General features: G+C 46.8%; 44 protein-coding genes, 1 rRNA gene, 1 other RNA gene, 1 pseudogene and 2 riboswitches. Of the genes and pseudogenes, 16 read left to right on the top strand and 31 right to left on the bottom strand.

Translation table 11 applies throughout. From position 1 onward, the window contains the following. From AC1DLM_RS25065 to rpoE, 17 genes are all read right to left on the bottom strand, one after another. Nucleotides 1–173 (bottom strand): 16S ribosomal RNA (locus AC1DLM_RS25065); the annotation flags it as partial. Between the two features lie 315 nt (nucleotides 174–488). Continuing rightward, a complete protein-coding gene (locus AC1DLM_RS25070) occupies nucleotides 489–758 on the bottom strand; it encodes a pro-sigmaK processing inhibitor BofA family protein (protein ID WP_441991981.1) in 270 nt (89 codons plus the stop codon). Between the two features lie 3 nt (nucleotides 759–761). Then, nucleotides 762–1,046: a DUF2508 family protein gene (locus AC1DLM_RS25075; protein WP_477571500.1), complete on the bottom strand. Its 285-nt coding sequence runs from the start codon at nucleotides 1,044–1,046 to the stop codon at nucleotides 762–764. 122 nt (nucleotides 1,047–1,168) lie between these two features. After that, complete coding sequence (recR, locus tag AC1DLM_RS25080) at nucleotides 1,169–1,765, bottom strand: recombination mediator RecR (protein WP_056621953.1); 597 nt, start codon at nucleotides 1,763–1,765, stop codon at nucleotides 1,169–1,171. Between the two features lie 45 nt (nucleotides 1,766–1,810). Next, entirely contained in the window at nucleotides 1,811–2,122 is a 312-nt protein-coding gene (locus AC1DLM_RS25085; RefSeq protein ID WP_028555044.1) for a YbaB/EbfC family nucleoid-associated protein, read from the bottom strand. 20 nt (nucleotides 2,123–2,142) lie between these two features. After that, the gene (dnaX, locus tag AC1DLM_RS25090) at nucleotides 2,143–3,870 is read right to left on the bottom strand and encodes a DNA polymerase III subunit gamma/tau (RefSeq protein WP_477571501.1); all 1,728 of its coding nucleotides are present in this window, start codon (nucleotides 3,868–3,870) and stop codon (nucleotides 2,143–2,145) included. A gap of 78 nt (nucleotides 3,871–3,948) precedes the next feature. Then, nucleotides 3,949–5,385 (bottom strand): ATP-binding protein, encoded by a 1,437-nt coding sequence (locus AC1DLM_RS25095; protein ID WP_441991978.1) that lies wholly within the window; start codon nucleotides 5,383–5,385, stop codon nucleotides 3,949–3,951. A gap of 173 nt (nucleotides 5,386–5,558) precedes the next feature. Then, nucleotides 5,559–5,822: signal recognition particle sRNA large type (gene ffs / locus AC1DLM_RS25100), an RNA gene on the bottom strand. A gap of 164 nt (nucleotides 5,823–5,986) precedes the next feature. Further along, nucleotides 5,987–6,391, bottom strand: coding sequence for a hypothetical protein (locus tag AC1DLM_RS25105; RefSeq protein WP_477571502.1), 405 nt, complete (start codon nucleotides 6,389–6,391; stop codon nucleotides 5,987–5,989). 91 nt (nucleotides 6,392–6,482) lie between these two features. Next, nucleotides 6,483–6,680, bottom strand: a complete 198-nt coding sequence (gene rpmE, locus AC1DLM_RS25110) for a 50S ribosomal protein L31 (protein WP_056621960.1) — start codon at nucleotides 6,678–6,680, stop codon at nucleotides 6,483–6,485. 220 nt (nucleotides 6,681–6,900) lie between these two features. Then, on the bottom strand, nucleotides 6,901–8,175 hold the full coding sequence (locus AC1DLM_RS25115; protein WP_441991976.1) for a radical SAM family protein: 1,275 nt from the start codon (nucleotides 8,173–8,175) through the stop codon (nucleotides 6,901–6,903). A 73-nt stretch (nucleotides 8,176–8,248) separates the two neighbouring features. Next, on the bottom strand, nucleotides 8,249–9,547 hold the full coding sequence (rho, locus tag AC1DLM_RS25120) for a transcription termination factor Rho (protein ID WP_441991975.1): 1,299 nt from the start codon (nucleotides 9,545–9,547) through the stop codon (nucleotides 8,249–8,251). A gap of 62 nt (nucleotides 9,548–9,609) precedes the next feature. Next, entirely contained in the window at nucleotides 9,610–10,869 is a 1,260-nt protein-coding gene (locus tag AC1DLM_RS25125) for a UDP-N-acetylglucosamine 1-carboxyvinyltransferase (protein ID WP_441991984.1), read from the bottom strand. Between the two features lie 236 nt (nucleotides 10,870–11,105). Beyond that, on the bottom strand, nucleotides 11,106–11,960 hold the full coding sequence (fba, locus tag AC1DLM_RS25130) for a class II fructose-1,6-bisphosphate aldolase (protein ID WP_065850891.1): 855 nt from the start codon (nucleotides 11,958–11,960) through the stop codon (nucleotides 11,106–11,108). Nucleotides 11,961–12,094: 134 nt separating this feature from the next. Continuing rightward, complete coding sequence (locus AC1DLM_RS25135; RefSeq protein ID WP_056621969.1) at nucleotides 12,095–12,487, bottom strand: response regulator; 393 nt, start codon at nucleotides 12,485–12,487, stop codon at nucleotides 12,095–12,097. Between the two features lie 163 nt (nucleotides 12,488–12,650). Continuing rightward, nucleotides 12,651–14,252 (bottom strand): CTP synthase, encoded by a 1,602-nt coding sequence (locus tag AC1DLM_RS25140; protein WP_056621971.1) that lies wholly within the window; start codon nucleotides 14,250–14,252, stop codon nucleotides 12,651–12,653. 340 nt (nucleotides 14,253–14,592) lie between these two features. Continuing rightward, nucleotides 14,593–15,174 carry a DNA-directed RNA polymerase subunit delta gene (rpoE, locus tag AC1DLM_RS25145; RefSeq protein WP_441991974.1) on the bottom strand — a complete coding sequence of 194 codons (582 nt, stop codon included), beginning with the start codon at nucleotides 15,172–15,174 and terminating at the stop codon, nucleotides 14,593–14,595. Nucleotides 15,175–15,842: 668 nt separating this feature from the next. Between rpoE and AC1DLM_RS25150 the strand changes: the two genes are divergently transcribed. Continuing rightward, nucleotides 15,843–17,009 carry a S8 family peptidase gene (locus AC1DLM_RS25150; protein WP_441991973.1) on the top strand — a complete coding sequence of 389 codons (1,167 nt, stop codon included), beginning with the start codon at nucleotides 15,843–15,845 and terminating at the stop codon, nucleotides 17,007–17,009. A 110-nt stretch (nucleotides 17,010–17,119) separates the two neighbouring features. Here AC1DLM_RS25150 and argS read toward each other — a convergent pair whose 3' ends face one another. From argS to speE, 4 genes are all read right to left on the bottom strand, one after another. Beyond that, nucleotides 17,120–18,793 (bottom strand): arginine--tRNA ligase, encoded by a 1,674-nt coding sequence (gene argS / locus AC1DLM_RS25155; protein ID WP_441991972.1) that lies wholly within the window; start codon nucleotides 18,791–18,793, stop codon nucleotides 17,120–17,122. 5 nt (nucleotides 18,794–18,798) lie between these two features. Next, nucleotides 18,799–19,209, bottom strand: coding sequence for a YwiB family protein (locus AC1DLM_RS25160; RefSeq protein ID WP_171629087.1), 411 nt, complete (start codon nucleotides 19,207–19,209; stop codon nucleotides 18,799–18,801). Between the two features lie 201 nt (nucleotides 19,210–19,410). Continuing rightward, nucleotides 19,411–19,914, bottom strand: coding sequence for a DinB family protein (locus tag AC1DLM_RS25165; RefSeq protein WP_441991971.1), 504 nt, complete (start codon nucleotides 19,912–19,914; stop codon nucleotides 19,411–19,413). Nucleotides 19,915–20,555: 641 nt separating this feature from the next. After that, the gene (speE, locus tag AC1DLM_RS25170) at nucleotides 20,556–21,383 is read right to left on the bottom strand and encodes a polyamine aminopropyltransferase (protein WP_056621986.1); all 828 of its coding nucleotides are present in this window, start codon (nucleotides 21,381–21,383) and stop codon (nucleotides 20,556–20,558) included. Nucleotides 21,384–21,668: 285 nt separating this feature from the next. Between speE and AC1DLM_RS25175 the strand changes: the two genes are divergently transcribed. Then, nucleotides 21,669–23,783 carry a transglycosylase domain-containing protein gene (locus AC1DLM_RS25175; RefSeq protein WP_477571503.1) on the top strand — a complete coding sequence of 705 codons (2,115 nt, stop codon included), beginning with the start codon at nucleotides 21,669–21,671 and terminating at the stop codon, nucleotides 23,781–23,783. Nucleotides 23,784–23,955: 172 nt separating this feature from the next. Here the strand turns inward: AC1DLM_RS25175 and AC1DLM_RS25180 are convergent, their stop codons facing one another. Further along, nucleotides 23,956–24,447, bottom strand: a complete 492-nt coding sequence (locus AC1DLM_RS25180) for a YwhD family protein (RefSeq protein WP_056621992.1) — start codon at nucleotides 24,445–24,447, stop codon at nucleotides 23,956–23,958. 188 nt (nucleotides 24,448–24,635) lie between these two features. On the opposite strand from AC1DLM_RS25180, the gene AC1DLM_RS25185 reads away from it, so the two are divergent. The 5 genes from AC1DLM_RS25185 to sugE all read left to right on the top strand — a co-directional run bounded on the left by AC1DLM_RS25185 (nucleotide 24,636) and on the right by sugE (nucleotide 29,851). After that, on the top strand, nucleotides 24,636–26,636 hold the full coding sequence (locus AC1DLM_RS25185; RefSeq protein ID WP_477571504.1) for a M1 family metallopeptidase: 2,001 nt from the start codon (nucleotides 24,636–24,638) through the stop codon (nucleotides 26,634–26,636). A gap of 181 nt (nucleotides 26,637–26,817) precedes the next feature. Then, nucleotides 26,818–27,636 carry a hypothetical protein gene (locus AC1DLM_RS25190; RefSeq protein ID WP_441991969.1) on the top strand — a complete coding sequence of 273 codons (819 nt, stop codon included), beginning with the start codon at nucleotides 26,818–26,820 and terminating at the stop codon, nucleotides 27,634–27,636. Nucleotides 27,637–27,804: 168 nt separating this feature from the next. Next, a riboswitch (cyclic di-AMP (ydaO/yuaA leader) is annotated at nucleotides 27,805–27,943 on the top strand. Nucleotides 27,944–27,946: 3 nt separating this feature from the next. Further along, the gene (locus AC1DLM_RS25195; RefSeq protein ID WP_441991968.1) at nucleotides 27,947–28,417 is read left to right on the top strand and encodes a C40 family peptidase; all 471 of its coding nucleotides are present in this window, start codon (nucleotides 27,947–27,949) and stop codon (nucleotides 28,415–28,417) included. A gap of 234 nt (nucleotides 28,418–28,651) precedes the next feature. Then, nucleotides 28,652–29,263, top strand: a complete 612-nt coding sequence (locus AC1DLM_RS25200) for an MSMEG_1061 family FMN-dependent PPOX-type flavoprotein (RefSeq protein WP_441991967.1) — start codon at nucleotides 28,652–28,654, stop codon at nucleotides 29,261–29,263. A 70-nt stretch (nucleotides 29,264–29,333) separates the two neighbouring features. Beyond that, nucleotides 29,334–29,436, top strand: a riboswitch (guanidine-I (ykkC/yxkD leader). A 94-nt stretch (nucleotides 29,437–29,530) separates the two neighbouring features. After that, entirely contained in the window at nucleotides 29,531–29,851 is a 321-nt protein-coding gene (gene sugE, locus AC1DLM_RS25205; protein ID WP_056622008.1) for a quaternary ammonium compound efflux SMR transporter SugE, read from the top strand. 106 nt (nucleotides 29,852–29,957) lie between these two features. On the opposite strand, the gene AC1DLM_RS25210 is transcribed toward sugE, so the two are convergent. From AC1DLM_RS25210 to AC1DLM_RS25225, 4 genes are all read right to left on the bottom strand, one after another. Further along, the gene (locus AC1DLM_RS25210) at nucleotides 29,958–30,851 is read right to left on the bottom strand and encodes a methyltransferase domain-containing protein (RefSeq protein WP_477571505.1); all 894 of its coding nucleotides are present in this window, start codon (nucleotides 30,849–30,851) and stop codon (nucleotides 29,958–29,960) included. Between the two features lie 887 nt (nucleotides 30,852–31,738). Beyond that, entirely contained in the window at nucleotides 31,739–32,695 is a 957-nt protein-coding gene (locus tag AC1DLM_RS25215; RefSeq protein ID WP_477571506.1) for an ABC transporter permease subunit, read from the bottom strand. Then, nucleotides 32,692–33,768, bottom strand: coding sequence for an ABC transporter permease subunit (locus tag AC1DLM_RS25220; RefSeq protein ID WP_477571507.1), 1,077 nt, complete (start codon nucleotides 33,766–33,768; stop codon nucleotides 32,692–32,694). Before AC1DLM_RS25220 ends, AC1DLM_RS25215 begins: the two co-directional genes overlap by 4 nt. A gap of 148 nt (nucleotides 33,769–33,916) precedes the next feature. Next, nucleotides 33,917–35,632, bottom strand: coding sequence for an ABC transporter ATP-binding protein (locus AC1DLM_RS25225; protein ID WP_477571508.1), 1,716 nt, complete (start codon nucleotides 35,630–35,632; stop codon nucleotides 33,917–33,919). A gap of 176 nt (nucleotides 35,633–35,808) precedes the next feature. Between AC1DLM_RS25225 and AC1DLM_RS25230 the strand changes: the two genes are divergently transcribed. Next, on the top strand, nucleotides 35,809–36,591 hold the full coding sequence (locus AC1DLM_RS25230) for a lipase family protein (protein ID WP_477571509.1): 783 nt from the start codon (nucleotides 35,809–35,811) through the stop codon (nucleotides 36,589–36,591). 96 nt (nucleotides 36,592–36,687) lie between these two features. On the opposite strand, the gene cysK is transcribed toward AC1DLM_RS25230, so the two are convergent. Then, nucleotides 36,688–37,626, bottom strand: a complete 939-nt coding sequence (cysK, locus tag AC1DLM_RS25235) for a cysteine synthase A (protein WP_441991962.1) — start codon at nucleotides 37,624–37,626, stop codon at nucleotides 36,688–36,690. A gap of 233 nt (nucleotides 37,627–37,859) precedes the next feature. Here cysK and AC1DLM_RS25240 point away from each other — a divergent pair, with 233 nt between their 5' ends. From AC1DLM_RS25240 to AC1DLM_RS25250, 3 genes are all read left to right on the top strand, one after another. Continuing rightward, on the top strand, nucleotides 37,860–38,522 hold the full coding sequence (locus tag AC1DLM_RS25240) for a hypothetical protein (protein WP_477571510.1): 663 nt from the start codon (nucleotides 37,860–37,862) through the stop codon (nucleotides 38,520–38,522). Between the two features lie 515 nt (nucleotides 38,523–39,037). Next, the gene (locus tag AC1DLM_RS25245; RefSeq protein ID WP_477571511.1) at nucleotides 39,038–39,796 is read left to right on the top strand and encodes an exodeoxyribonuclease III; all 759 of its coding nucleotides are present in this window, start codon (nucleotides 39,038–39,040) and stop codon (nucleotides 39,794–39,796) included. Nucleotides 39,797–39,927: 131 nt separating this feature from the next. Further along, nucleotides 39,928–40,584: a DUF2306 domain-containing protein gene (locus tag AC1DLM_RS25250; protein ID WP_477571512.1), complete on the top strand. Its 657-nt coding sequence runs from the start codon at nucleotides 39,928–39,930 to the stop codon at nucleotides 40,582–40,584. A 56-nt stretch (nucleotides 40,585–40,640) separates the two neighbouring features. Here the strand turns inward: AC1DLM_RS25250 and AC1DLM_RS25255 are convergent, their stop codons facing one another. From AC1DLM_RS25255 to AC1DLM_RS25265, 3 genes are all read right to left on the bottom strand, one after another. Beyond that, the gene (locus AC1DLM_RS25255; protein WP_441991958.1) at nucleotides 40,641–41,045 is read right to left on the bottom strand and encodes a VOC family protein; all 405 of its coding nucleotides are present in this window, start codon (nucleotides 41,043–41,045) and stop codon (nucleotides 40,641–40,643) included. A 326-nt stretch (nucleotides 41,046–41,371) separates the two neighbouring features. Next, nucleotides 41,372–41,815 (bottom strand): SRPBCC family protein, encoded by a 444-nt coding sequence (locus AC1DLM_RS25260; protein WP_477571513.1) that lies wholly within the window; start codon nucleotides 41,813–41,815, stop codon nucleotides 41,372–41,374. Nucleotides 41,816–41,831: 16 nt separating this feature from the next. Next, a complete protein-coding gene (locus AC1DLM_RS25265) occupies nucleotides 41,832–43,403 on the bottom strand; it encodes an ABC-F family ATP-binding cassette domain-containing protein (protein ID WP_477571514.1) in 1,572 nt (523 codons plus the stop codon). Between the two features lie 175 nt (nucleotides 43,404–43,578). Between AC1DLM_RS25265 and AC1DLM_RS25270 the strand changes: the two genes are divergently transcribed. The 3 genes and pseudogenes from AC1DLM_RS25270 to AC1DLM_RS25280 all read left to right on the top strand — a co-directional run bounded on the left by AC1DLM_RS25270 (nucleotide 43,579) and on the right by AC1DLM_RS25280 (nucleotide 45,284). Further along, nucleotides 43,579–44,025, top strand: coding sequence for a hypothetical protein (locus AC1DLM_RS25270; RefSeq protein ID WP_477571515.1), 447 nt, complete (start codon nucleotides 43,579–43,581; stop codon nucleotides 44,023–44,025). 1 nt (nucleotide 44,026) lies between these two features. Then, nucleotides 44,027–44,248, top strand: coding sequence for a helix-turn-helix transcriptional regulator (locus AC1DLM_RS25275; protein ID WP_171638134.1), 222 nt, complete (start codon nucleotides 44,027–44,029; stop codon nucleotides 44,246–44,248). A gap of 36 nt (nucleotides 44,249–44,284) precedes the next feature. Next, a pseudogene (locus tag AC1DLM_RS25280) lies at nucleotides 44,285–45,284 on the top strand (NAD(P)-dependent alcohol dehydrogenase). Here the strand turns inward: AC1DLM_RS25280 and AC1DLM_RS25285 are convergent. After that, nucleotides 45,244–46,134, bottom strand: coding sequence for a LysR family transcriptional regulator (locus AC1DLM_RS25285; protein WP_477571516.1), 891 nt, complete (start codon nucleotides 46,132–46,134; stop codon nucleotides 45,244–45,246). The pseudogene AC1DLM_RS25280 and the gene AC1DLM_RS25285 sit on opposite strands and share 41 nt — an antisense overlap. A gap of 202 nt (nucleotides 46,135–46,336) precedes the next feature. Here AC1DLM_RS25285 and AC1DLM_RS25290 point away from each other — a divergent pair, with 202 nt between their 5' ends. After that, on the top strand, nucleotides 46,337–48,535 hold the full coding sequence (locus AC1DLM_RS25290; protein ID WP_477571517.1) for a YhgE/Pip family protein: 2,199 nt from the start codon (nucleotides 46,337–46,339) through the stop codon (nucleotides 48,533–48,535). A 211-nt stretch (nucleotides 48,536–48,746) separates the two neighbouring features. Then, nucleotides 48,747–50,081, top strand: a 1,335-nt coding sequence (locus tag AC1DLM_RS25295) for a carboxypeptidase-like regulatory domain-containing protein (protein ID WP_477571518.1), incomplete at its 3' end; no start/stop codon positions are given.

The following is a 50,081-nucleotide window of genomic DNA, read 5'->3' on the forward strand; positions in this document are numbered from 1 at the left end:
ATAGTTATCCCAGTCTTAAAGGCAGGATAGTTATCCCAGTCTTAAAGGCAGGTTACCTACGTGTTACTCACCCGTCCGCCGCTAGCTTACCCCGAAGGATAAACCCGCTCGACTTGCATGTATTAGGCACGCCGCCAGCGTTCGTCMTGAGCCAGGATCAAACTCTCCATAATAGTGGACGATTGCTCGTCCGTATATCTGAAAGCTTAATTGCTCATTTGAAGCTAGCGAGATTTTGCAATCTCTTTTATAGTCGATTACTCGACTGTGCTTACTCACTCGTTGTTCAGTTTTCAAAGATCAATCACTCTTGTCCAACCTGCTCTCTCTCGAAAGCCGGAAGACCAATATACCATAGTTACTTTTCTTTTGCAACTTGTTTTTCTCAAGTTACTTTTGTATTTCCGCATGTCTCAGCGGCAACTTTTATAAGATAACACAGATGCCGCAGTCGAGTCAACCCAATAGTAGATGTATTATATTTACAGTTACAACAAAGCCCATTTCACACCAATTAGTAGTATAACACCCGGGATCCCTAATATAGTAGCCGTCCCTAATGTAGCCGTATTAATAGGCAGCTCTATATGTGTATATCCGCTCAATAGATTCAGTACGTATAACAGAAAAGCTGCGACTACTACATTTAGACCTAATGACGCTACTAGTCTACCGCCACCTCGGCTGCGAAACACAATCATCACTAACATAAGCGAGGAGAGTATCAACACCCCCCAAATGGCATATTTAAGAATCATGCTTTACACCTCCATTAAATGATCGCTGTCAATCAGGCTTACCCCTAATCGCTTCGCTTGTTTGATGAGCATTTCAAATCTCTTCTCTGCCGCTTCCATTGCGTAAATTGTATAGTCGATCTGATCCTTGTCCAAAGCGAACTCAAAGTGAGCTTGCGCCGCCACCCACGTCTGATGCGCAGCACGTATCTCTTGAATCAACATGATCTTGTCCTGTTTCAGTTCTTCCTTAACAGTCTTCGCTCGCGGACTCTTAAATCCACGCATGCCTAATAGAGCCGGTTTCATAGGCAAACCTCCATTCCTCCCACAATTGGGTTGATCTATACTTATGGGGATCATGGCATTTTCAGAACACTTTCCAGGCAGAAAAAAAGAGAGCTTCTCAGCTCTCCTTAACATGTATGCTTTTATAATTCCCTGCGGCCTTCCATCGCTTTGGATAAGGTTACCTCATCCGCATACTCCAAATCGCCGCCTACCGGTAAGCCATGGGCAATACGGGTAACACGCAGCCCAAACGGTTTAATCAATCTAGATAAGTACATCGCCGTGGCTTCGCCCTCAATATTCGGATTGGTGGCCAGAATCAATTCCTGTACCGTTTCGTCACCCAAACGCTTGAGTAATTCCGCGATATGAATTTGATCGGGTCCAATGCCCTCCATAGGGGAGATGGCACCATGCAGTACATGATAATAGCCTTCAAATTCTTTGGTACGCTCCAGCGCAACCAAGTCCTTCGGTTCCTGCACAACGCAGATGACGGAATTATCACGGCTTTTATCCTGACAAATACGACAAGGATCCACATCGGTAATATTGCAGCACACAGAGCAATAATGCAGGTTCCGTTTTACATTAACAAGCGATTTAGCAAAATCAATCACGTCTTCCTCTTTCATTCGAAGAACGTGAAAGGCTAAGCGTCCCGCTGTCTTGGGACCTACTCCCGGCAAGCGGGAGAAGGCATCGATTAACTTCGCTATCGGTTCGGGGTAATACAAAGGAAGTACTCCTTCATGGTACAGAGTCGTTGATTCTTGGTTGTCTTAGAACAATCCAGGGATGTTCATTCCGCCTGTGAATTTGCCCATATCTTTGTTAGCGATCTCTTCGGCTTTGGACATTGCGTCGTTAACTGCAGTCAACACAAGATCTTGCAGCATTTCAACATCGTCTGGATCCACTGCTTCTGGTTTGATCGTGATGCTTTGTACTTTCTTGTGCCCGTTGATGATACACGTTACTACACCGCCGCCAGCTGTTCCTTCAATCATTTTGGTGCCTAGTTCTTCTTGTGCCTTCATCATTTGCTCTTGCATTTTCTTCACTTGCTTCATCATTTGGTTCATGTTATTCATTATAGATCGCTCCCTTATCGTTAGTCTTCTTTAATCGTTACTAGATCTTCACCAAACAATTGGATGGCTTCGGATATCCATTCTTCTTTGACCGCGTTTCCGCGACCATCCTCAGCCACTAATTCCATCTCTTCAGGCGGGGCGTGCGTCGCATCACTCTTCGCATCATCCCATTCCTTACGCATTAAGGTCAACAAACGCATTGGCTTACCAAATACACAAGAAAGCACTTGTTCAATAATGACTTTATTCTCTGGCTTCTCCGTTGTATTACGATGCATATCATTCTTAAATGCGACAAGAACAACATCATCTAGCATAGCCACCAAATCACCATTAACAAACCAAGCATGAACGGTTATTTTCTTCTCTTTGACATCACCTAACACTTGACTCCACTTCATCAGTGCCGTCTTCGTATCTGGACTCTCAGAAGCCTTCAAGTATGGATCAAGCTTAAGACCTGACTTCTTAGAAGGTGCCGAGGCCACGGCTACTTTCGCCGCAGGCGCTTGCTTAGCACTTTCACCCGAAGCAACACTCACTCCCGATTTTACCAGTAGAGCTAGTTGATCTTCAAGTTGTTTCATTCTTTGGGTCATTTGAGCAAAAAGATCACCCTGCGGCTGACGCGCCCCTACTTCCACTGAGCCGTCCGATCCTCGGTGGCCACCGCTTATTTTCATAATAGCGATTTCTAATAAGGTTTGCGGTTGCACCGAATATTTCATCTCACTCTGATAATGGTTCAGTGTTTCAATCATACTCATCATCTCACTTGGCGTGAAGTGACTCGCAATCTCCTTAAGCTCTGCCATATCAAATACGCGTTCAGCGATCACAGGTGAATTCGGCACCATGCGCACCATCAGCAAATCTCGGAAATAATGAATCAAATTCTCAATACACTTGTCTGCGCTCTTCCCCTCTTGCATGAAAGTATCAATTAACTCTAGAGCAGCCCCCAGATTCTGTTCCTTGATATACGTGACAAGTCGCTTAAATTGATCGGAAGCAATACCGCCCGTAATCGACAAAATATCAGCTAGCTGTATTTCTCCTGTTGCAAACGATGCCGCCTGATCCAACAGACTTAACGCATCCCGCATCCCGCCGTCGGATAATCTTGCTATATAGTGAAGAGCTTCTTTATCAATCGAAATGCGCTCTTGATCACAAACATACTGTAGACGCCCTACCTCATCCTCCATGGAAACGCGTCGAAAATCAAAGCGCTGACACCGAGAAATAATGGTTGCGGGAATCTTATGAGGCTCCGTTGTTGCTAAAATAAACATAACATGCGCCGGCGGCTCTTCCAACGTCTTCAATAAGGCATTAAATGCTTCCGTCGTCAGCATATGCACTTCATCAATAATGTACACTTTCTGCCTGACTTCGGTGGGTGCGTATTTAACTTTATCTCGGATATCACGAATTTCTTCCACACCGCGGTTGGATGCCGCATCGATCTCGACAACGTCCATGACTGCGCCTTCCGTGATACGCTCACAGGCAGAGCATTGGTTGCATGGCTCTTCCGAGGGGCCGTTTAAACAGTTGATGGCTTTGGCTAAAATTTTGGCTGTACTTGTTTTACCCGTTCCACGGGGACCGTTAAACAAATAAGCATGGGTTAGGCGATTTTCCCGCAACGAATTCTGCAGTGTTTGTGTGATATGCCGCTGTCCGACAACATCACGAAACGTCTGCGACCTCCATGTACGATACAAAGCAATGTGTGCCATAGTGTTCCTCTCCAATAATCCCTGCGTGGATTGACTGTATCCATTATACTATAACGCTCCAAGGGATGAAATAGAGGATCACATATAGGGAATCGTGATGGTAAATGTCGTTCCAAAGCCTTTGGCAGCTACGCGAATCGTCCCGCCCATATCATGAATGATACGTTGGCATACAGAGAGCCCTAGCCCCGTGCCTGTATCCTTCGTTGTGAAGAAGGGATCAAAGATTTTATCAATGACGAACATCGGAATCCCTGTACCTGTGTCATGAATATCCACACACACATTTCGATCTGTCGTGTCTACACGCTCCGAAATCGTCAATATCCCACCATCGGGCATGGCTTCGATTCCATTTTTGCAAACATTCAAGAAAACTTGCTTCAATAGCTCGATATCTGCCGTCACCTCAGGGAGGTGGGTGGAAGCCTCATAGTGAAGTTGAACATTATAGAGGATCGCCTCATTCTGAATAACCGGCACGATGCCACGCAGGACTTCCGTCACACCAATACGCTCATAGGCCACATGCTTGGGCTTGCTCAACATCAGAAATTCATTCACTAGTGCATTAATCCGATCAATTTCTCCCAACATGACATCTGTAAAATTCTGTTCTTTGTCCATGCCACGGTCACCGAATGTACGACGCAGCATCTGTAAGAACCCTTTAATTGACGTTAGTGGATTACGGATTTCATGCGCTGTTCCTGCAGCAATTTGCCCGATCATCGCTAGACGATCGCTTCGCTGAACCATTTGTTCCAATGAGCGCATATTCGTAACATCTTTGAAAATAATGTAAGCCCCCACAATGTTCCCCTGACTATCCTTCAAAACATTAGAATCCAGCAGCAAATCAAACCGTTCTTGATTGTTCGTCCAGGAAACGGCGTGATTGCGGACTATCGCTCCATTCAGAATCGTTCGCTGCACGAGCTGGTGCTGACTCGGAACTGTGGCAAAAATCTCATCCAGCGACTTGTTGCGGATATGCTCCTTCTCCATGGCCAGCATTTGGCAGGCGCGATCACTAATGTCAGCAAGTCGGTAATCCATATTAATTAATAACACACCCAAGTTGATGTCTTTCAAAAAGGCATCCGAAAAGCGCTGCAGCAAGTTTAATGCTGTTCCTTCTTCTTTATTTTTTAATGATAATAAATATATACTTCTATCCTCGCATTGGAGCTTGAGCATGGAGAACTGAAAATAGATCATTTCCCCATTCTTCCCTAGTAGAAAACCATGGGGCCACTCCCCAACATCCGCTTCATCCCTAAAATGAAATTCGTATAACTCACGCAAAGTAGCCCTCATCTTAAAAAATTGAGGGCAGGGAACACCAGTAATTTCATCTGCTGAATATCCTGAAACTTTCAAGAGCTGATCCGTGACGAGTAACAACTTCTCATCTTCATCAACCATTACCATACCGGTTTGTATGCTGTGATTGAACAGTTTCCGCAGTTCGTTCATCGATACCGAGTACATCTGAGGCGAATGAATGGGCATGTCAACAGCTCCTTCACTTTCTCTTTTCGAACATCTCCGAGTAGCATCAGTCCATGTACGTATTGTATAAAGATTCTCTGTAAAGTCATATTTTTCCTGCAAAAGGCAAAAGAAAAAACGCCCTAATTGCTGGCGTTTCGGTTATGTGTTCTTACATATACGGTATGATTACACCGTGCACCTGTTATTGATAAAGTGATACAAGCGAACTCTTATCGTTGGCTCAAATCAGGCAGCCCCTCGGCACATGAAACATCTCACTTACGGCTGCTTCCTTCCAGACCTGACCGGGTTCATGAGCATCCATTGCGAAGGACCCAACTCTCAACACCACGTGTAAGAGCCAGACCTCACATCACAGTACCGCTAACAGGAATTCAACCTCGCTACAGCGGATTGCGAGTTACAGGGCACCGCTACCTCCCCGTCTAGCACAGTAAAAATAGTATATCTGATTCACTGCCAAATAGCAACCTAAGGGGAAAAAGTACCATATATAGGGATCTTTAACGTTAGTTAAAGTCTCTCTGCTTTGGGATCTTTAGCGTTAGCTTAAGTCTCTCTGCTTTGGGATCTTTAGCGTTAGCTTAAGTCACTCCAACTAGCGATCCATTCTTACTTGTATCTTATACCGCGGCATATTCGTCTCTAATGCCATTTGAGCCTGCGACCGCAATTCTTCAACTTGGGCCGCCGTCAAAGCTGCTTGTGGTTTAATTTTCACATTGGCAGAAGGACCATTGATCGCAATATTGGTCTTCTCGATGCCTGGCAGCTGAGCAAGCACTGCCTTCATGAGATTCGTATCATCCTCGTAATGATGATAGGTCGGATTCATCGGATCATTCGGGTTAACACTTGTAATACCCAACATACCGTCTTGCTTATAATTCTGAACTTTATACGTAGAATTATCATTCGTTTTCTTGTTATTCCCCGTGCCACAACCTACTAAACTCGCTATAAGGATAGCAGCTCCTGTAAGCTTAATTAGATCCTTGAACATAAAAACACCTCCCATTGGACTCTAAGCCTAAGCTTAGGATGACCAAGGGAGGTTGTCTTATGCTGATTGGCAATCAAGCAAATGATGCCAATTAGATTCCGTATTTCTTTTTGAACTTGTCGACACGGCCGCCTACATCGATAAACTTTTGTTTACCAGTGTAGAAAGGATGACAATTGGAGCAAATCTCAACACGAAGATTTGGCTTGATTGAACCCGTTTCGAACACGTTACCACAAGCGCAAGTCACTGTGGTTGCATGATAAGTAGGATGAATTCCTGCTTTCATTTGGTTCACCTCTTTCCGCCCTGAATCATTTGCTGAAACAGAGTTAATGGACGTACTATTGCATTGTAGCATATTCGCAAGCCTAGATGCAACACAATAAACGACTCCTTCGCCCTCTTTGGGCGAGTGCGTTTATCAAGAAAAATAGCCGCAATATCGAGTGAAACAAGCATCTCTATTTTTTGGAAAATCGATCGGGTAATACTTCCACCGAGATGGTTTATAACACCGTTGTGAGCGTACGATCACTCGTGTAAAACTTCGGCGTGTGGGAGTACGAACCAATGACAACCTCCGGCAATTCTTGCTCAAAAATTTCGATCATTTGCTTCATTCCTAGCAGTTCTCCCTGAGCCTTAGGGATAATGCTTAGATAGCTCTCAGGGTCAATATTCAGGTTGCGCAATTGAATCAATTTCAATCCCGTTCTGCGTACAAATTCAATCATCGCTTCGATCTCTTCTTCCCGATCGGTAACACCTGGGAATACGAGATAGTTGATCGATGTGATGACCCCTTTGTCGGTTGCATAGCGAAGGGATTTCTCGACATTCTTAAGAGTATAAGCTCTTGGCTTGTAATAAGCGTTGTAGTGATCATCCAGAGCGCTGATCGTGCTTACACGCATTAGATCTAGACCTGCATCGACAATGCCGCGGATATGGTCCGTAAGGCCCGCATTCGTATTGATATTGATATAGCCCATCTTCGTTTGCTCGCGCACTCGCTTGATGGCATCAATAATGATGACAGCCTGCGTGCTTGGTTCCCCTTCACAGCCTTGCCCGAAGGAGATAATGCTCTCCGGCGTACGCAGATGTTCCAACATGATCTCGGTAATTTCTTCGACCTTCGGCTTGAAGTTCATCCGCGTCTGCGGAGCAACAAAGCCACTCTCGTCTGGCTGTTCCGAGATGCATCCGAAGCAGCCTGCATTACAGGAGTAGGAAACAGGGACAGCCCCTTCCCAACGTTGTAGGAACGTGTTCGAAGCGGTCAAGCACTCGTAGCCCAGTGCACAGTTCGACAAATGCGCATACAAGCGATTCTCCGGATACTTGGCGACTAACCGTTTGACTTCAACCTCGAGCTCATCTGGATCACAATGAATCGGATTCCAGAAGTACGGATTGTCGGTCAAACGCGCGGCTACGTAGAAGCCGTCTTCTTTCCACACGACAGCGGTATAACCGAACAAAGGCAATGCCTTCGTCTTATCGGACTTCACATACCCTGGGAGAAGCAGTCGTGTGAAGCCTTGTGGAAGCAACGCTCCTACCGCGTGATAATCACCCTCTACCAGCTTCATCTCACCTGTTGCAGCATCAATGCCAACAGGGCGCGTGAAGGGTAGACTCACGAGTGTTGATCCTTCAGGTAGAGGGATCAGTTCTTCATCTAATATTTCGGTAATCATTTCTGCATTTCGACCAAGCGCGAAATAATCAGGATGATCAAATACATTTCCTTGTGAATCTGAATAAACCAAGTTCATAACGGTACTCCTCTTTGTACGTTAAAGTAAACGAACACGCAAACTTTCTTACTAAGTGTCGTTTAACTAAAGCTTAAGATGCTGAGTTTTTGACTTTGCCTTTATGTTGCTGGGTTGACGCTCCCGCCCCTGGGGAGGCCAGCGAGTCTAAAAACTCTTGATTCGTCTTCGTATCCGCAAGCTTCTTAATAAAGGCTTCGGTATACTCATGTGAATCATTCATGCCTTTGCGAAGTGCCCATACTTTCTCGAGCTCATCTTTGCCGAGCAACGCTTCCTCGCGCCGAGTCCCTGAACGACGAATATCAATAGCAGGGAAGATACGGCGCTCCGCCATCTTGCGATCGAGATGAAGTTCCAGATTACCTGTCCCTTTAAATTCTTCATAAATGACGTCATCCATACGTGAACCGGTTTCAACAAGTGCTGTAGCAAGAATAGTTAAACTGCCGCCTTCTTCAATGTTACGAGCTGCTCCGAAAAAACGCTTAGGACGGTGGAAAGCAGCGGGATCAACACCACCGGACAATGTCCGGCCTGAAGGCGGCACTACGAGGTTATACGCTCTTGCTAAGCGCGTAATACTATCGAGTAGGATAACGACATCTTTCTTATGTTCAACTAGACGCATAGCACGTTCTAAGACAAGTTCAGCAACTTTAATATGATTCTCTGGAAGCTCATCGAAAGTTGAGGCAACGACTTCACCTTTGACAGAGCGCTGCATATCGGTAACTTCCTCAGGACGCTCGTCAATCAACAGAACGAATAGCTCAATCTCGGGATAGTTGGTAGAAATACTGTTTGCGATTTCTTTGAGCAATAATGTTTTCCCCGCTTTAGGAGGTGCCACAACAAGTCCGCGCTGACCCAAACCGACAGGAGCAAGCAAGTCCATAATCCGCATCGAAATCTTGGTAGGCTCGGTCTCAAGTGTAATCCGAGTATCTGGATATAGCGGCGTTAGTGCAGGGAAATGCAAGCGTTCTGCAGCCGTTTCAGGCTTCTCACCATTCACTGCTTCGACTTGGAGAAGTCCATAGTAGCGCTCATTCTCCTTAGGCGGTCGACATTTCCCAGATACAATATCACCTGAGCGCAAATCAAATTTGCGAATTTGAGAGGCTGAAATATAGATATCTTCTGAGCTGGGAAGGTAGTTAATTGGACGCAAGAATCCAAATCCTTCCTGCAAAATTTCCAAGACACCTTGCATGAACAAGAATCCACTCTCTGCTGCTTGTGCACGTAAAATGGCAAAAATGAGTTCTCTTTTCTTCAACGTACCGTAATAAGGAATCTGATGTTTCTTAGCTAGTTTATATAATTCAGTAAGCTTGAGTACTTCAAGCTCAGCAAGCTGCATGCTCATGTTTCAACCACCAAACTATTAAATTTTCAATTGGATTCTAGCATTGCCTGATGTCTGGAACTTTATTCCTCGTTCTCACGCCAAACTTCGGCTCCTAGGGAAGATAGATTAAATACTAAGTTTTCGTATCCGCGATCAATGAACTCTACACCCGACACTTCCGTGATCCCGCCTGTCATTACACTGAGGCCAGCAATTACCAAAGCTGCTCCTGCACGCAAATCTGTCGCTCTTACTTTGGCTGAGCTCAGCTGCGAGCCTTCAATAATGGCCGAACGCCCCTCCACTCTTATCTTAGCACCCATGCGCACTAGCTCTGGAATATGCTTAAATCGATTACTATACACATGATCTGTTAATACACTAACACCCTTTGCTTGGCACAGCAGGCTAGACATTGGTGATTGCAAATCCGTTGCAAACCCAGGGTAAATTAATGCTTTCACATCTACGCTTTCGTAGATAGGCTGACCTACGATGCGAATGGATTCATCCATCTCATAAACATGAACACCCATTTCTTGCAGCTTCGCTGTCAAAGCTTCTAAATGCTTCGGAATTACATTATCTACGGTAACATCGCCGCGCGTCGCCGCTGCAGCAATCATATACGTTCCCGCTTGAATACGGTCTGGGATAATGGAATGACGGCAGCCGTGAAGCTCAGACACCCCTTCAATCCGAATTGTATCCGTACCCGCACCTTTAATTTTCGCACCCATGGAGTTCAAAAGTGTTGCTACATCTATAATTTCAGGCTCTTTCGCCGCATTTTCAATCGTAGTTAACCCTTTGGCACGTGAAGCTGCCAGCATAATATTGATCGTAGCGCCGACACTCGCCATATCTAAGTAAATCTTAGCACCACGCAGTTCCTTAGCACGAATATGAAGGGCTCCGTTTTCGTTACTTACCACAGCGCCTAGTGCTTCAAACCCTTTAATATGTAGATCAATCGGACGCGGTTCGAAATTACATCCACCTGGAAGACCAATCGTTGCCTCACCAAATCTACCCAGAAGAGCACCCATCAAATAATAGGAAGCGCGCAGCTTCTTCACTTTGCCATTCGGCATAGCCATAGGCTTCATATGAGTCGGATCAATCGTCATCCGATCCTCGTTCCAATCGATTGTTGCTCCTAAGTCAGTCAGAATTTCTGTATATATAGCCACATCGCTTAAATGTGGAAGGTTATCCAACGTTACTGGTGTTTCTGCAAGTACTGCGGCTGGAATAAGTGCAATGGCACTATTCTTTGCTCCACTAATTTGAACAGTTCCCCGTAGTGGGCGTCCACCGACCACCATTAATTTCTCCAACATACTTCTCCCCCTAAACCAGGTGCCTTCTCACTAAAGTTAAATCAACAGATCCTACTAAATCTCACAAAAAATTGGACGGAAATCCACAAAATAAGGAAGTAATAGATGAGTGCGAGGTAAAATACAACAAATAGAAGAAGGAAACGCCCGCAATGACACAGACAGACGGCAACGATTGTCGACCATCCATCTGTGTATTACTGCATTTCCTATCCTGTCTATACAATTTGGAATTAAGCTTGGTTGCTGCTTCCGAACAATTGAATTTTGGATTTTACTACTTCGATCATAGCGCTACGAGCTGGGGTTAGATATTTACGAGGATCATAAATTTTAGCATCTTTGTTCAGAGCTGCGCGGATACTTTCTGTGCATGCCACTTGGTTCTCTGTGTTCACGTTGATTTTGCCAACGCCTGCTGCAATTGATTTACGGATCATTTCGTCTGGAACGCCGGATCCACCATGCAAGACAACTGGAACTGGGATCGCTTTGGAAACTGCTTCAATAATATCAAAGTGAATGTTCGGCTCGCCAGCGTACATACCATGTGCAGTACCTACTGCGATTGCCAAACAATCCACGCCTGTTTCTTCGTAGAAACGAATCGCTTCTTCTGGTTTTGCAAGGTTAGCGTGCTCTTCATCAACGGAAATGTCATCCTCAACGCCACCGATTGTTCCAAGCTCACCCTCAACGGATACGCCCATAGCACGAGCAGCTTTAACAACTTCTTTCGTCAAACGAATGTTTTCTTCGAAAGAATAGTGGGAACCATCGAACATAACGGAGCTGAATCCTGCACGGATACATTTCATTGCTACTTCAAACGAACTACCATGGTCTAAGTGCAATGCGATCGGAAGACCGGATTTCTTAGCTGCTGCTTCTGCAATAGCTACAGTAAACTCGATGCCCATATATTTTAGTGCGCCTTCGCTAACACCATAAATGAACGGGGAGTTCAGTTCGATTGCAGCTTCCACAATCGCTTGAGCAAACTCAAGATTGTTCATGTTAAATTGACCAACCGCGTATTTCCCTGCTTTTGCCTTAGGTAAAAAATCATTCATTGAAACCAATGCCATGTTTCTCTTCCTCCTAGAACCTCTTTAGTAGATGCGCATACCGCTCTCTGTTCATACCTGAGTTATTATAGCACATAACTTTTCAAATGATAACCAAGCCTTCATTTTTCCAAAACAAAAAAAAGACCCTATGACTAGGATCCTACTGCGAAACCACTGCTGGATTCATTATTCAATTGCATATTCACAGCCAGGCGCAGCTCATCAATGTCAAATGGCTTCGTAAAATGCATGATCGCACCTAAATCCGTCGCTTCTTTGATCATATCCAGCTCACCATATGCCGTCATCATGATGACTTTGATTGAAACATCAATTTCTTTCACATGCTTCAAAATATCAAGTCCGTCCATACCGGGAATCTTCATGTCTAGTAGTATGAGATCAGGCGATACATTTCTTACGATTTCCAAGGCCAACTTGCCATTGGAGGCTTGATAGGTATCGTACCCTTCGTTACTGAACACTTCCATGAGAAGTACACGAATTCCATTTTGATCATCCACTACCAACACTTTTTTCTTCATCAGCCAAGTCCCCTCCCGAAAACGAATAACAAGTTCCAAACCTATTAGTCAAGATATTCGCTATTCATTTTCGTTTTCCTTCCGAGGAGAGCATTTATTTTGAAAAGTTTTACATAAAAGTTGATTATCAGGAGAGAGATTCCTCCGTCAGCAACGTGAAATTTTAACGAGCGATCAATTGTGCAGCTTTCACGAATTCACGGAAAAGTGGCTGTGGACGGTTCGGACGGGATGTAAATTCCGGGTGGAATTGTACAGCCAAGAACCAAGGGTGACCAGGAAGCTCTACCATCTCGACCAGACGACCATCTGGTGATGTACCCGAAATACGCAACCCTGCAGATTCAACCAATTCGCGGTATTCATTATTAAATTCGTACCGGTGACGATGTCTTTCGTAAACTAGCTCATCATTGTACGTCGTCGCAGCAAGTGAACCAGGCGTCAATTTACAAGGGTATAAACCTAAACGCATCGTTCCGCCTAGATTCTCAATATCCTTCTGCTCTGGCAATAGATCAATTACTGGGTAGGCTGTTGTTGGATTAATCTCGGAGCTATTCGCGCCGTCCAATCCACAAACAGAACGTGCATATTCGATAACAGCGACCTGCATCCCCAAACAAATACCGAAGAACGGAATTTCTTTCTCACGCGCATAGCGAATTGCCGCTACTTTCCCTTCAATCCCGCGATCACCAAATCCACCTGGTACAAGGATACCTTGTACACCAGAAAGCAGTGAATGCACATTATGATCGTAGATATCTTCTGCATTGACCCAACGAATATCAATCTCGGAGTCATTGTCGATACCCGCGTGTCCAAGTGCCTCAACAATACTAAGGTAAGCATCGTGAAGAGCTACGTACTTCCCAACGATGGCGATTTCGGTCTTCTTGGTTAAGGATTTCACCTTGCGAACAAGGCTTTCCCATTCTGTCATATCTGGTTGATTGGTTGAGAGCTTCAAGTGATTCACAACGTAATCATCCAGACCTTGCTCACGAAGCATCATCGGTACTTCATACAACGTTTCTGCATCTTTACATTCAATAACTGCAGCTGGATCGATATCACAGAACAAAGCGAGCTTACGCTTCATATCTTCTGTCAAAGAATGTTCCGTACGACAAACAATTACATGCGGTTGAATACCGAGGCCGCGTAGTTCTTTAACGCTATGTTGCGTTGGTTTTGTTTTGACTTCACCAGCAGCTTTGATATAAGGAATCAACGTAACGTGAATGTACATGACATTCTCGCGGCCGATATCATTTTTCATTTGACGAATCGCTTCCAGGAATGGCAAGCTCTCGATATCCCCGACAGTACCACCGATTTCAGTAATAACCACATCAGACCCAGCTTCACGACCTGCGCGAATCACACGTTCTTTAATTTCATTCGTAATATGAGGGATAACCTGTACAGTTCCGCCTAGGTACTCGCCTCTGCGCTCTTTGGTAATAACAGAGGAATACACTTTTCCTGATGTCACGTTCGAGCTTTTGGACAAGTTAATGTCGATAAAACGCTCATAATGACCTAAATCCAAATCCGTTTCTGCACCATCATCTGTTACGAAAACTTCCCCATGCTGATAAGGACTCATGGTTCCTGGGTCCACGTTAATGTAAGGATCGAACTTCTGAATCGTAACTTTCAAACCTCTGTTCTTGAGCAGTCTTCCTAAGGAAGCTGCTGTAATTCCTTTGCCAAGGGATGAAACTACGCCTCCCGTAACGAAAATGTATTTTGTCACTATGTACGCCTCCTTATATTTGTAAGCTTGTAAGCTTCCGCTTTAGATTTTCGCCAGGCTACTGGCATCGTTATAACATGAAGATAAGTGTAAAAAGGTGCTAGAAAACTGGCTTCATCAGCATAAGCTCTTGGTTGTCGCCAGGACAAAGGTGTAATAGCATTAGCTTCTGCTAAATAAGTGTTTTCATGAACAAATCACAAAAAAAAAAGCGCAAAAAAACAAAAAAAGTGACACCCGTAGTGACGGGGCACTTTTTGAACGCATGCGCGAATTGTTAAGATTCTTTTAAAGCCCATGCAATAGTTTACTCTGAACGTATAGGGACTGTCAAGACAAGTTATTTGTTGTCGTCTTCGTCGTCTTCATCCAAATCTTCTTCATCCTCATCGGAATCCAAATCATCTACGTCATCCTCAGTATCATCGCTCTCTTCGATACCCGCTTCGCCAAGATCCTCTTCGATTTCTTCATCTTCGAAGAATTCAGTATCCTCTTCCGCTTCTTCTTCCTCTTCGGTTTCGGTACCAAATGCATCATACTCGTCTTCTTCTGCGTATGTATCTTCTTCTTCCGCATAGACGTCTTCATCCAGATCATCATCTTCATCGTTGATAATTCTAGGACGCTTCGCGTTCCCAACCGCATCGTCGGACTTCTCAACTGGATACCAACGCTTCAAGCCCCATAGGTTTGTACCTACACAAGCAAAACGTCCATCGATGTTGATTTCCGTATATAGTTGGGCAATTACATTCATGACATTATCTTCAGAAAGCCCTTTTATTTTAGCAATTTCAGCCATAAGTTCACGGTAGTAAAACGGCGTATTCGCCGACTTCAGCAATTCGAACGCCAAATCCACCATGGGCATTTCGCGTGCTTGCTCTGTGGTGATTTTGAGTGTGTATTCGCTGCTCATCTAAGGCACATCCTTTTCGATCATTTCTTGACTACGTTATCTACCATAACCAATATCTTCATTAAGTAAAACCTATTTTTTCTAAAATTGCAACTACCCCACAATAAACGTCTACGCCGACCTCGTAGGTCGAGTGCGTTTATCATGAAATATAGCCTATTTATTGTCTATTGTGAAACATATAAATTCTATATTTTGAAATAAACGGCTGCCTAACATCTAAAAACAACCCATAAAAAGGAATACAGGCAAAGGTCCCCCTCCGCCTGCGACTGTACCCAAAGGAACCGCTTGCTGATGAACAGCAGTCGTTTCCACTACCTGAGAAAGAGACACTCCTGCCCGCGCCTCTCTATGTATCCTATGTTGAACCTACGCATCTGACACGGCCCTGCACCCATTTATTTCTACAAGTGCGTGTTAAAAAGTCTGGTTTTCAGCACCGAGAAGCCTAGGAAATGAGGAGCGGAGCGTAGTGGAAGCTAAGTGAGCACCGGAATTTCCGGCTGAATTCAATCTTCGATGTCGAATACGGAACTTGGACTACTTCGTGATCAAAATTGGACTTTTCGACAACCTCTATAAAGGCGATGACACGGTCAAGTTCGATGACCTGTACATAGGATAGGGGAGATAATGATTATATGCTGTAACGGGGGGATGGCACGATGGATACAGCCACCTTTCTTCATCTGCTCCATGAAGATCTAGGTCTTACTAAACAACCAGCTAGAAAGCACCTTATCCATTTCACCTCTAACACAGATTACTTTGCCTGCAAATCAGAGCTCCTACGCATGACGTCTGAACTCCCCAGACTATCCCTGGTTCTGCCTCTAGACATTATCCACGCCTTTTCCTGTACCTTGTGTCCGGATACAAAACTCAGAAGCTTTACAAGCACGACACGTATCGAAGCGGATACGAAATTGACTATAAATAAGGTTAAAGGTAGAAAGACCGTACCGAAACGAGCCACTATTCTATCCAGCTCGCGTGCACGCACCATCCCTTGGGGAGTTGATCAAATTGGTGCTCCTGAGATCTGGAGTAAATCTGTCGGTAAAAATATTCACGTCGGCGTCATTGATACGGGTATCGACTATAAGCATCCTGATTTGCAAAACTCAATCTCGCATGGCGTCAACTTATTAAATCGCAGGCTCATGCCCCATGATGATAACGGGCATGGCACACACATTGCGGGCACTATTGCGGCAACGGGCCGTAATTCCGGTATTATTGGTGTAGCTCCCCGATCTATTATTCATCCTGTTAAAGCTTTTGACCAAAATGGAAGTGCCTATGTATCTGATATCATCGCCGGTATTGATTGGTGCGTCCAAAATGACCTCGATATTATTAATATGAGTTTCGGAATGAAGACGTACAATCCTGCACTGGAGCAAGCGGTTTTGAACGCTTACTACCGAGGGAAGGTTATTGTAGCCTCCTCTGGTAATGATGGCCGGAAGAAAACCATTGATTACCCTGCTCGGTTTCCCTACGTTGTCTCCGTAGGCGCCACAACACGAACAGGGCGGATTGCTCCCTTCAGCAATCGCGGAGCACAAATCGACATCTATGCCCCCGGTGAGCGCGTGTATTCGGCTTGGATCGGCGGCAAATATAACGAGCTCAGCGGCACGTCGATGGCAACGGCGCATGTAAGCGGCGTTATCGCCTTAATGCTTTCCATGCGCGCCATGTCACCGCAGCAGATCAAAAACGCGCTGCGCCGCTGCGCGTTCCCGCTGAGCAAGCGCCCGAACGTCCGGTGGCAGCCCGGGCAATTGAACGCCCAGCGCGCGATCCGCGCGGCGGGGCAAGAGTAAGCTGGCGCGGCGCCAGCTTTTAAGCGCAGGGGTACCTCCTGCGCTTAGAAAAAGAAGAAGCTCCCCTTTTGACCAGTGGTCAAGGGGAGCTTCTTCTGGCTGAGCGGGTGTTACATCCGCTCAGGGGCGGACACGCCAACCACGCGAAGCGTGTTGGCTAAGGTCGTGCGCAGCGCACCGAGCAACGCGAGGCGCGCTTGTGTTAAGGCTGCGTCATCTGTGATGACGTAGTGGCCTCTATAGTAGCTATGGAACTGGCTTGCCAGTTCGTATACATAGCGGATCAAGCGGTGCGGCGCGTACTGCTCAGCCGCAATGGCGATCTCTTCCGGAAGCTCGCCGATCTTGCGAAGCAAGTCGAACTCGGCTTCCGAAGACAGCTGGGACAGGTCAACCTGTTCCAGGGGAAGGACTTGAACCCCTTGCTCTTCCGCCTGGCGGAAGATGCTGCAAATCCGTGCATGGGCATATTGCACATAGAACACGGGGTTTTCATTGGACTGGGAAACGGCCAAGTCCATGTCAAAATCCAAATGCGAGTCCATGCTCCGCATCGCGAAGAAATAACGAATCGGGTCTACGCCGACTTCGTCCATCAAGTCTTCCATCGTAACGGCTTTGCCGGTACGTTTGGACATTTTAACTTTTTCACCATTCTGGAATAAGCTCACCATTTGAGCGATCAGCACGACAAGACGGTCTGCTTCGAAGCCAAGAGCGGTCATAGCTGCTTTCATCCGCGGGATGTAGCCATGGTGATCAGCGCCCCAAATATTAATTAAGCGGTCGTAGCCGCGTCCGAATTTATTGCGGTGGTAAGCGATATCTGGCGTAAGGTAGGTGAAGGATCCGTCGTTTTTGATCAAAACACGGTTCTTGTCATCTCCAAGCGGTGTCGTATTCAACCACGTTGCGCCCTCTTCTTCATAGATATGACCATTATCGCGCAGCTCTTGAAGTACAGGCGGGATAAGATTGTCTTCATAGATGGACGTCTCGGAGAACCAGTGGTCAAAATGAACACCGAAGCGGCCTAAATCGCGTTTGATTTTGTCGAGCTCTTTCTCAAGTCCATACGTACGGAAATAAGCACGACGCTCTTCATCCGACAAGCTCAGTAGACGATCGCCTTCTGTAGCTGCGAGTTCCGTTGCAAATCCTTTGATATCTTCACCAAAATAGCCATCCTCTGGCATTTCCGCTTCTTGTCCAAGCGCTTGCAGATAGCGTGCTTCGATGGATTTCGCCAAATTAATGACTTGATTACCCGCATCGTTGATGTAGTATTCACGAGATACGTTGTAGCCGGCAAGATCCAGCACGTTACATAGCACGTCACCTACGGCTGCGCCACGGGCATGTCCAAGATGTAAGGAGCCCGTGGGATTCGCACTAACGAATTCCACTTGCACTTTAAGTCCTTGACCTCCGTTCGATTCTCCATAGCGGTCACCGAGCTTTGCAACATCAGCAATCACTGGGTAGAGGTAAACATTATCCATTTTAAAATTAATAAAGCCTGGACCCGCGATTGCCGCTTCGGATATATTAGCTGCGTCTTTGTTCAAGTTGGCACTGATTTGCTCCGCGATCTGTCTTGGGTTTACCTTCGCAATACGCGTCAGCTGCATCGCTACATTCGTCGCGAAATCGCCATGTGTCTTCTCTTTCGGCACTTCCAGAATGATTTCTGGCAACTGCTCCTCGGAGACGATACCCGCCGCTAGAACAGCCTCTTTAATTGCTTGCTTCACTTTCGCTTTTACTTCGTTAAGAACGTCCATTTGTCTTACTCCTCCTGAATTAACAACTTGATTCGATAGGCTCCTGCATGTGTGCCTGATGCATATAGATCATAGCTCCACCTCGTAATACCGATCCCATGGATGGCCTCCGAAGTCAGCTTGTGCGTCTCAATTTCCAGTTCCATTCGGAGCTGTGGTGTGTGATAAAAGCCCGTCCGCTTCTCTCCAGGAACGAAGGTTTGCTCCGCTTGTACATCCCCTTGGCGAATAATACGGATCTGATTATCTTCGAGCTTAATAACCGTCACGGTCCGTCCAAGCTCGTTCGGCTCTTCCTCATAGCGGATATAGGTATGATCGCCTTTCCGGTACAGATCCCCGCGCGCCTTCTGCACCGTGGTCTCACTCCCGCTTCGACTCTCGATTCGAATCCGCACCCGCTGCTTGTCCGTCATGATTCGATAATCCCCTCTTCTTCTGTTGCTACGAATGACAATTCGTGTCACAACGTAGGCATGTTAGCTAATAGTTTATATGAAAGGATAAGTAAATTCAATGCATGGAAGGGTTTGAGAGGATTGGAGACGAGTTCGTGATTGGAAAAAGATGAAAAAAAGCCTCCTGATCCGTAGAAAACGGACTTGGAGGCTCCTGTGTTATAACGTTGGAACGGGTCTACCGATCGCTGCCCATTGCTCTCTGGCTGGACCGTAGGCGCCGATAACGGGAAGGCCTGCTTGGCGCATTAGAATCGTCAGCTGACCACGATGATGAATTTCATGCTTCAAGAAGCTGTATAGGGTTGTGCTGATCGTCCATGGCATACCGAACATCGTAACTACATCTTGCAGTTTCTCGTCTGTCCATTGCGTGCGAATCGCGCCGAGTATGTTCTGCGTTGTAGTCCGATATGCTTCTGCAATGACTGCTGCCTCTGCAGGTGGCACACTTACAGCAGCCGGCGATTCGAATTCCAGACCTGTTCCGTACAGCATACCGCGCTCCGCGTGAACCAGATGCCACGCAATATAACCAAGTGGACGGTAACCTTCGGCTTGGACTTGGTTAAGGGACGCATCTGTTAATGTATCTAGCAGTTGCTGCGTTGTAGCCGATTCCATTTGGTATTCTTGGATGAAACTCTCAATTGTCGTAAACATATATAAAACCTCCTAGGGATGGCGGTACAGGCTCACTTGATCTTGATGCTCGCACTAGCACGAGCACTCGTGCTCGAAGCTCGCGCTTGGTGCGATTCATGTCCTGTCCTTATGTTTACAGTATAACTAGGTGCTACTGACAGCTGTATGGCAGTGATTAAAATTTGTTTAAAGTAGAATTGTTACTTGAAGGAACGTAAGCGAGTTTAGTTGAGTTTAGTTGAGTTGAGTTGGCGCCGAATGCATGAAGGGGAACGTCAGTGCGTTATTCTGCTCAAAAGCAGCTGAATATGGGATAAAGGGGAACGTGGATACCTTATTTTCCTTAAAAGTGATGCGAACTATGCAAATTAGCTGAATTAGCGTACTGACGTTCCTCTCGAGTCTGAAAATGACAAATACAGCTCAAATAGCGCACCGTAGTTCCGCTTCATTGGTAAGTCGGCGGTCGGCAAGTGGACGGGGATCGGGATGGGTGGAGGAGTTGGATAGAGCTGAGGGTTGGGGGATGCGTTAGTGTGTAACTATGTGGATTTGAGGTTTGGGGGTTGGGGGCGGCTTGCGTGGCCAACACGCAAAAAAGAAGCCGACAAATCGGCTCCCTTTTCTATTCAAATCTTATTTATCCGCGATTCCGCAGCTTATTTAATCAAATCTTCAACAAACTTAGGCAATACGAAAGCTGCTTTGTGCAAGCGTGGTGTGTAGTATTTCGTTGGGAATTCAGGGATTGCTGATTCTTCTACTTGAAGCGGATCGTGCTTTTTGCTGCCCATTGTGAATGTCCATAAACCGCTTGGGTACGTAGGGATATTCGCACTGTACACACGAACGATCGGGAAAATTTCTTTCACGTCGCGATTTACCGTTTGGATCAAATCCGCTTTGAACCATGGGTTATCCGTTTGAGCCACGAAGATTCCGTCTTCTTTTAACGCATCGAAGATGCCTTGGTAGAAACCTTTGGAGAACAGCTCAACAGCTGGACCTACAGGCTCTGTGGAATCGACCATGATGACATCGTAAGTGTTTTTGTGATCGTGGATGTGCATGTAACCATCGTTAACGATAACTTCAACGCGCGGGTTGTCCAATTCGCCAGCGATTGTTGGCAGGTATTTCTTGGAGTACTCGATAACTTTGCCATCGATATCAACAAGAACGGCTTTCTTCACTTTCGGGTGCTTCATGATTTCACGAATAACGCCGCCATCTCCGCCGCCTACTACGAGTACGTACTCTGGGTTCGGGTGAGTAACAAGCGCTGGGTGAGCAACCATTTCATGATAAACGAATTCATCTCTCACTGTTGTCATAACCATGCCGTCTAGTGTAAGCATTGTGCCCCACTCTTCGGTTTCAATCATGGAAAGATCTTGGAAATCTGTTTGCTCTCTGACGTAAGTCTCCGTGACTTTCGCTGTAATACCGAAGCTATCGGTTTGTTTCTCTGTATACCATAATTCCATATGTAACCCTTCTTTCGCTTCTCTATTTGGATGAATAATTCCAGACATTCGTTATCACTAACAGTGTTCCACCAGTTGGAAAAGTCATACGAGTTTGAGTTGTATTTCCCAGTCCTCTCACACGCACAAATTGTATTATAGTTCATTACCCCCAAAATGCAATATTTTCCTCAATCTTTTGGCCAATTAACAAAAAATATTTACAATTCATTGAATACGGACTGCCATGCTTTTCCATACTGGGTAATAGCGCCTTTGGGCAAGGAGAAAGGAGGCAAGCGAAGCATGTCCGATAATGAGAATACGAATGAGAAGCCACGCCAACAAACACMAGAAACAMAATCGGCCAGACGGAAGGATGAGATTCCTGCTTCCATGCGGTGGATGAGGCGAATCAAGAAGACCTTTTCGTTCTTCTTTACCTGCAGCCTATTGATGCTTATCGGGGCCGCTGCCTTTCTAGTTTATTTGCGCTCCCAAACACTTCCCGTCACCAAAACGATGCAAACCTCCCAGATGTATGATGTACACGGCGAGGTCATTGATACCTTTTATTCAGGGGAAAATCGACAGGTGGTTTCATTAAATGACATCTCACCTTACTTAATACATGCAACGCTCGCCGTGGAGGATCAACATTTCTACGATCATTTCGGCGTGGACGTTAAAGCGGTAGCACGCGCAGCCATTGTGAATGTTCAGGCGATGGCCAAGGTGCAAGGAGCTGGCACGATCACGCAGCAGTTAGCTCGTAATTTATACTTAACTCATGATCGTACGTGGACCCGTAAAATCAAAGAAACCGTGTACGCCATTCAAATGGAAATGCAGCTCAGTAAAGATGATATCCTTGCTGATTATTTGAATCAAATCTATTATGGGCATTCGACCTACGGCATTGAGACTGCGTCCGAGCTTTTCTTCGGCAAGCATGCCAGTGAATTAACCCTAGCAGAGAGCGCAATGATCGCTGGGGTGCCGAAAGGACCGCGTTACTATTCCCCTTATTATGATTTGCAAAATGCGATGGATCGGCAAAAGGTCGTTCTCCAGACGATGGTGAACAGCGGCTTTATTACCCAAAGCGCCGCTGACGCTGCTAGCAAGGAAAAGCTAACGATTCTGCCGTTAACGAAAAAGAAGCCTTCCGCTGCCCCTTATTTCAGGGATTATGTACGTAACCTAGCGACGGAAAAGCTCGGCATCTCGGAAGAACAATTCGATGAAGGCGGCATTCGCATCTATACCACGCTGGATAAAAATGCTCAGCAAATTGCGGAGAATGTCATCACGAAGCAGCTTGAAGGCAAGCCCGAGCTGCAGGCTGCTCTGGTCGCGGTAGACCCGCGCACGGGAGAAATTAAAGCCATGGTTGGCGGACGCGACTACGCAGAAAATCAATTCAACCGTGTGCTGTCGAATACACGACAGCCAGGGTCATCTTTTAAACCATTCGTGTATATGGTCGCACTCATGAATGGCCTCACACCTGTCTCCATGGTCAAGAGTGAACCGACGGTATTTACCTATGATGAAGGGCGCCAGCAATATACGCCAAGAAATTTCAATGACCAGTATACCAATGGGAATATTGATATGCGGCAGGCGATTTCGAAGTCAGATAATATCTATGCGGTGCATACGATTCTCGAGGTGGGTCCACAAAAGGTCATCGACTTCGCGCGTAAGCTCGGGGTTGCTTCGCCAATGAAGCCGCTGCCTTCCTTAGCGCTAGGTTCCTTCCCCGTGAGTCCGCTGGAAATGGCTTCAGCCTTTGCCTCTATTGCGAATCAGGGCGTGCATCATGAAACGACCGCGATTTTGCGAATCGAGGATGCCAATGGGCGTGTCTTATATGAAGCGACACCTAAGGAGGAGCAAGTCATACCACCTGCTGTTGCCTATGTGATGACTAATCTCATGGAAAGTGTGTTCGAAGAGGGTGGAACGGGAAACCGTGTAGCCAGTACGATTAAGCGGCCAATTGCCGGCAAAACGGGTACAACGGATACGGATGCCTGGCTCGTCGGCTTCACGCCGGAGCTTTCCACTGCAGTCTGGGTGGGCTATGACAAGAGCCGCAATATCACAACGGTGGAATCCCATCTCGCCTCACCGATCTTCGCGGATTTCACCGAACAGACTTTGGATGCGATTCCGCCGAAGCTGTTCCCGATCCCTGAAGGTGTGACGACGGTTTACATTGATCCGCTAAGCGGCAAATTGTCTAATGAGGACTGTCCGAATTCCAAAATGGAGGCTTTCCTTACGGGTACTGAACCCACGACATATTGTACAGGCAAACCTGCTAATCCAGATGCGGCAGGYGGTCAAAAATCCGGTTCCAAAGGCGATAACGGCTCTTGGTGGAACGATCTAAAACGTTGGTGGAACGACTAACATTCCACTAAATAAAAACACAAAAAGGCAGTACTAAGCGCGTCTTAGTCCTGCCTTTTTGCTGTCCTAGTATATGAGGTAACATACACTAGGGTATAGTATACCCGCTTCGACATTGCGGAACAATGGATGACACATAATGTTCATATTCTCCATATTCGCCGCTTTATGCTTAGGAGAGAGCGTCCTTGAGGCTTTGATCCGAGCGGTTCCACCAGTCTTCGTTGTGCGCAATCAGGCAGTTTCGAAGGGCTGTTCGCTCACTGTCAGACAAGCCCTCCAGGATGAATTTACGTTTCATCGCGCCGTCCATTTTGTTCACGTGCTCCGCAAGAATCTTCCATCCGCGGCGTGCTTCGGTGTCGACTAGCATTTCGCAAGCGGACATCCCCGCATAGTAGGCGCCCTCTTCTGTACGATCAACCGCTACCCACACGATCCACGCTTTACGACCATTAGGGACATCCTCCTTGTTCGTGGAGAACTTAATGCCTTTCTCGATCTTACTCTTCGCATGAAGAGTACCTTCATCCAAATACGCTTCATCCCCATCAATAATGATGCCGGAGACGTTACTCAGATCAATGGCTCCTGCACCGAAGCCTTTGTGATTCACTTTCGAGCTTACTATATTTAAGGCCAGCTTCTTCTTATCCGCTTCCATAAGGGCACCTTCCACTCTACATTAGGCTAAAATGACGACATGCTTTCATTGTAGCGAAAGTCTCCCAGTAGAACAAGTGGCGGCGGGCTCCCATGGACATTTATCATATTTCTTTCACCTCGCAGAAATATTCCCTAGGTTGTCTACATATACATGCTGTAGATGCTTGTTTAGGCGGGGTGAATCTCATGGATATGAATGCTCTATTCAATAGCCGCAAGGTACAATGGTTTGCTGTCATGCTCCTTGCAGCCGGCGCAGTGTTAATAACGAACACCTTGCTCCCCTCCACACCAAGAGGGACTGTTCCTGTCGTCTCTAAAGATGTTCCCCATGTTCAGACACCGGACATGCAGCCTGCAGATAATGGCAAACCGTTAGAAACCTCAACACCACTTAGTTATCGTATTGCCGAATATCACATGAATGTTGCCTACACACCAGAAACGAGGCAGCTCCAAGGCCAACAAACACTCACGTGGGAAAATCCAGGCTCAGTTCCTGTACAAGAAATGTATTTTCACCTCTATCCGAATGCGTTCGCTTCGAAGAAAACGACATTCATGCGCGAGTCTGGCGGGAAACTGCGTGAAGATGAAGCGAAAGACGAGAGTAGCGGCAGTATGGAACTGCTCTCCGTGAAATCAGATACAGGTGATGATCTGACCAAGCGGATGTCATTCGTTCAGCCGGATGACGGCAATAAGGATGACCACACGCTGCTCAAAATACCGTTATCCAAGCCTGTTGGACCTGGTGAACGTGTAACCATCAATACCGAATTCCTTGTTAAGCTGCCTGCAGCTTTTGCCAGAATGGGGTATGTCGATGACTTCGTTATGGCTGGACAATGGTTCCCGAAGGTTGCCGCTTATGAGCGCAAGGGAACTAGGGGACGGGCTGAACCTGGCTGGGATCTCCATCAATACCACGGAAATTCCGAGTTCTATGCGGATTTCGGCATGTACGATGTGAAAATTCAGGTGCCCGCAAATTATATTGTGGCTGCGACTGGATTTCCTGTTAAACCTGCTGTGACGGACAAGGGCACGAAGACATACCAATTCTATGCTGAGGATGTGCATGACTTCGCTTGGTCAGCCTCTCCTCATTTCATCTATGTGGAAGAGCCTTTCTCAGCCCCACAGGTTCCCGGAGTCAAAATCAAACTGTATCTTGATCCTAATCATCAGGATTTAAAAGATCGTTACATGTATGCGGCCAAAAAAGCACTCTCCCGTTACAGTCAGTGGTACGGAACGTATCCGTACTCTACCCTTTCCATCGTCGTCCCCCCTCCTGGCGGGAATGGTGCTGGCGGCATGGAATATCCAACCTTAGTCACCGCATGGGGAGCTAGCGACAAAGATCCAGACTTGGAACTGGAACGCGTCGTCGTCCATGAGATCGGCCACCAATTCTTCTATGGGCTTGTAGCCAGCAATGAATTCGAGGAAGCATGGCTTGATGAAGGCTTCACCTCTTATGCAGAAGATAAAGTGATGGAAGTCGAATACGGCGAAGCACCTAATTTACCTGTTGAATCCAGTTATATCACCTCACCAAATGGACTGCAGAAGAATGCATGGGCTTACACAGGGCATGATCAATATGCTGAAAATGTGTACACGCGTGGCAAGCTCGTACTCAAAGCCATTGAGCAGCAAGTCGGCACCAAGACGATGGATCGTATCATGAAATCCTATTTCCAAAAGTGGCAGTTCAAACATCCGTCTACGAAGGATTTCCAACAGGTCGTGGAGGAGATCAGCAAAACAGATTGGAACGATTTCTTTAATCAATATGTCTATGGCAATCTGATGATGGATTACTCCGTCGAAAGTGTCCATGTAAAGCCTCAAGGCAACAAGGGATCCGAGACTTATGAAAGCACAGTCCGCATCGTTAAGTTTGGCGGCAACTCACCTGAAGTGCCGATTCAGTTCCACTTCGCAGATGGCACATTGTTAGATAAAACATGGGATGGCAAGGAAGGCAGCATCGATTTCAAATTAACGCATACCTCGCCTGTCGACTGGGTGCGCATCGATCCCAAGTACACGCTCATACTCGAAAATAAGCACATCAACAACTTTTATCAAACGCAATTAAATACGAAGCTTCAAATTCGGTGGAATCTTGGCATTATTCAATTCCTGCAAGCCATTTTTGGCTCAGTCGCCTGGTAAGGACTTGGCTTACGTCTCATGACAAACTCTGAGCGTATGCTTACGATGCTAGTTTCCCAGAATAAACGACTACACCGTCCCTCAAGGACGTATCACAGTGTTTATGGAGAAATATAAGCATTGTATAAACTGCAACTATACTTTCTTATATTTTAAAGAAAACGTTAAGGAGGGACCCTCGTTGGCCACCTATATCAAAGCAGGCTTCAGGGCAGCTATGGCGCAGCCCTTTGCCACGATCTTTTTATTCCTATATCAGATGGGTTGGGGTATTCTCCTGTATAAGCTCGTACAAGGTGTTCTTGTCCCCCTCATGCATCGGTTCCCTGGCGCTGAGCAACCCAAGCAGGCCTTGCAGATTTTCCTAGCAGAGGGCCAGTTTCAGTTAATTAAAACAGATCTCAGCTATTCCTATCTATGGTGGCTTGCTGCACTCTTATGTGCGCGCATGCTGCTGACGCCTCTCTTAAATAGCGGTGTCTACTATTCGCTCACTCACCCTCACCAGAATGCCGGCTATCGCTTCTTTCGCGGGATGAAGCAGCTCATGCTCCCCTTCCTGCTCGTGTATTTGATCCGCATCGCGCTTACACTATTCCCACTCATCTGGCTTATTCCCAAAGCCGCCTATATGCTGGGACATAGCGGCTCTTATGAGCAGATCGTTCTCAAGCTTCTACCTTGGCTGCTCAGTTTAATGGTCTATGGCTTTGTCCTGCAGTTGCTGTTCATGTATGTGCAATTCGCCATCGCGGCCAAACTGGGGATTACATCGACAATCATCTCTTTCTTTCGATATTCGCTGCCGATTATTGGACTTGCCATCATCCTATTACTGTTCACAGGACTTTTGGCAGGGGTCACAGTCACGGCTACTTACCTATGGGCAGGACTGGTAGCCCTCATCATTTATCAATTGTATCCCCTCTTCCACATTTTTTTCCAAATTTGGGGCATTTCTTCCCAATATCAGCTGCTTTCAGCCAAAATACCTAACTAATATCCAGCAAAACAGTGAATAGCTTACGCGCTCTCCCCTTCTCTTTGAGAAAGGGGCTTTTTTTTGTCTATTTCCCGAACTATTTGCCTATTTTTCCGCCTTTTTTTAAACAAAAAAAGAGGAATTTCATTGTTTATGACGAATTAAAAGGACTAGCATCAGAAAACCAAATTTTTCATGCCGAATTCCTCAGTTTATGGGGAAACGGGGGAACCACTCCGGGTGAATTGATCTTGCAAGACAGGGATCATAGGGAACCTTCAACCGAACCCTCCAGCTAACCTCGTAGGCACCGGAAGGAGACAAGCAGTTGAAGAAAGTAGTTGCTCTTGTTTTTAGTCTTGTTTTGTTTTTGAGTGTAAGTGTAGGAAGCGTTTTCGCATCGTCCTCCATGGACAACGCAGTCGAAGATCTCGTAGGAACTCCCTACAAATGGGCAGGAACGACAACCAAAGGCTTTGATTGCTCTGGTTTCACATCCTACTTATTCGATGAGTTCGGCATCGACCTTCCACACAGCTCCAAATCGCAAAACAGCGAAGGCTACTGGGTTGACAAAAAAGATCTTCGTAAGGGCGATCTTGTATTTTTCAACACGGATGGCAGCGGTATCTCTCATGTAGGTATGTACCTCGGAGACGGTGAATTCGTTCACTCCGCTACCAATCAAGGTGTTGTGAAGAATAAGTTGAGCGAATCCTATTATGCGAAGCGATATGTATCCGCCAGACGTGTTCTGTGGGATGATATCTACAATCAACTAACTGCTGAATCCAAGTAATGTTCTCGCTACAGAATGAAGCCCTGCTAAGCTTTGCTCGAAAGAGCAGCTTGCAGGGCTTCATTCATTTGAACGAGGTTATCGGCGTATACTACAATATCAAAATAAACGTCTACAACGTCCTTCGAGGACTTCTCAAAGTGTTTACGGAGAAAACAGCCGAATTTTTATGTTCCGCATATACATGCTGGTATTTTGAACAAAGGCCTCTGGCCTCAGGAAGGAAAAGAACGCATGGACAACACACAAGACAATATTTCACCCCCATTTCCCGGCATCGTTCGATCCATTGATGAAATTAGAGATCATATTGGAGAGCCTCATCCTGCGGTACAAAATAAAGTCATCAATCAAATTGACGAACATGCTCAAGCGTTCATCGCCAAATCACCTTTATTCTTCTTATCTACATCAGGTGCGGATGGATTGTGTGATGTGTCCCCCCGTGGCGATGGCCCAGGTTTCGTTCGCGTTCTCGATAATCACCGCTTGATTTATCCAGAAAGACTCGGAAACCGTCGAATAGATTCTATGCAAAATATAGTAAACAACCCGCAGGTGGGTCTCTTATTCATCATTCCAGGCGTCGACATGGTGCTCCGCGTCAATGGTCGCGCTTGGCTGACGAGAGATGAAGAGCTCCTTGCGACTATGCAGCTTAATGGGAAATCGCCGATCGTCGCTGTTGGCGTCGAGGTGCAGGAATGTTTCGTACACTGCAGTCGTGCACTTAAACTTTCGAAGATATGGGATACCGCTACGTGGGTACCCGAACAGGAGCAGCCAGACGGCATGGATATGTTCCGCGCGCATCTGGCATTGAACAACATAGCGCTAGAGGAATAAGGATAAGCTAACTAGGTCGCAGCCAAAATGGATAACTTGACATGACATGTTAGCCAGACTATAATAACGGCATGTCGTTTTCTAGGGTTCCGCGGCGTTTCACTGCCGGCTGGTCCAAGGGAAAACACACAGCAAATATGCTGTGGTCACGGAGGGAGAAAAGCCCGGGAGTCTATCGCAACAGTGCGATATTCCCGGGCTTTTCTCTGTTTATTTTGTGGCACTGACATCGTAAATCATAAATTCGCACATGAAGGAGTGTTCATTATGGCATGGTTATTTCTAGCTATTGCAGGTGTATTTGAGGTCGTATGGGCCATTTCATTGAAATTTTCCAATGGGTTTACGCGACTAGTCCCGTCGATTGTTACGATTCTAGGCATGATCGTTAGTTTCTATTTCTTAGCTGCAGCAACGAAAACTCTTCCGATCGGAACGGCCTATGCGGCCTGGACTGGCATCGGTGCTGTAGGCGCGATTATCATTGGCACTCTTTTTCTCGATGAACCGATCAGCTTAGTTCGTATCTTGTTTATGGTCTTGATTCTGGTCGGCGTGCTCGGACTGAAATTTACGTCAGGGCACTAGGGAGTATTGGTCGCTTACACGCCACTCATCTGCGTGACAACGTTGGCAAAATTATACTCATGGTTATGGCCACCTTATTTTAGTGAAAAATGAACCCGGTGTTGGGCTACTTGATTGTATAGCTCACATACCAGAAGCTGCCCCCTACAAAGATGCGCAAATGCTGTGACAAGGGTCGAAAAATGTCATTTAACTCTTCGTAAGTAAAATAATTCTTAAGTATTTCATGCTTGGAGCCGTCGGCTAGCTCGCGTCTTTTGTAGGTGTCTTCGCTCTCCTCATGCGTGATAAGCTCGCCGCCTCTGCCAGGCACATACATATTATCTGCAATGAACACCTGCGCTCCGCTGCCCAATCGTTCATGGAAGCCTTGTAAAAAGCTGTCGATCCGATTCCGCGGAATATGCGAGAACCAGAAGTTGGCCAGCCCGTAATCGAACTCCCCACTTATCCCGGAGAGCTCATACGCATCTCCTTCCTTGAAAGACGCATTCCCCTTCGGCCATGACTTCGATTCCGCGATGCGCAGTACCTCTGGGCGAATGTCTACACCTACTAGCTGTGTCGCCGTTTCTGCGGCAATGTGTGACCAATAACCTGTGCCACAGGCAATTTCCAGCACACAGCGTCCCTCCACCTGCTTCTTCAGGATCTCCGACAGAAGGGCCAATTCTTGTTGATACTCCGCATCCTCGCGGTGATAAATCCGTTCATACTCCTCTGCCCGTGCGCCGTAGTAAGCTTGCATGCTCAGCTTCTCCTGGTCCAGAAGCGTCTGCTTCTCCTTCACTTCGTGCAGGATACGATGTCTCGCTGACAGCAGATCCGCAAAAATCGCGCCACCCTGTGCAGCATAATTCGCAAGCAGCCCCTGCGTCGCCATGACGATCAGCTGTGTCATCGATAGGCCCGTGGCATCCGCCATTTGTTCTAACTCGGATTTCACTTTCTCAGGCAAATAAACCGAGAGTCGTTTCGTTTTGTCTTGCTTGTCCTCCATGGTTAGCCGCCTCCTTTTTATTACATTGTAACATATAATATGTACCATATTAACATTAATTATGTTGTATGCATGGAATTGCGAACACTTTTGCTTATGTGTTTTAAGTAGCATCGCCATTCCTTTGGGTATCCTCGGCCTGTCCTCAGCCTCTCCTCAGCTTCCTCTCAGGATCACGTTGGCACGACTATACAACTTTAGATGGATTTCCTACAGCTAATTTTCTCGTTTATGGCCACTTTTTAATCTAGATGGAAAAACTCCATCTAATTCCTCCATATTCCCCGCGTTCGGCGTAAATGTGTGAATTTAGCTGTATTTTTTACAGTTAATCGGCTCAAAGCGGGAAATACAGCAGAATTAGCTGCATGAAATCCATTTACTTTAAATTTCTCTAGGTGCGGGTTGTGATGAGGGTACGGGGCAGGTGCCGATACGCGACGGGGGCGTGTCCTAGCGCGAGGCGAGTGCGGAGGCGGGGGTGGKGGTGGAAGCGAACGGCATGGCTTGAAATGTGTTTTAAAGTAGCATCGCCTTTCCTTTGGGTATCCTCGGCCTGTCCTCAACTTCCACTAACGATCGCATTGGCACGATTACACAACTTTAGATGGATTACCTACAGTTAATTTTCTCGATTATGGCCATTTTTCTAATCTAGATGGAAAAACTCCATCTAATTCCTCCATATTCCCCGCGTTCGGCGTAAATGTGTGAATTTAGTTGTACTTTTACAGTTAATCGCCTCAAGGTGGGAAATACAGCAGAATTAGCTACATGAAATCCATTTATTTTAAATATCTCTAGTGTGCGGGGGCGGATGGGGATGGGGAGCTCCTACAAAACCGACAAAAAAGCCGAGCCCCATCCTAGGATGAAGCTCGACTCTGTTACATCAGCTGACGTTCCTCGCCATAGCGGCGCTTGAGCTGATTCAAGAAAAATTGCAATGAAAGGAATAACAACGCAAAGCTTGTCCCTGCACTGAGTATGATCCACGGGTGCAGCCGAATATAGCGTGCGCCGTAAGCGATCAGTGACAGCCATTCCCCAGAGGTGCTGATCGTGATCTGGAAGCCGGCTTCCTCGTCGCCGATCGTCTCGGTACCACCAAGCACGATGTTGAATACGGCTAGCTGCCCCAGCAGGAATAGCACCTGCATAAACTCGCTTAAGAAGATGAACATCATTTCATTACGCATAGATGGAAAAATGTGCCGAAGCGTCCGATGCCAGAACGAACCGCCCATGAGGCGGGACGCTTCAATGAACATTTTGCCACTATAATAACGTGTCCGATTTGCGATCTGATGTGCCAACKGGAAGATGCCAATCAGTGTAATTAAGATAATAAAGGTGATGCTGAACAACAGCTTGTTGTGCGGATCCGCTTTGGCCCCGAGGTCGAGTCTTAGCCCGTAATACATCCCCGCTAGCGGCGGATAAAGGAAAATAAATGCCGGCACTGCGGCAACTGCCCATTGTAAGGAACGGAGAAGGCCTCTTCCTCTGCTCGTCATTCCACTCCATAATCCCCATGGCAACGCCACCGCAAACCGAAGCAAAGTCAGACCGAGCGCTGTACCTAGTGTGTATTTTAACCCATTCAATAATAAGCTGAGCATGTCGAACCCACGGTGATCGGTTCCAAGCAGGAAGGTGCTATTGGGGGCGTACGGCGGGATAGCGTACCTCGTTCTCCCGTCTTCTTGGTATTGGATCATGTTGATTTTGTCTTCTGGCGAAATCCCATGCGGCTTCAACCAAGACCCGAACACCATCACGATCAGAAATAGCGCCAAGATGGCGATGGATATATAAAAGGCGGTAGAAGGACGTTTCCTCATGGTCTAGCCACCTCCTCCGCACGGACCACGAACCGCTTCCGCAGCAGTGCATACAGGATATGAAAAGCCATGGCAACCACACCAAGCACCACACAGATTGCCGACATGGAAGTAATCCCCTGGTAGATCGGCAGAATGATGAAGCCACCTAAACCTCCAATGCCACAAATCGCCTCCGCAACTGCCATACTAGCAAGGGCTAATGTCGTAGCTCTTGGCAAAATAGCCAACACATCCTCCATCACATTTCGCAGCACATGCGAGAAGAGCACCTCGCGCCGGGTCAGTCCTTTGGCCAGTGCAGTAACAACATAATCCTGCCCTAGCTCACGTGCAATGGCGACACGCAGTGTCCCATAGATCGTCACCGACGGAATCAACGCAATCGTCAGAAACGGAATGAGGAATGGCGTTCGGTCTCCCACTTGAACGATCAGCAGTACATAGTGACCGAGGAGCTTAGTCGCGTAAATCGCCGCCAATTGGATCAGCACGATCAGGAAAAAGTCTGGTAATCCAACAAGCAGCGCATGAATACCATCCAGCACGACGCCAATTCGCCTTGATATGGAAGCCCATAGAGCAACTAGCATACTGAGTAGGATGGCGAGCAGCAAGCCAGGTATGAAATAGGTGCAGGTTTTGAGCAGCATCTTCGGAATCGCTGTTGTCATCGGCACTTCCTTGCGTGTATAGGGATCACGGTATTTCCCAAAATCACCATGCAAGAAGCTTTTCAGCTGATCTTTCACGGTGTAGCCATAATAGCGCCATGAAATAATAGGCTTATCTAGTAGTACGACTGAGGATCTCAGCACACCTTTAATCGTCATAGCCGTGCCTTGGTACTCCCAGAACTTGCCGTAAGGGACTTCAAGCAGACCACTTTTCTCATTCAAAATCTTACTGCCGGGCAGCATTTCACTTACCTTCTGCATGCTAACGCTGGAATTGACCGTCACTTCAATCTGATCGGGCTGGACAGCCAAGAACATCTGCCTAATATTACTCAGCAAAAAAATACCGATCAACGTGATTGCACCTAGCAATAGCCATCGTCCTATTGACTTCACTCCGTGCCACCTCTTTTATAATTTACCTTAGGTAAATTAGTCATTGTATGGTCATAGTTTATCACGAAGGTTTTGAGCAGGACTAGTCTATTCTATTGAAAAAAGAAAAAGCCTCCGCCTCCMCTAACAAACTGGGAGGTGAAAGCTTCTAAGAGCTGAACTGCGCCTGATGCAGGCGGCTGTACACACCGCCGACAGCGATGAGTTCCTCATGCGCGCCTTGCTCGGTGATGCCCTCTTCCGTCACAACGACGATGCGGTCCGCGTTCTTGATCGTCGCGAGTCGATGCGCAATGACGAGCGTCGTGCGGCCCTTCGACAGTTCCGCCAAAGACTGCTGGATCGCCGCTTCGGTCTCGGTATCCAGCGCCGATGTCGCCTCATCTAAGATGAGAATCGGCGGATTCTTCAAGAACATGCGCGCGATCGCGAGGCGCTGCTTCTGCCCGCCGGAGAGCTTGACGCCGCGCTCTCCGATGACCGTATCCAGTCCCTTCGGCTGGGACTGGATATAGCTTTGCAACTGCGCGCGCCGCGCAGCGTCCCAGATCTCCTCATCCGTCGCGCCTAGCTTGCCGTACGCAATGTTCTCCCGCATCGTGCCGGAGAACAGGAACACATCCTGCTGCACGATGCCGATTTGGCGGCGCAGCGATTCCAGCTCGATATGGCGAATATCGAGACCGTCAATGGCGATGCTTCCCTCGCTGACATCGTAGAAACGAGGCAGCAGGGAGCAGATCGTCGTTTTGCCTGCGCCTGAAGGACCGACGAATGCAACGGTCTCCCCTGCACGAATGGACAGGGAGATGTTATTCAAAACACGAGCTTCGTCCCCATACCCGAAGGACACGTTGTTGAATTTGATTTGGCCATCGAGATGATCCACCTTCCGAGCATTCGGATGATTGGCAACCTCCGGCTCGGTGTCGATGACCTCTACATAGCGCTTGAAGCCAGCGATCCCCTTCGGATAGCTCTCGATGACGTTATTAATTTTCTGAATCGGACCTAAGAATACATTCGTTAATAGAACAAAGGCAATGAACTCACCATAGGAAATTTGTTTGTCGATTACAAACCAAGTACCGCAGATAAGCACGAATACCGTCACAGAACGCATTAAAATGTAACTCAAGGAAATGTTCCACGCCATGATTTTATAAGAAGCCAACTTCGTCAATCGGAATCGGCCATTGTTTACCTCGAACAATTTCTTCTCATGAGCTTCGTTCGCGAACGCTTGTACGACACGAATACCGCCGATGTTATCTTCAACTCTAGCATTAATATCCGCGAGATCGCCCATCATGCGACGGAAGGTTTTGGTCATTTTCTGATTAAAATACACGGCAATCCATAGGAGGAACGGCACAATGACGAACGTTAGGAGTGCTAACTTCACATTAATTTGCAGCATCAGCAGAAGTGCACCAATGAGCGTCATAACAGCAATGAACAGATCMTCCGGACCATGATGCGCGACCTCGCCAATTTCCAGCAAATCATTCGACATACGCGACATGAGTTGCCCTGTTTTATTGTTGTCATAGAATCGGAAGCTCAGCTTCTGCAGATGAGTGAACAGCTTTTTCCGCATATCCGTTTCAATGTTAATCCCCAGCATGTGACCCCAATACGTCACGACAAAGTTGAGCAGTGTATTCAGCAGATAGACGGCCAACAACCCCACACATGCCCAAATAATCCAAGCCCAATTTCCTGCAGGAAGCAATTTATCGATAACCTGATTGACGGCCAGCGGGAAACCTAGTTCCAGCAACCCAGCCACCACCGCACAAGTAAAATCCAATATAAATAAGTGCTTATAGGGTCGATAGTATGAAAAAAACCTTCTCAACATGTGTCTAATCCCACCTTTCGTATCGTTGACAACCAACATGACTTCGCGCTTGTAACGGTTGCAACACTGCCTATTATACCTGAAATCCTCCACAAATAGGCAGTTGTCGGAGGACATGTATCCAATATTTTCATATGAATAGGTATATCTTATCCTGGCTGTGGAGGCATGTCATCATGTTCAACAACTCTATGGATACGCGAACTGCTCTTCGCCTCGCAGCGATGTGCGGCCAAAGCTATACCCAACTAGAACAAGGTACGGAAGGCGTTATCTTACCCGCTGCCTATCGAATCGTAACTTCATTCACGGCGAATTCCGCCTTTGGTGGACGTGAGTTATTCGGCTTTATTACAGAGTCCGATAGTCAAATTGTGATTGTATTTCGGGGCACGTCGACGACTTCGGACTGGATCTCGGATGCCATTGCCAGACAGACTGRGTTCCCCTATGCCAAAGAAGGCGGTCTCGTGCACCAGGGATTCCTGGATATTTACGAATCCGCTCGCAAACAAATTGTAACAGCTATGAGCAAACTATCCCCTCACAAACAGCTCTACCTCACAGGGCACAGCCTCGGTGGCTCTCTCGCCACGTTATGCGCTTCAGACTTGGCAACGAACACCAAGTTCAAAGATCCCTCCGTCTATACGTTCGGTTCGCCCAGGGTCGGTAATACGACATTCGCAGGTCAGTTTAACCGCAAAACAGGCCCCCACTATCGCGTATATAATCGTAACGATATGGTTCCTTCACTGCCGCCTCTCGTTTACAAATCGCCTCGTACGGGTGACCTCTATCACTATATTCATGTAAAAAAAGCCGTTGAGCTCGACTTTCCAACCGGATCACTCGCTGGTAATCATGCCGTTAGCAGCTACTTCACGGAGCTGGCTAAGCTCGATCCGAAATATGCGAAGCTCCTCTGCGCCAAGACGCTGGGCTTCTGCCCGAACTGAAAGAGACTATGGGAAGGTCCCCATAGTCTCTTTTTTTCAAACGTAATTCGCTGAATTTCGCTACCTTTCACGGCCTATTGGACTATCTTGCTCTCCTTATTCGAGCTCTGCAAAAAGAGCCGATGACAAATATCGCTCGCCGGTGTCTGGCAGAATGACGACGATTGTCTTCCCTTTATTCTCAGGTCGTTTCGCCAGTTGAACGGCTGCAAAGGCTGCAGCCCCTGACGAAATGCCGACGAGAAGCCCTTCGCTTTTGGCCAATTGGCGCGCCGTTTCCATCGCCTCTTCATTGCTAACGGTGAGGATTTCGTCCACAATGGCCCTGTTGAAGTTATCCGGCACAAAACCTGCGCCGATCCCTTGGATCTGGTGCACACCACGTGTGCCGCCGGACAGCACGGGAGAATCCGCAGGTTCAACGGCCACAATTTGAACATCGGAATGTCGCTGCTTCAGAATCTCTCCTACACCTGTAATGGTACCTCCCGAACCAACACCTGCCACAAAAATATCAACCTTCCCGCCCGTATCTCGCCAAATTTCTTCTGCGGTGGTCGTACGATGAACCTCAGGATTGGCTGGATTGCTGAACTGCTGCGGAATATAGGAATTGGGCAACTCAGCAGCTAGCTCCTTGGCCTTGCGAATGGCACCTTGCATGCCTTCCGCAGCTGGCGTGAGCACAAGCTCTGCGCCTAGAGCTCTTACAATTTTGCGACGCTCTTCACTGAACGAATCCGGCAAGATAATGATCAACCGATAGCCCAAAGCTGCTGCTGCAAAAGCCAGACCTATGCCTGTATTCCCACTCGTCGGCTCGATAATGACGGTGTCCTGATTGATTTTCCCCTTGCGTTCTGCGTCCTTCAGCATGGCATAGCCGATGCGATCCTTCACGCTGCCCGCCGGATTGAAATACTCCAGCTTCGCGACAATGCGTGCTTCAATCCCTTGCCTTTTATTGAAATTCCAGAGCTCCAGCAACGGCGTATTTCCGATGAGTTCTGTTAAATTATTATATATTTTGGTCATAAGGACCCTCGCTTTCGCAGGTGTAATATTAAACCGATACGTTTAGTGGGATATCCTTAAAGTATAACACCTGTTTTGAGGGAAATTAAATCAATAATCCTGATGAAGAGGTATGGTATTTTCTTATATTGGGGGATTTTGCTATACTACAATTCAGAGACGAGGAACGTCCTTTTGCCAATGTGGCGAGAGGGCGTTTTTTTATTTTAGCCAGAAATCGGAGGTCGGAAGGAATGGAATTTGAACTAGCTCATCAAACTTTTATGAAGAAGCATACTGCACTTCGTAGCGGTGAAAGAAAAGGACGTCTCCTGCGGGGACATAACTATGCGGAGAAACTTTTTCTTCAGCAAGTCTGGTATCCGTTGTTTCAGCATTTTGACCATTTGCACCCTGAGTATGAGATCTACGATTGGAATCGAAAATCTCAGTTTATCGATTTTGCCTATTTAACTCCTTTCGGTCGTTTCGGGATTGAATGTGATGGTTATCAAAGTCATGTGAAGGACATGGATCGGGAGAAGTTTAGCTACTCGTTAAATCGTGAAACTTTCTTGACGGGAATGGGCTGGAAGATGATCCATTTCTCATTCGACGATATTCAGCATCGTCCCGATGTTTGTCGGATGCTGCTGCAGATGGTAATCGGCCCACGTATGATTCGCCATGGAGCGACGAACTTCTCTGCCATTATGGAAAAAGAAATGCTTAGACTGGCCTGGCAATTAGGCAGCCGGGTGAGGCCGAAGGATGTCATCGAACAGTTCGATGTCGATTTCCGAACCGCACGCAAACGGCTTCGAAATTTGGTCGACAAGGGCTATTTAACACCCGTTGTCCGCGGGGAGGATGTTCGATATTATGAGCTAAATCAGGTTTCGATGGAGCATTTGTGAGTAGTGTGTGCAATTAATTACCTTTTCTGTTCTTTTTCTGTTCTTTTCCCTCACCTAAGCCCGCCTCTTTCTTCTCTCCTATCCCCTGCATAGCCAATACCTATGCTCTTTGCCCTGCCTTCCCCATTGGATTTATCCAATGTACTTCTAAAATTGAGAGATCAAATGGCTGTTTCAATGGATTTATACAGTAAACAGCTCTGAAATTGTGTTATTTGGGGCTCATTTCAGTTATTAGAGTGGATTTGTCCAATCAAAATTGATTTCTTAGGGGTAAAAACAGTATTGTACTGTATTTATCCAGTGGGGAGATCGATGGGGCTGCTGGGGGGAGCCAGTTGGGTAAGGTATTCTAGTTTGGCAGGCTGGTAGAGGCAGTTTCGAGAGGCATTCTAGAGTGTGGCCTAACCTGTAAGTTGGGAAGATCCGCATATTAGGACGACCCTAGCGCGAACATATGGTACACTGATTTTTAGATGATAACTATCATAAATAGAGTGCAAGGAGAACCGACAATGAAACTGGTATCTTGGAATGTGAATGGCTTGAGAGCCTGCGTGAATAAAGGGTTTACGGATTATTTTAAAGAGGTGGATGCGGATATCTTCTGCTTGCAGGAAACAAAGCTGCAGGAGGGGCAAATCGACCTCGATCTAGGAGAGGGCTATAGGCAATATTGGAACTATGCGGAGAAAAAAGGGTATTCCGGTACGGCTGTTTTCTCGAAAGTGGAGCCACTTTCTGTCCGATACGGTATCGAAGAAGATTCCGAGCCTGAAGGTCGCATCTTGACCTTAGAGTTCGAGAATTTCTACCTCGTGACTGTGTATACGCCCAATGCGAAGCGTGATCTATCCAGATTGCCCTATCGGTTAGAGTGGGAGGATCGGTTCCGTGATTATTTAGTCGGTTTGGACGCGGTTAAACCTGTGCTGGTTTGCGGAGATTTGAATGTCGCCCATCAGGAGATCGATTTGAAAAATGCCAAAGGCAACAACAACAACTCCGGCTTCACTCTCGAAGAGCGCGGTAAAATGACGGATTTGTTAGCAGCAGGCTTTCTCGATACGTTCCGGCACCTATACCCCGAGAGAACCGATGTGTATTCTTGGTGGTCCAATATGCCTGGCGTTCGTGCCCGGAATGTGGGCTGGCGGATTGACTATTTCCTCGCATCAGCGCGATTAGCACCTATGATCACGGAGGCATCCATTGCCTGTGACATTCTAGGGAGCGATCATTGTCCGGTGGTTTTGGAGTTGGATTTAGCCTAGAACACGTGGCTGTTCGCAATCCCCGACTTAAGGAGGAGCACTCGCTCCGACCATGGTCGCTTCTGGAAATAACTCCCTGAATGGTAAAATCGAATCAACAAGAATTCGATGAGAGCTGTGAGGGATGCAAAATGAAGAGAAACCGAAGAAGACGACGAAATTGGGTGTTTGGTATTCTAGCTTTCCTAGCCGTGGGGATCGCGGCTTATGCCCTGTTGCTGTATGGCAACCCAGATGATATTAAGGATCAAGGCTTCGTTACCGCGAAAGGTACCATGCCTGATCTATGGTATACCGTGCTTTGGTTCCATGCGGTTTCTGGCGGCATTGCGCTTGGCATTGGTTGGCTGCAATTCATCAAGAGGATTCGCCTCCGAACACCGAATGTCCATCGCGCGATTGGCTATGTATATGCAACGATGATTACGGTAGCAGGTGTGACTGGTCTTTACATGGCTTATTATACTAGCGGTGGTTTGAGCGCTCAGCTTGGCTTTGGAGCTCTATCTCTCATGTGGTTGTACACACTTTACCAAAGCCTAAAGAGCATTATAGCCGATCGCAATCCGCGCGCGCACGGTCAATGGATGCTGCGAAATTACGCCTTGTCCTGCGCAGCGATCTCGCTCCGTGTTATGACGCCACTTGCAGCTGTGTTCTGGGGTCTCACGGATACGAACGATACGTTCGGCGTCATTGCTTGGATCTGCTGGTTGCCGAATTTGCTCTTAGCGGAGATGATCATTCGCGCTGGGCTTCATAGAGTGGCGCGTCCTTTGAACGTGTAAGCTAGAATTAGCTATACAAGACCCCCCTTTAATTGCAGAGGGGGGTCTTAGCTTGTTTAAGTTGATTCAGGGTTAACCGCGAAAAGTGAATGGATATTCCCATCTGGATCAGCAAAGAAGGCTGTTACGTGCCCCCAGGACTTTACTATTGGCTCCATTATCGCCGTAGCCCCTTTGGAGACATACTCCTTATAAAGAGCGCTCACTTCTTCCGGTGAGTCACATTGAAAATTGAACTCGAAGACTTGCCCTTTGCGCTCCTCTAGGAACGATGGATGATCATTCGTATTATCCGCCATAAGGGGAGTCGAGCAAATGGCTAAACGGACACCGCTATTGTCAAATTCGACATACTGCGCTTCTTCCACAACGATACGAAATCCAAGCACATCCCGATAAAAACGAGCTAGTCGTGCCACATCCTGCGATAGCATTGTGATGCCTTCTAATTGGATTTTCATTTGGCGATCCCACCATTCTTTAGTTTCCTAAAATTGTAACATGCACATCTGAATGGGATCAAGTGTTCTTATTTCGTGCAGATCCTGCGGCGCGCCAGTTCATTAACTGGAAAAGCTCCATCTATTTTGACGTCAAACTGCTAATTATCCGCAATAGATGGAAAACGTACAGTTAATTTTTCGAATTCTTCGTTTTCGAAGGCTAGCCTTGAAATTAACTGCGCTTTTTCCAGTTAATTGAACAAAAGCGCTTATTCGGGCGAAATTAACTGTATGTTATCCAGTTAGTGGCTCCAAGCTCAAGATGATGAGGCTCACGCTTCTTTCTAATAAGGCAACTCATGCCCCTCCAAGTAAGCCTTCAAATTCTCCAAAGACATGGCATAGCCCTCTTCGGTCGGCTTCGCCTGCTCTTCGCTCTCATAACCCGTCTCCGTGATCGTCACACGTGTGCCGTCACCTTCCTCCGCAGTGAGAAATGTCGTGATCATCTCAGAATCTGGCACACTAAACTCCCATCGCAACGCGAAGCGTTCTAGAGACTCCACCGCCTCGATGGTTGCTTGCAAGGTGACAACCTCCGTCCCCTCATGGTACTCGTTCGGTGAATGGTGGAAGTAAACCGCAGCACCTGGCGAAAGCTCCAGTACGTCCCATGGAGAGCCCGGTGAGTACCACATCGTAAGCTGATCCCCTTCCGTCACCGCTTGCCATGCACGTTCAAGTGATACCTGAATCCAAATACTTTGTACAACAGTAAACTCTCCCACACGACCCTCTCCTCACTTATAAATTCTGCTCAGTGACCCCCGTCGCCGGGTCAAACGTCAGCATTTTCGTGCCGATTTTATCAATAAAGAACCGATCATGGCTGACCGTAATGACTGCACCAGGGAAATGAATCAGAGCCTGCTCCATGACTTGAATACTCATGAGATCGAGATGGTTCGTCGGCTCATCCAAGATGATGACCGCGGCGCCAGAGAGAAGGCACTTCGCTAGCGCGACCCGTGCCTTCTGACCACCAGATAGGTTGCCAATAAACTTGCTGAGGTCCATCTCTGAAAATTGCAGCATGGCGAGGAATTTATTCACCTTTTTGCGCGGCGCATCCAGTCCAAGGCCGTACGTATTCACAGCATGGCTAACGGTATCCTTCGGATTAAGTTCCTCCCACATCCGGTTAAAATACGCGTAGCTGACGCCTTTCTCCCAGATCACCTCGCCGGACTCCGGCTTCTCTTGTCCTGTGAGCACCTTAATAAGCGTGGATTTCCCGCTTCCATTCGGGCCAACGATGACTAGGCGGTCTTCCTTTTGAATATCGAAGCTGACGCCTTGGAAAATGGTCCGATCCTCGTAGGTCTGCCCGATCCCTTTCACCTCGCACAGCTTGTCCGGAAACCGCAGCCGCTCGTAAATATCCGTGATCAACACGTTAACAGGGTGTGGTTCGATCCGTTTCTTGTTATCTGCTAGCTGACGCGAGAGACGGTCCTTGGACATTTTCTTGCTGGCGCGGCTGTCGATAGCCTCCGACTCCATGAGGAGCAGCTCTTCTTCCCACTCAAATTGGCGGTCGAGCTCCTTTTTGCGCATCTTCTTTTTGCGGATATAGTCGGTGTAATTTCCCTCATATTCCTGAAAGCGATAGTTCTCGATCTCGATCACTTGCGTGACCACTTTGTCGATAAACTCCCGGTCATGGGAAATCAGAATCATCGCGCCTTTGAACCGATAGAGCCACTGCTCCAACCAAGCGATCCCTTCGATATCCAAGTAGTTGGTCGGCTCGTCCAGCAGGACAACATCAGGTTGCTCTATGAGCATTTTGGCAAGCGCCGCGCGGTTTCTCCAGCCCCCGGACAATTCATCGACAGGTTGGTGACGAGACCGTTCATTAAACCCGAGCTTAGTTAGAACGGTGTTGATCTCAACGGACACATTCCACCCGTCCAAATGTTCCATTTGCTCAAATAGCTCAGCTTGCCTCGTCAGCAGCTTATCCATCTCGCCGTCATCCGTGACGGTACCGAGCCCTTCACCAACTTCCTGCAACTCGCGTTCAATCATCGCAACCTGCTCAAAACACATTTCCAACTCTTGCTGAACGGACAAGCTTCCTGTCATTTCTGAGAATTGTGAGAAGTACCCTATTTTAACCTGAGGATCAACTTCTACTTTGCCTGACGTGGGCTCTTCTTTCCCCATGATCAGTCTAAAAACCGTCGATTTCCCCGCACCGTTCCGACCAATTAAGCCAATTCGCTCACCCTGACTCACCTTAAAATAAATATCGCGAAAAATCATCGCGTCTTCATATTTCTTCGTAACGTTCTCCAAACGAATTACACTCATAGCTATCCCCTTTGACCTGCATCATTCATTCTAGGCTGATTATATCATGTTTGGGGTCACGACATTTTTAATTAAATGGTGTATTGTACAGTTGACTTCATGTATAGTATAAGTTACATTATGTATATAATACTTTACCAAAGGTAAAAATAAACATACAGGAGGCATGAAAGGAATGTCCTATCAGGAGAAAAAGMATATCGTCTCATTTATAAGCACGGTACTGATTTTTGGTTTTTATTGTTGGTATGTCTTTCAAAAGGTTCCCAATACGAATATGGATACGATGGAAACTCTCCGCTTTTGGGCAGCTGCCATTCTCATCCTAATTCCCGTGTCTGTTGTAGCCAAAATCATCATCGCTATTGTCTTCAATATCATCTATCGCATAACAACGAAGGAAATTGAACCTTCTTTCTCCGATGAACTCGACAAACTCATTGATTTGAAAGCGACAAGAAATTCGCATTATGTCTTTACCATTGGTTTTCTTCTAGCCATGGGATCGCTGGTGTTGGATATGACGCCTGCCACGATGTTCATCATTCTTATTTTCTCAGGATTTTTCTCAGAAATGGCCGGTGTATTCACGCAGCTCTACCATTATCGGAAAGGAGTTTAAGATGGGCAAAAGTCTGATCAGCAATCACATACGGAAATTACGATTTAATCAGGATGAAATGACCCAACAGCAGTTGGCAGATAAAGTCGGGGTAACCAGACAAACCATCGTCGCCCTCGAACAGGGCAAATACTCCCCTTCTTTGGAATTAGCTTTTCGTATTGCAGGTGTCTTCAAGTTACCGTTGGAAGATGTTTTCTTTGTTGAGAATAAGCAGGTATGAGAATGACCGTCGACAATCCATCCAGGAGGGATTCGAATGAGAGCGATTGTATGTACGAAGTACGGAACACCTGAGGTTCTTCAGCTCACAGAGGTAGCAAAGCCGACCCCCAAAGACAATGAAGTACGCATTAAACTGCACGCGGCCATTGTCACCCCTTCGGATTGTGCTTTTCGCAAGGCTGACCCTTTCATCATCCGACTGATGTATGGTCTGCGCAGGCCCAAACATACGAATACTAGGTGTGGAATTCGCAGGTGAAATTGATGCTGTGGGTAAAATTGTAACGTCCTTCCGGAGTGGAGACCGTGTTTGTGGTATTAGTCCGACTACTTTCGGCGCCTATGCGGAGTACGTATGTCTGCCTGAAGCTGGCACATTGGCTAAACTTCCAGTTCATGCGAGCTATGAAGAGGCTGCGGGTCTCTGTGACGGAGGCTTAACGGCATTGATATTTCTCCGAGATACGGCACGACTTCAACGGGGACACAAGATCTTGATCAACGGCGCCTCCGGATCCGTGGGGGCTTACGCGGTACAACTGGCGAAGTACTTCGGTGCTGAGGTGACAGGTGTATGCAGTTCCACGAATGCCGCATTGGTGAAATCGCTGGGGGCAGATCAGGTTATAGACTATAACCAAAAGGATTTTGCCAAAAGTGGTCAAACTTACGATGTTATTTTCGATGCGGTAGGTAAGCGGTCATTCTCACAATGTAGAGGCTCGCTATCTGCAAATGGGGTCTATCTCACTACCGTTCCATCGCTGGGCATTATGTTTCAGATGCTATGGACATCCAAGATCGGGAGCAAAAAAGCCAAGTTTACAGCTTCAGGCTTACAGCAGAAGAAAGAGAATCTCGCTTTTCTTGCGGAGCTTTTTGATGCGGGTCAGATGAAAGCCGTGATTGACAGACGTTATCCGTTGGAACAGATGGGTGAGGCTCATAGGTATGTGGAAACTGGGCGTAAGAAGGGGAATGTGGTTATTACCCTCACTCCAAATTCGCATACAAATGCTGCGTATACTCCTTAATGATCGCAGACACTTCAACATCCTTCTTCGTAATCCGCCAGAGATAGTTCGGGTATTTTTTATATTTTCCAATCGGTATCGAAACGACCTCACTCTTGAATTTCTCTGGCATCGTAGTCACGATGTAATCCGTCGCGATGGTGATGGCATTACCGCGGCTAACCATCTGCATGATGGCTTGGGTGTTATTGGTCGTCAATGCAATTCGGTTGCCAGAGTCTCCCGCAATTAATTCCGCTGCAATCCTCTCAATATAAGCATCTTTATAAATAACCAATACTTCATTATGTAATTCAGAGCTTGTTATCGCTGTTAAAAAACGCAAAGGGGATTGCTTATTCACCACAATGACCGCTTCCCCGCGAATCACAGGCTCCCACGTGAAGGAGTCGTCTTGACTCTCGCGCGACAAGGAGACGAACCCCATATCTGCCTCCCCTTTCATCACCTGATTCATAACCGCTGTATTATCGCCCTCCAAAAGTTGAACATTAATATGAGGATAGATCCCCATAAAGGTAATCGTGGTGTCCGTTACCAACGAAACCATGCCAGGTATGGTAGCGATTACGATATTCCCTGTGTTGATTGGATTGGACTTGGAGAGCTCATTTCTCATATTTCGGACGTTAGTCAGTATGGTACGTGCATATTTCATAGCTTTAAACCCATCCTGTGTAAGAGCAATCCCTTTTTTGGAACGGGTAAACAGCGTAGCTTCCAACTCATTCTCTAGTTGACTGATGGATTGACTGACGGCGGGGACGGTAATCCCGTGCTTTTTGGCCGTTTCTGTAAACGAGCCCGACTCTGCCGAATCAACGAAATATTGGAGCTGTATAATATTCAATGTCGCTCATCCTTAACTTTTTGTTTAGATAAATAAATTAAACTTAAATATATTTTATCACCTGTCAGTGGTATTATACAGTAATCCTATTCACTTTGCCGAGTTACTCTAGATGAAACTTACATCTTACATCTTTCGAATAATTGATTGGAAAAAGGGAACATCATTAACGACGATTGTCACAAGTAAAGGAGCATTGCAATTGAAAAAAAACATTTTAAACGTATTTGCCGCTGAATTTCGCCGCTTTATTAGGAACCCTATGATGATCATCACTTTCGTAGCTGTCGCCTTAGTTCCTATTCTGTATAGTGGATTCTTGATCAAAGGAACTTGGGACCCCTACGGGCAACTCGAGAAGCTCCCGATCGCCGTTGTGAACTTGGATCAAGGCGCTGAGTTTGAAGGCGAGTCACGAAATATAGGCAATGAATTCATGGATGAACTGAAGAAAAACAACAGTTTTTCTTGGGGGTTTATGAGTGCAGAAGAAGCTGCACAGGGGATGAGAAATAATCATTATTATGCGACGATTACGGTTCCCCCCACATTTTCAACAGATGCAGCCTCCATTACGAGCACGACTCCGAAACAGGCGGAGATCATTTTCGAATCCAACAGCTATTACAACTTTGTAGCAGGTCAAATCGGAGAAAGCGCAACGAAGGAATTACGAAATAAGTTGTCCAAAACGCTGACAGAAGCCTATTCAACGAGTATTCTCTCGGAATTCGAAACCATTTCAAATGGGCTCAGCGAAGCCGGAAAAGGAGCCTCCGATCTTCAGGCTGGCGCAAAGACTTTAAGTGACGGGATTCATGAGGTAAAAACCAATTTGGTTATTCTTGCGGACGGTACCAAGCAGTTAGATGACAGTGCTGGCTTGTTGCAAAAAGGGGCAGCTGGACTAAGCACAGGCGCATTGGAAGTTAGTAAAGGCGCCGCTACACTTGCTGGCGGAGTGAGCCAATTGCAAACCGCAGGCGCTCAGCTGGAACAAGGCGCTCAAAAATCAGCAGCAGGCGCATCTTCCTTGGTTACGGGATTACAAGCCTCTCAAACGGGAGCCGATCAATTGGCTTCTGGCCTTGCCTCAACTTCAAAAGGAAGTACACAATTAGTAGAGGGCCTTACGTCAGCCCTAAGCGCTAGTGATAAATTGGAAGACGGCTCCGCACAGCTTGCCTCAGGTCTTGAGGCATTCGTCGCAGCACATCCCGATCTCGCCTCGAATGCGACTGTAACCAAGCTGCTTGCAGCCAGCAAGGATGTCGCAGATGGAAACAAGAAGCTGCATGACGCGGAGATAAAGCTCCTCACAGGAGGGCAGGCTGTCGCTTCAGGCACGGAAAAGCTAGTCGCTGGAGCTGAGAAGCTACGTGACGGCAACAAACAACTCGTTGCTGGCGCAACGCAGCTCCAAACGGGTGGGCAGCAGCTGGCTGATGGCTTGCACACCTTCAATGCGAACTTGCCGCAGCTTGCCACTGGCGGCAACAAGCTGCAAAGCGGCGCGGCGCAAGTCAGCACCGGCGCTGGAGATCTGGCCAGCGGCATGACGCAAATGTCCGCGGGTATTCACAAGGCAGCCAGCGGCGCGGCGCAGCTGAATGAAGGTGCGACTGCGCTTGACGCTGGTGCACCGAAGTTGGTGGATGGCAGCGGACAACTCGCCACGAAATTGAATGATGCCGCGAAGCAAACTGCAGCTGTCAAAGCGGATGACAATACGATCAAAATGCTGGCGGAGCCCGTAAAGATTACAGCCAATGATGATCGCAAGGTTGCGATCTACGCGAACGGTATTGCTCCTTATTTCATATCCATGGCGTTATTTGCAGGCTCGCTTGTGTTCACGACCATCTATGCAGCCAGAAGCACATCCACGCCAGGGGCACGGGGGCTTCGATTACTGGTAAGCAAGCTGCTTACTTTTAGTCTAATGAGTACTTTCCAAGCATTGATTGCAACGACCGTCCTCACCTATGTGCTAGATTTGAAGGTCCAGAGTGTTCCGTTGTTCTATGTCTTTACCTTCGTCGTCGGCTTAACCTTCATGCTGATTATCCAAATGTTCGTCACATGGTTGGATCAACCAGGTCGATTCGTTGTTCTGCTGCTGATGATCCTTCAGTTAGCTTCAAGTGCTGGGACCTACCCGCTAGAGTTGCTGCCGAATTGGGCTCAAGCCCTTCACCCTTGGCTGCCAATGACCTATGCGATTCAAGGATTCCGGTATGTGATTTCCAGTGGTCAATACGCGGAGATGTGGCACCAAGTGGGCTACTTGAGTATCTACCTGGTAGCTTCCCTGATCTTAACAAGTGTTTACTTCCTTTCTCGTAAAAAGACGGAGAGTAATGATGATGAACATGAGCAGTTGATGCCTGTCACGGTGTGAGTAAATTTAAAGGGCTAAGAGTCCCCATTTGGGTGATTCTTAGCCCTTTTTGTTGTTATAGGTACTCATAATCTATTGAGAAGCAACTTTCCATTAGTTTCTAATAAAAATCGCCAAAAACCAACAAAAAACTCCCGACATATGATACGATTTGTGTATCTAATGAACTATCAATAGGTCTGGAATAGCTTTTTGTAGGAGAGATGAATATATGAAAAAGTTAAAGATTTTTTTAAGTATTTGTTTACTGTCTAGCACTTTGCCGACATCGGTACTTGCCAGCTATACACTCGATCAAGACGCTAATGGCGTTGATATTGCGGACGTGGTGAAAGCCATTCAAGATCCACAAGCAATGCGTACGATTACAGGGAAAAATATATTTGATCAAGCTGATATACGAAATCTCTTAAGACAAATCCAGTCCAGTAATCAGGAGGCAAGTCTTGGGACAATTACAGGCTTCGTCACGGATGAGACCGGTGCCGCGGTTAAAAAGGCTGAGATCAAAATTGAAGGAACCAGTTTGCAAATGCAGACGAATGAATTGGGTTATTTTCAATTCAACGATGTCCCTATTACTTATCAGACGAAAGTTGAAGTTACAAAGGAAGGTTATGCCACGGCATCTTCAGAACTATTTAATATATGGAGTGGGGACACTCGCAACTTGAGCAATTTGATTTTGAGAAAAATCCCCACCTACGGTTCCGTTTCTGGTTATGTGTATGGACCTGATCAACACGCATTGGCGTCAGCACTTGTTTCAGTCGATGATCTCACCACACCTAAGACTGTGCTTACAAATTCTAGCGGCTATTTCTTCTTGAGCGAAGTGCCGACTGGCAATCAAAGCCTCACGGTAACGAAGGACACCTACACATCAATTACGCAAGCCTTCAACGTAACAAAGGACAACTTAACGACGATACCTACCCTTCAGCTTGCAAAAGTAGTTAGTCCACAACTGACAGGTAGTATTCGTGGTGTAGTGACGTCTTCCAATAATCAGCCGCTAAGTGAAGCTTTGGTTAGTGTCACTGGCACTACCTATTCGATCCCGACTGATAATAATGGGTCATTCACCCTCTCCAACATACCTGTGGGAATAGCTGAATTACATATATTGAAAGAAGGTTTCCAACCCCTACATATCCCTGGCATTACCGTTTCAGAAATTGTATTTGATACAGGAACAATCCGGTTATCTCCTGCTGTCGTGCTCAAAGGCAGTATTTCAGGCAAGGTGACTTCTGTGTATGGCGGTAATTTGCCAGCGATACACATCACAATCATAGAGACCAACACTGTGCTAGAAACCGATGCAAATGGCGATTTTACTATCAACAATTTGCCGGTCGGCAGCTATACCCTGCAGTTTTCTTCTCCTGACTACGTCGGTGATGTCCGAACGGTAACAGTCTCACACAATGAAGTTAGTTCCGTTCCAGTAAGTCTCACTCCTGTTAAAGGCATTGTAAAAGGAACGGTTATTGATGAGGATGGCCATTTCGTTGTTGGCGCAAATGTTTCGCTTGATGGGGTT

The sequence above is a fragment of the Paenibacillus sp. 01T442 genome (genome assembly GCF_056398345.1).

Excerpts from the sequence above, each read along its gene's own strand:
- AC1DLM_RS25070 (WP_441991981.1), bottom strand. The coding sequence starts at position 758 with ATGATTCTTAAATATGCCATTTGGGGGGTGTTGATACTCTCCTCGCTT.
- AC1DLM_RS25075 (WP_477571500.1), bottom strand. The coding sequence starts at position 1,046 with ATGAAACCGGCTCTATTAGGCATGCGTGGATTTAAGAGTCCGCGAGCG.
- AC1DLM_RS25085 (WP_028555044.1), bottom strand. The coding sequence starts at position 2,122 with ATGAATAACATGAACCAAATGATGAAGCAAGTGAAGAAAATGCAAGAG.
- dnaX (WP_477571501.1), bottom strand. The coding sequence starts at position 3,870 with ATGGCACACATTGCTTTGTATCGTACATGGAGGTCGCAGACGTTTCGT.
- AC1DLM_RS25095 (WP_441991978.1), bottom strand. The coding sequence starts at position 5,385 with ATGCCCATTCATTCGCCTCAGATGTACTCGGTATCGATGAACGAACTG.
- AC1DLM_RS25105 (WP_477571502.1), bottom strand. The coding sequence starts at position 6,391 with ATGTTCAAGGATCTAATTAAGCTTACAGGAGCTGCTATCCTTATAGCG.
- rpmE (WP_056621960.1), bottom strand. The coding sequence starts at position 6,680 with ATGAAAGCAGGAATTCATCCTACTTATCATGCAACCACAGTGACTTGC.
- AC1DLM_RS25115 (WP_441991976.1), bottom strand. The coding sequence starts at position 8,175 with ATGAACTTGGTTTATTCAGATTCACAAGGAAATGTATTTGATCATCCT.
- rho (WP_441991975.1), bottom strand. The coding sequence starts at position 9,547 with ATGAGCATGCAGCTTGCTGAGCTTGAAGTACTCAAGCTTACTGAATTA.
- fba (WP_065850891.1), bottom strand. The coding sequence starts at position 11,960 with ATGGCATTGGTTTCAATGAATGATTTTTTACCTAAGGCAAAAGCAGGG.
- AC1DLM_RS25135 (WP_056621969.1), bottom strand. The coding sequence starts at position 12,487 with ATGAAGAAAAAAGTGTTGGTAGTGGATGATCAAAATGGAATTCGTGTA.
- rpoE (WP_441991974.1), bottom strand. The coding sequence starts at position 15,174 with ATGAGCAGCGAATACACACTCAAAATCACCACAGAGCAAGCACGCGAA.
- AC1DLM_RS25150 (WP_441991973.1), top strand. The coding sequence starts at position 15,843 with ATGGATACAGCCACCTTTCTTCATCTGCTCCATGAAGATCTAGGTCTT.
- argS (WP_441991972.1), bottom strand. The coding sequence starts at position 18,793 with ATGGACGTTCTTAACGAAGTAAAAGCGAAAGTGAAGCAAGCAATTAAA.
- AC1DLM_RS25160 (WP_171629087.1), bottom strand. The coding sequence starts at position 19,209 with ATGACGGACAAGCAGCGGGTGCGGATTCGAATCGAGAGTCGAAGCGGG.
- AC1DLM_RS25165 (WP_441991971.1), bottom strand. The coding sequence starts at position 19,914 with ATGTTTACGACAATTGAGAGTTTCATCCAAGAATACCAAATGGAATCG.
- speE (WP_056621986.1), bottom strand. The coding sequence starts at position 21,383 with ATGGAATTATGGTATACAGAGAAACAAACCGATAGCTTCGGTATTACA.
- AC1DLM_RS25180 (WP_056621992.1), bottom strand. The coding sequence starts at position 24,447 with ATGGAAGCGGATAAGAAGAAGCTGGCCTTAAATATAGTAAGCTCGAAA.
- AC1DLM_RS25185 (WP_477571504.1), top strand. The coding sequence starts at position 24,636 with ATGGATATGAATGCTCTATTCAATAGCCGCAAGGTACAATGGTTTGCT.
- AC1DLM_RS25200 (WP_441991967.1), top strand. The coding sequence starts at position 28,652 with ATGGACAACACACAAGACAATATTTCACCCCCATTTCCCGGCATCGTT.
- sugE (WP_056622008.1), top strand. The coding sequence starts at position 29,531 with ATGGCATGGTTATTTCTAGCTATTGCAGGTGTATTTGAGGTCGTATGG.
- AC1DLM_RS25210 (WP_477571505.1), bottom strand. The coding sequence starts at position 30,851 with ATGGAGGACAAGCAAGACAAAACGAAACGACTCTCGGTTTATTTGCCT.
- cysK (WP_441991962.1), bottom strand. The coding sequence starts at position 37,626 with ATGACCAAAATATATAATAATTTAACAGAACTCATCGGAAATACGCCG.
- AC1DLM_RS25240 (WP_477571510.1), top strand. The coding sequence starts at position 37,860 with ATGGAATTTGAACTAGCTCATCAAACTTTTATGAAGAAGCATACTGCA.
- AC1DLM_RS25245 (WP_477571511.1), top strand. The coding sequence starts at position 39,038 with ATGAAACTGGTATCTTGGAATGTGAATGGCTTGAGAGCCTGCGTGAAT.
- AC1DLM_RS25250 (WP_477571512.1), top strand. The coding sequence starts at position 39,928 with ATGAAGAGAAACCGAAGAAGACGACGAAATTGGGTGTTTGGTATTCTA.
- AC1DLM_RS25255 (WP_441991958.1), bottom strand. The coding sequence starts at position 41,045 with ATGAAAATCCAATTAGAAGGCATCACAATGCTATCGCAGGATGTGGCA.
- AC1DLM_RS25265 (WP_477571514.1), bottom strand. The coding sequence starts at position 43,403 with ATGAGTGTAATTCGTTTGGAGAACGTTACGAAGAAATATGAAGACGCG.
- AC1DLM_RS25275 (WP_171638134.1), top strand. The coding sequence starts at position 44,027 with ATGGGCAAAAGTCTGATCAGCAATCACATACGGAAATTACGATTTAAT.